The following is a 57,429-nucleotide window of genomic DNA, read 5'->3' as shown; positions in this document are numbered from 1 at the left end:
CCACGACGCTGCTGAACACCTATTTCGATACGCCGGACGGGGCCTTGCGCGCCCGGGGCGTCAGCCTGCGCCTGCGCCACAAGGGGGCGAAGGTGCTGCAAACCCTGAAAGGCCCGGCGGCGGCGCGCGGCATGGCGCTGGCCCGGTCGGAGTGGGAGATACCGGCGCCCGACGGCCATCTGGTGCCCCAGGCCTTCACCGATGCGGGCGCCCTGGCCTTGCTGGACGGCGTCGATCTGCGCAGCCTGGCCCCCGTCTTCAGCAATGAGGTCAAGCGCTGGACCCGCGCCGTGCCGGTGAGTGCCGGCATGGTGGTGGAGGTGGCGATCGACCAGGGCGTCACCCGCACCGCCGACGGCCGGGAAGAAGCCATCGCCGAACTGGAACTGGAACTGATCATCGGCCAGGACCGGCGGGTGCTGTACGACCTGGCGCTGGCCCTGCACCGCGTGTCCCCCCTGCGTGTGGAACTGCGCACCAAGGCGGACCGCGGCTATGCCCTGGCCGACGGCGTTCCCCAAGCGCCCCAGGCCGTCAAGGCGGCACCGCTTGAGCTGAAACCCGAGGACACGGTCGAAGGCGCGCTGGTCAGCGTGGCCCGCGCCTGCCTGCAACACATGGCGGCGAACGAGGCCGCCGTACTGGCCGGCGACGCGGTGGGCGTGCACCAGATGCGGGTGGCGGTGCGGCGCCTGCGCTCCGCCCTCAGCCTGTTCCGCGCCATCCTGCCCCCGGCGCAGGGCGACAGCCTGAAGGCGGCGCTGAAGGGCCTGGCCGACAGCGTGGGCCCCGCCCGCGCCTGGGATGTGTTCCTGGAGGAATTGCTGGCACCGGCGGCCCAGGCCCTGCCGGAACAGGAAAGCCTGGCCGACCTGGCCGCCGCCGCCCAGGGTGCCCGTGCCCGCGGGCATGCCGCCGCGCGCGCCGCCGTCTCCGGCCCCGGTTACACCGAACTGCTGCTGACCCTGGGGCGCTGGGTGGATGGGCGCTGCTGGCGCGACGAGGCCCCGGCGGAGCGGCTGGCCTGGCTGGCGCAACCGCTGCTGCCCTTCGCCGACGCCGTGCTCACCCGCCACCGCCACCGTGCCGCCAAGCGTGGCCGCCATTTCGCCCGGCTGGACGCGCCCGCCCGGCATGGCGTGCGCATCGCCCTGAAAAAGCTGCGCTACGCCGTCGATTTCTTCCGGGGCCTGTACGGCCAGAAGGGCGTGCGCCGCTATCTGGACCGCCTGTCCACGCTTCAGGACGCGCTGGGCCACCTGAACGACGTCGCCACCATGGACGGGCTGATCCGCGACCTGCGCGCCGACCTGGCCCCCACGCGCTGGGCCGGGCATGAAGCATGGGAGATGGGCGCCGGCCTGGTGCTGGGCTGGCACGCCGCCCTGATGATCGCGGGGGAGGAGACGCTGTGCCAGGCGGTGGTGGACTTCCTGGACGCCGAGCCCTTCTGGGACCCGGCCGACCATTGGCCGCACCCGCCCGTCTGAAAGTCGCGTAGAAGAATAATCGCGTAAGCCTTAAGGAACCTGCCTCATGCTTTCCATCCTCGTGGCCAACATCAAGGGCGGTGTCGGCAAGACCACCGTCGCCACCCACCTGGCCGCCGCCTTCGCCGCCACGGGCAAACAGACGGTGCTGGCCGATGTCGACCGGCAGAAGTCGTCGCTGGGTTGGCTGGCCCGCCGCCCGGTGACGGCGCCGGTCATCGCGGCCTTGGACTGGACCAAGGAGATCGGCGACGTGCCCAAGGGCACCGATGTGCTGGTGATCGACGCACCGGCCGCCCTGAAGGCCAAGGAAGTGGAACAGCTGGTGCGCGAGGCCGACGTGGTGGTCCTGCCCCTGCTGCCGGGCGCCTTTGATGAGCAGGCGACCGAACGCTTCCTGAAAAAGCTGGATGAGCTGAAGCCCATCCGCAAAAGCCGCAAGGCCGTGGCGGTGGTGGGCAACCGCGTGCGCGCCCGCACCCGCGCCGCCGACCGGCTGGACGCCTTCCTGGGCACGGTGGGCCACCGCGTGGTGACCCGCCTGCGCGACAGCCAGGCCTACCCCGACGCAGCCGCCGCCGGCCTGACCCTGTTCGACCAGAAGGCCAAGCGCCTGGCCGATCTGCGCCAGGACTGGGCCCCCCTGATCGCCTTCATCGAGGATCCGGCCGGCACCTGAAGCCTGACGGCCCTGGCGCCCGGATGCCAGGCGTCGGGGTGCGCAAACACCCCGTTCCGTTATTTATTGCGGTCAGCCAGGACATAGACCACCTGTGACCTGACAGTGCTTTTCTCCAGCCAGGGATTGAATATCTGGCCCAACCCTTGGATCGGCGGCTTATACGCCGTGGTTCCCTGGTTGCAGGAAGCCGTGCTGCCGGTATAGCCCAAGCCATAGGTGCCACCCCCTTCCGCCTTCACCTTGCACGGATGGTCCTTCGACCACTGGGTGTACAGCCAACCGGCATTGTCGGTTCCAAACTCTATGATCGCGCCCGGATCGGCGCTGGTCAGATACTTCTGCACATACGAGTATTGCGGCGCGATTCCCACATAGGAATTTTGCTGCCAGGCCACGCTGTTGGAACCGCCGGCAACGAAGGTATTGGCCTCCGCAGAGGACATGCCGCGATACCAGTACATGGCGTTTTCCGCCTCGGCATCCTTGTATATTCCCCTGGTGCTGGTCAGCCGCATGATGTTCACGGTCGTGTTCTTGGTATCGAGGACCAACAAGCCTTTGTCGTAAAGCGCCACCATCTTGGGCATTCCATTGGCATTCAGGGTTGCCCTGATTTGCTCAGGCGTCATGTCCACCGCCCCGGCCAAGCTCGGCAGGACGACAAGGCCAAAAACCAGCATCAACTTTTTGATCATGGGGAACCTCCGCCCAGGATGGATCGAAGCGGGGGAGCCCCGCTTGCCGAGACGCCACTCCGGAGAGTACCGCCTGCATGCCGCCGCACCACCTTATATAGGTTGTGTCGGTATTGCATGAATCTACTATTAATATATTCCCCTCAAAAATACAACCAGAAGGCGCGCTTTCGCCCTAATAAACACTCCGCCACAGTTCGTCCTTGGTGGTCAGGATCTTCAGGAACTCCAGGATGTCCCACAGCTGGCCATCGGTCAGCTCGCTGCCGTCGGCGCGGCGGTAGTCGTCGTGGCCGCGGTTGCAGTTGCCGGGCAGGCGCGTGTCGTAGGGCCAGGTGCCGGGCGCGCCCACCGTACTGACATACCCCACCTCCACCGGATCGAACTCGCGGTCGCCGATGGCGAAGACTGTGGGCCGGGCTGAGGACTTCAGCACCCCCCACAGCGTCGGCACCGACCCGTTGTGCAAGTAAGGACCGGTGGCCCAGATGCCGAACAGGGGGCGCGCCTCGTAGATCGGGGGTGCCTGGTCGCCGGCGGCCCCGTCACTGGTGACGCAGGACGTCTTGTGGGCCGGCGGGGCGCCGGCCGGCACGGTCCTGAAGGTCGGGCCGATGGCCTGTTCCACCTCGCTGACGTCACCCGTCTTCTGGCTGACGGCCAGCTTGATGAGGCTGAGCGGCGTCAGGCCCAGATTGGCGAAGTCGTCATGGTTCAGGCTACCGCCCTTCTGGTGCAGCAGGCCGTCGACGATGCCGCCGATGACACCGTTGGTCAGCACGCTGACCGCCAGCGCCCGGCCGGGCATGTCGGCCACGGAAACCCCGCCGTCATCGTCGAACGCCAGCGACCGCATGCCGGCAAGGGGGCCCGAATCGACCACGCGCATGGCGTTGCGATAGGCTGCGGGGTCGGTATCCGTCGGCGTCTGGTCCAGGACCGGCCATACATCCTGGCTCAACGCCGCCCGGGTCATGTGATGGCAACCGGCGCAGACCTCATTGAACAGCTGCCGCCCCGCTTCCGCCCTGGCCGGGTTGGTGGGACCGAAGACGGTGACGGGCCAGGCCGGCGGCTGCAGTTGCGTGATGGCCCATTCCAGCTTCATCAGGCCGGGAACACTGATGGAGGTGTCATAGAAGGGGATGTGGCGAAAAACCTTGGAGGCCAGGCGGCGGGTGCCACCGGGGCAGCTGTCGCCGGCGATGGTCTTGCCCGCCACGCAGATGTCCAGGGCGCCGAACACGCCCAGCACCTCACCCGCGTTGCGGGCCAGGGCCTTGATGTAGTTGCCGCCCGGCGCCGACATGTTCCACTGCACCGCGTCCTGCTGGTGCGCGTTCCACAGGAAAGGATAGCTGACCGGGGCATGCGCCGGCGCCACGTTGCCGGGCACCTGGAAGTACAGCCCGGTCAGGCGATTGAAGATCATGCTGAAGGCGTCCAGTCGGCCGGGTCCCCAGGATTGGCCGCCCAGGGCGGCGGCATAGAAGCCGTTCCAGGCGGTGGCGTAGGCCGACAGGCTGGACTTCAGCGCGGCGGCATCGCCGCCGACGCGGGCGGCGAAGCGGGCAAACTTGCGCGGATCATTGGCGGTTTCGGCCAGGGCGGCCGACAGCTCCACCAGGAAACCCTGGAAATCGGTATCCGCCGGGCCGCCGTCGATGCGCAGCACCGTGCCCTTGTAGGTGATCTGCCCGGTATGGCAGGCGGCACAGGTCATGCCGACGTAGGTGGGCCCGGTGCCCCTGTCCAGGGCGAACCCCACCGGGAGGCCGCCGGGGTTTTCCGGTGACACCTCATTGGACAGATAACGGAAGCGCGCCAGCCGGTCGGCGGCGAACAGCTCGGTCGATCCCGGCCGCTCCAGCGCCGTGAACCAACTGTACAGCATCAACTGGGAGCCCTGACTGGTGGTGTAGAAGCCCTGGCGCACCGACTGCGGCCAGTTCTGCTCCAGCACATGGACGGGGGGCGACGTGGCCGTCTGCGCCATGCCGCCGCCGGCACACCCCAACATCCCCAGCAAGGCGGCCGCCATCCGCCACCGCCTCTTGGCCCCGCGCATCGCTTTTCCCCCCGACCCGTCCGCGACCGATACACCCCAAATACATAATGCTTCAGGAGGATTACAACCGCGCGTCAAATCCGCTTCCCACCGATTCCCGGGCCGTTAGCCAGCCGCCATGCGACGTTAGACACGGGGAGGCATGCGGGGTGCGCCCTGGACTCCGGAAGCCATCCTTGCCAGAAAGGCGGGAACGTCGGGCGGCGCCCCCGGCGCGCCATGAATACCCTGGCCGTCAAGTATTTGTGATGCCTGAGTATTTCGCGCCTGAACATTTGAAAAACGGGAGAGAAGCAATGCAGGTTCAAGGTGTAGCCGCCATCATCACCGGCGGCGGTTCCGGCCTGGGTGCCGCCACCGCCCGCCGCCTGGCGGCAGAGGGTGCCAAGGTCGCCCTGCTGGACGTGAATGTGGCCGCGGCCGAAGCCGTGGCAGCGGAAATCGGCGGTTTGGCGCTTAGCTGCGACGTCACCAGCGCCGACAGCGCCGCCGCCGCCATCGCCAAGGCGCGCGAAGCGCACGGCCCCGCCCGCATCGCCGTGAACTGCGCCGGTGTCGCCACCGCCGGCCGCGTGCTGGGCCGCGAGGGCCCGCTGGACCTGGACGCCTTCCGCAAGGTCATCGAGATCAACCTGATCGGCAGCTTCAACATCCTGCGCCTGGCGGCGGCGGACATGAGCCCCCTGGACGCGCTGGAGGATGGCGAGCGCGGGGTGATCATCAACACCGCCTCGGTCGCGGCCTTCGACGGCCAGGTGGGCCAGGCGGCCTATAGCGCCTCCAAGGGCGCCATCCACGCCATGGCCCTGCCCATCGCGCGCGAACTGGCCCGTTTCGGCATCCGCGTCATGACCATCGCCCCCGGCATCTTCTGGACGCCCATGGTGGCCGGCTTCACGCAGGAGGTGCAGGACAGCCTGGCGGCCTCCATCCCCTTCCCCAAGCGTCTGGGCAAGCCCGAGGAATACGCCGACCTGGCCCTGACCATCTGCCGCAACGTCATGCTGAACGGCGAGACCATCCGCCTGGACGGTGCGGTGCGCATGAACGCCAAGTAATACCAGCGGCACGAGTGCCGCTGTAGGACGCGACCGCGTCCGCCGGAAGTTTCTGGGGAACAAAGTGGACCAGAAACTGAGGAAGCCAAGCGACCGGATGGGCGCGCCCGGCGCTTGAGGGGCGGCATTTGAGCGGTCACGTTCAAATGCCGCGCGTATAAGCGGGTAAGCGGGACCGGTTTAAGAAAAAGGCCTGGGTGCGATGAACCGCGCCCAGGCCTTTCGCATTTCCGGAGGGAAGGATCAGAGGTTCTTCAGCACGGCCTCGGCGCTGGACACCTCGAACGCGCCCGGCTTTTCCACGTCCACGCGGGTGACCACGCCGTCCTCCACCACCAGGGCGAAACGCTGGCTGCGTTGGCCCAGATTGTAGGCGGTGCCATCCATGACCAGGCCCAGGTCGCGGGCCAGCGTGCCGTTGCCATCGGGCAGCATGAAAATCTTGTCGCCCACGTCGTTGGCCTTGGCCCAGGCCTGCATCACGAACGGGTCGTTGACCGACAGGCAGACGATGGTCTCCACCCCCTTGGCCTTGAAGGCATCGATGTTCTGCAGGAAGCCCGGCAGATGCTTGGCCGAGCAGGTGGGCGTGAAGGCGCCGGGCACGGCGAACAGCACGGCCTTCCGGCCCTTGAACAGGGCGTCGGTGCTGGTCTCCTGCATGCCGGCATCGGTCAGGTGCTTCACCGTGACGCTGGGGAAATTGTCGCCAACCTGGATGGTCATGGTCCTGAACTCCCGAGTGTGTGGGCTCGCGTTGATGCAGCCTATTAGAGCGGAACGCGATCAGGTGGAATCACCTGATCGTGTAAATCCGCTCTATCATGAACAGCTTAAGAGCAAGATGCGATCACGCGTGATCGCATCTTGCTCTAACGAATGGGACCCGCTGGTTCTAGGCGCGGCCCCACCGCCAGGCAAGGGAAACGGACGGAAACTCGGGGCGTGCGCCTGTGAAAACAAGATGACCGGAATCGGGATGGCCTTGGGGGCGACGCGGCGGGACGACCGTGCTAGGCTTGACCGGACAGCCGATCCGCGGCCGGGCGCGCCCAGAGTTTTCCCCTGGTGCGTTCGTCGGCCGGGAACGATGGCCCCCCGACCATGGTTAGTCTCATGGCTTAGCAGGGACTGTTAGCGACAAGGGAAGGCGCCGCCGATGAAGGACACCACCATCCGACGTTTCCTGACCGGGCAGTTGCTGGTCGCGATGCCGTCCATGCCGGACGAGCGTTTCGCCCGTACCGTCATCTATGTCTGCGTCCACAACGACGACGGCGCCATGGGGCTGGTGGTCAACCGCCTGTTCGACGGCATCGACGCCGGTGGCCTGCTGGAACAGCTGGGCATCGACGGCGGCGATCCGGGCGACCGGCTGCGCGTGCATTTCGGCGGCCCGGTGGAACCCGGGCGCGGCTTCGTCCTGCACAGCACCGATTATCAGCGCGAAGGCACCATGCGGGTGGAGGATGAGGTGGCGCTGACCGCCACCGTCGACATCCTGCGCGCCATCACCGAGGGGCGCGGCCCCCGCCAGTGCCTGCTGGCCCTGGGCTATGCGGGGTGGAGTGCGGGCCAGCTGGACCAGGAGATGCAAGCCAACGGCTGGCTGCACGTGCCGGCCGACGCCACCCTGCTGTTCGACGGCGACATGGAAACCAAGTGGGAACGGGCCATCGCCAAGCTGGGCGTCAGCCTGCCCATGCTGTCGGCCGAAGTGGGCCATGCCTGAGATGGGGCGCGCCTGAGGCCGCCTTATGCCCGCCATCTTCAAACCGGAGACTGGCGGCATGATCCTTTCCGCTTTCCGCACGCGGCTTGCCGCCTTGACCCTGTTCGCCGGCGGCCTGTTGGCAAGTGCGGCCCAGGCGCAGCAAGCGGCCGCCCAGCATTTGCGCCTGGGCTACGACGTCTATGTCGGCGGACTGAAGCTGGGCCGCATGACGCTGGAGACGGGAAACGTCGGCGGACGGCTACGACGTCAAGGTGGCGGCGGAGGCGGGCGACCTGGTGGCCAAGCTGATCAAATGGTCCTACGCCGCCGAGGCGGACGGCCGCTTCGGCGGGGTCAACGGCATCAGTCCCCGCCGTTTCCACAGCCAGCGCACCCTGCGCGACCGGACCTGGGACGCGACGCTGGACTATGCCCCGCCGTTCGGGACGGCCGACAGCCCGGTGACCTACACCCAGACCCCGCCGCCCTCGGCCGATGACGCCAACGTCGTGCCGGCGGACCAGCGGCGCGGCACCCTGGACCTGCTGAGCGCCGCCACCGCCATCAGCCGCCATGCGGAAGGGGGCGCCTGCGCCGACCGCCTGCCGGTCTACGACGGTCGCCGCCGCTTTGAACTGGTGATGGAAAACCGGCCCGGCCGCCATATCGAGAAATCGGACTACACCGTGTTCCAGGGCGACGCCATCGGCTGCCGGGTGTCCATCCTGCCGGTAGCGGGTTTCCAGCCGGCCAACCGCAACAGCCAGAACTTCTGGACGGCGGCGGCGGACGGCAAGCCGCGCGGCTTCGATCTCTGGGTGGGCCGACCGGTGCCGGGCGGCCCCCTGGTGCCGGTGCGGCTGGAGGCGGACGAATTGTTCTTCACCCATGTCCTGGGCCACCTGGCGCAGGTCGAGGTGCTGCCGCCCACGACATCCGCGCCGGGGGCCGGATCGGGGCCGACACGCTGAGTCGTGGCGGGAAATTCCCAATCGGCGGTACCCAGCACGCGGCTGTCCGGCTGGTCAGGATAGACCGCCGCGCCAAAGCGCCATGTCCCGCCGGCCCAATGACTTATTTTAGTCTTAGATGGCCGAAAACGTTTACTGGTTGGCAATCGTTCAGGGATTATAACAGGCATGGGGTCGATGATGTGCCGGCTGAACCGGTGCTTGCCCGTATCCCTTTATCCATTCCGTCCCAACCCCCGACACGCCAAGGTCCACCCCCCTGTCCCAAGCCGCCCCAACCCCCGTTTCCGGTCCGCCCCCCCTGTCGTGCGAGGCCACGGAACGGCAGTACGCCGCGATCCCCATCCGCGTGCACGATGGGCAGCTGCAGGTGATGCTGATCACCTCGCGGGAGACGCGGCGCTGGGTGGTGCCCAAGGGCTGGCCGGAAAAGAAGCTGCGCCCCCGGGGCGTGGCCGCGAACGAGGCGTTCGAGGAAGCGGGCCTGGTCGGCACCATCCACAAGAAGCCCATCGGCACCTTCCATTATTACAAGGTGCTGGCGTCCGGCAAACGCGTGCCCTGCGCGGTGGACGCCTTCCTGTTCGAGGTGGAGCAGGAATTGGAAGACTGGCCGGAAAAGGGCCAGCGCGAACGCCGCTGGGTCAGCCCGTCGGAAGCGGCGCTGATGGTGGCCGAGGGCGGCCTGGTCGGCATCCTGCTGTCGCTGGCCGGCATGATGGACCGCGCCGAATCCTGACCGCGTCACTACGGTTGTAGGAACCCTTCGCCGCGAGCGGTGTTTCGCACCGCAAGAAGTACCTCTATTTGCATTAATCAGATTAACACCGCGACAAGATGCGCTATTGTTCCGCGCCCGGCATCCGCCGGATTGGGGTTGGAACAAGCATGCATCTTTCCAGTGCGCGTCCCATGGCCGTGGCGGGCCTGGCATCGCCACCTCGGCCCTTCCGGCCGTCGTCGGCCATCCCCACCCCCTGACATTTCCGAATGCCCCAAGAACGGCCGCGTCGCCCGCGACCGCCGATATTCCCTGCCAAACACATATTCCCGGAGCGATATTGAATGTCCAAGATTACCCGCAAGCGTGGTGCGAACGTCCTGCTGATCAGCGCCTCCGTCCTGGCGCTCGCCGCATCATGGCAGCAGGCCAAGGCGGAGACCGCCGTCACGGGAGCTTCCGGCCCGATAACCATCACCTCCGGCAACCTGAGCAACAGCGGGACGATCAGTGGCCCCAGCGTCGCCATCGACGCCTCAGGCAACCTGGGCACGGTTATTAACGCCGGCCTGGTTGTGAACACAACTTCAACGCTGGGCTATCTGTCCGGCACGGCCGTGAGTCTGCATTATGATACCCTCGCGGGAACGCCTGCCTCTGTTACGACGCTACGCAATGACGCGGGCGCCACGATCAAGGGTGGTTTCACCGGTGTGAAATTGGTCGGGGCCACCATCGGTACTTTGGCGAATAGCGGCCTGATCACCACCTTCAATTCCTACCAGAGCGGAGGCATCACCGGCGCCATCGCCACCCTTTCAGGCCTAACCCTGGCCTCAGCCATCGGCCTGCTAACCAATGCGACGGATGCCACGATCAGCGGCTACTCCGGCATCAACTTGGCCGGGGGATCGATCGGCACACTGGTCAATTCCGGCCTGATTCAGGGGAACGGCGGCTACGGTGTCAATGTCGGCGTTGGAACCCTGACCACTTACGCGCCGCCGTTCGCGCCTGGAACATTGGGTACGCTGGTCAATAATGCCGGCGCCACCATCTCCGGCGGCGTGAACCTGGTGGGCGCCTCCGTCGGCACGATCGTCAACAACGGCGTTATCAGCGGTGCCATAAATGTCGGATCTTATTTCAATTACGACCTATCCGGTTCTGTTCAGTCCTTCGTTTCCATCGTTCCCACCCTCGGCACACTGATCAATGGTGTCGGCGCCACGATTGCCGGCCTGTTGCTGAACGGAACAACCCAGACCATCGACAACGCTGGCGTCATCGGCGGTCAACCCAATTACTTGGGGATTAGCGCCAGCGGCACCATCATTTCCCTGACCAATGAGGCCACCGGCACTATCACGGGGGGGTCGAGGGGCTTCGTCCTGTCCGGCGCCATCGGCACACTGCACAATAGCGGAATGATCCTTTCCACCGGTTCCGGTTATGGCCCGGCGGTTAGTATCGCGGGCAGCGTATACTACGACACCACCCTCGCCGCCTATCAGGGCTCGCCCAGCAATGTGGGCACGTTCACGAATGATGCTGGCGCCACCATTTCCGGCCAATACGGCGGGGTGGTCCTGGATACCGTCAATATTGAAACGCTGACCAACAATGGCGTGATCAAGGCCACTTCGGGCGCCGGCTTCTCACTGTTGGCCGGCAATACCAGCGCGGGCGATTTCGGCGGGACGATGGGCGCGCTGCTGAACGGCGCGGGTGCCACCATCAGCGGCGGGTATACCGGTGTTCTGGTCTATGGCTCCACCATCGGCACGCTGGTGAACAGCGGGCTGATCAAGGCGGGCGACGCATACGCGTCGGGAATCTCCATCAATGCCGGCACCGGGGTGACCACCGCCTACACCCCGGGCCTCATCGCCAGCCTGGACAACGCCCAGGGCGCGACCATCGCCGGCAGTGTCGCCATTGCCATCAATGGCGGCACCATCGGCAGCCTGCAGAACGACGGCCTGATCGTCGCGACCGGATCTTCCGCGGGAATTTCCATCGCGGCCAGCTACGGCTCATCCCAGGGCGTCATCAACACGCTGGTGAACGGCGTTACCGGCACGATCAGCGGCCAAACCGGCATACTCCTGGCGAGTGGGACGCTGTCCACCTTGGTGAACAACGGCCTGATCACGGGTTCGCTGAGCGCGATCGAAGGAGAAAACTACAACCCGTACGGCGGCACCCTTACCCCCAGCATCGGCCAGATCATCAACGCCGGAACCTTGAGCGCCACGGGTTTGGCAACGTTGACCAACTACGGCACGGCGGTCCGCCTGAACGACGTCGATGTCGGCACGATCACCAACAGCGGCCTGATCACGGGCGCTGAGGCCCTTTATGTCGAGAGCTGGTCGGTGGGCACCTCCGTCGCCGGCACCGTGGGCCTGATCGATAACTTGGCGGGCGCCTCCATCGTCGGCACGGGCGCCGCCGCCGTGGATATCGACGGGACCGTCGACACCCTGCGGAACAATGGCCTGATCACGGACGAAAGCACGACCTCGACCCTGGCCTCGGCGATCGCGGTAAGCGGGGCCTTGGGTACGCTGCTCAACCTGACGTCCGGCACCATCTCCGGTCCGGGCAGCGCCGTCGCCATCGGCGGCACCGTCGGCATTCTGAGCAATGATGGCGTGCTGGAGGGCGGCTTGGCCGCCGTGCGCGTCGGAAGTTCCACGATCAGTTCGTCCACCACATATGGTGCCTATAGCTATGCCGCGGCCGGCAGCATCGGTACCCTGAGCAACAGCGGCACCCTCACCGGCGGCGTGCATGGCATTCAGAGCAGCGGCGAGATCGACGTCCTCAGCAACAGCGGCACGATCAGCGGCGACACCGGCGCCGGCATCGCGAATATCGGAAGCGTGGTCGGCCACACGTCCTCGATTTCCTCTCCCTGGGAGATCAGCACCCAGACCTCGACGACTGGCGGCGGCACCGTCGGCACGCTGAACAACAGCGGCGTTATCTCCGGCGGCCAGGATGGCATCCTTAACGGGGCCGCATCCGTCGATAACACGACCGTCACCTCGCAGGCGTTTTACTGGAGTGGATACGCCTACTCCATCACCACGGTGGTCGGCACCACCGGCCCCATCGGTGGCACCATCGGCACGCTGATCAACGCCGGCACCATCCTGGGCGTGGCCGGGGCCGGCATCGACAACGGCGCGTCCAACGCCGTGATCGGCACCCTGGTGAACAGCGGCCTCATCCAGGGCGGGCAAACCGGCATCATCAACGCCGGCACCATCGGCGCGCTGACCAACAGCGGCACCATCACCGGCGCCGTGGCGGCCATCCGCAACACCGACACCGGTGCGTTGCCCGCCATCGTCAACACCGGTGTCATCGCCGGCGACATCATCAATACCTCGGCCCACGACCTGGCCGTCACCGGCGGCACGGGCACGGTGTTCGGCACCCTGACCGGTGTCGGCGGCAGCCAGGGCAACCTGGTCAACACCGCCAGCAACGTCAGCATCTCCGGCAATGTGGTGCTGAACGACACCGTCAACGTGGCCGGTCATACCCTGGTCAACAGCGGTGGTGACCTGGTGGTGAACGGGGCCGTCTCCATCACCGGCAACTACAGCCAGTCCAGCGGCACGCTGGCGGTGCTGGCATCCGCCGGCACCAGCAGTGGCCTGGTGGTCAGCGGTACCGCCAGCATCAGCAACAGCACCGTCCTGCTGACCGGCGGATCGGATTACAGCCTGGTCAGTAACAGCAGCTATACCCTGGTATCCGCGGGCGATGCCACGTCCAGCTACAGCGGTCTGACCGTCCTGGCGACGGGCTACACCACTAACGTCACCACCGCGGTGGTGGACGGCATGACCGACCTGATCGTCCGCATCGGTGGCAGCAGCCTGTCGGCCGGCGGCACCGCCACCATCTCCAGCGGCGCCGGCGTGCTGGACCAGATGACGGGTGGTGAACTGAGCGTCACCGGCGGCACGCCCACGGTGGGCACCATCAGCGGCGGCACGGTGACCCTGACCGGCGGGTCCGCCACCCTGGGCACCATCAGCGGCGGCACCATTGTCCAGGGGACCGGCTCCACCATCGCCGGTAGCCAAGCGATACAGGTCATCGGTGGCACCCTGAACCTGGGCGGCACCATCACCGCACCCCTGGCCGTCAACGGCGGCCTGACCGCCATCAACGGTGTCGCCGGCGGTGACATCACCGTGGGTTCGGGCGGCACCCTGCGCGGCACCGGCCTGGTGACGGGTTCGGCCACGGTGTCGGGCATCCTGGCGCCCGGCAACTCGCCCGGCACCCTGACCTTCACCAAGACGCTGACCCAGGGGGCCGGCTCCACCCTGTCGATTGACATCGACGGCACGGGCACGGGCGCTGGTGCGGGCAACTACTCCCGCGTCCTGGTGACGGGCGGCAGCTACGTCATCGGTTCGGGGGCCACGCTGCAAGCCAAGCTGCGCGGCATCACCGGCAACGCCTCCAACACCTACACCCCCAGCCTGGGCACCGACTTCACCGTCGTCCAGGCGGCCGGTGGCGTGTCGGGCAGCTTCGCCAGCATCACCCAGCCGGCGGCCGGCCTGTTGGCGGGCACGCAGTTCAGTGCCGTGTACACCAGCAACGCCGTCGACCTGTACGTGACGCCGACCTTTGCCAAGCTGACCGGCGCCAGCGCCAACCAGCAGGCGGTGGGCCGGGTGGTGTCGGGCCTCAACGGGTCCGGCAACAGCGATTTGGGCACGGTGCTGAAGGCGCTGTACAGCGCGCCCACCATGGGGGCGTCGCTGGACGCGCTGTCGCAGATCGGCGGCTCAAGCCAGGCCAACATCGTCGCCTACAGCCTGACGCGCGGCTTGCAGGCGACCCAGGTGCTGGGCCAGCGCCTGGCGGCGGTGCGCGACGGCATGTCGGGGTCCATGCAGGGCACGATGCAGGCCGAACTGGTGGGCCGCACCCTCTACACCGCCGTCAGCAACGGCGATGGCGGGGCGCCGGTGCAGCAGGAGCGTGGTGCCTCGGCCGGGTCGGCACTGCCGGAGGACGGCTGGCACTTCTGGGCGCAGGGCCTGGGGGCGTTCAACCGGGTGGACAGCGACGGCAATGCCGGCGGCGGCCACAGCAACACCGGCGGCGGCCTGTTCGGCGGCGACCGGGCCATGGCGCCGGGCGTGACGGTGGGCCTGGCCGGCAGCCTGCTGCAAAGCACCTCCGGCGGGTCGAACGAGACCGCCAGCTACGGCCTGTCGGCCTATGGCAACGTCGATTTGGGTGACGGGCTGTTCGTCACCGGCAACGCCGGCTACACCTACGACCAGTACGACACGTCGCGGACGATGAGCTTCGGCGGCCTGACGCGCACGGCGGTGGGCAGCGCCTCGGGTGGTGAGGTCAACGCCGGTGTGTCGGCGGGCTACCGGGTGCGGGTGTCGAACCTGACCCTGGAGCCGCAGGCGGGCCTGCAATGGCTGCGGGTGTCGCGCGACGGCTTCACCGAGACGGGGGCGGGTGCCTTGAACCTGGCGGTGGATGAACTGGACACCACGGCGCTGCAAAGCAGTGTCGGCGGCCGGGCGTCGGCCAACTGGACGACGGAAGGCGGCACGGTGATCACGCCGACGGTGCGGGCGGCGTGGGTGCACGACTTCCGCGACCGCGCCCTGACCAGCGAGGCGTCCTTGCTGGGCAGCGGCTTTGCGGTGACCGGCCCCGAGACGGGCCGCGACGGCCTGGCCATCGGTGGTGGCCTGACCTTGCAGGAGGGGCGCAACCTGAACCTCTACGCCAACTACGACGGCACCCTGCGCCGGGGCGAGACCGACCACGTCTTCACCGCCGGCTTCCGTCTCAGCTGGTAAGGGGGGCTGAAAGCAGCTTTCCGGGAAGCGTCAGCGGACCGGAAAGGGAGGATGAGCCAAAGGCCCGGATGGACCTGCCGGCGTCTGAGGAACACGTAAGCAAAACGGCCCGGCAGGGATACCTGCCGGGCCGTTGGCTTTTGGGGCGCGTGCCGTATGCTAGGCGGGAACGGCGAAGGGAATCGGTATGAGCGAAGCGTTCTTTTGCAGCCTGTGCGGTGAAACCCATGAGGGCCTGCCCACCCAATGGGCCTGGCAGTTGCCCGATGCGGTCCTGGCCATCCCGGCGGATCAGCGGGAAAAAGCGGCCGATTTCACGGAGGACGTCTGCGCCTATGACGGCCGGTTCTTCATCCGTTGCGTCCTGCCCGTCCCCTTCACCCACCGGGACGATTTCTTCGGCTGGGGCGTATGGGCGGAGGTCGGACGGTCGACCTTCCTTCAATACATGGAGCTTTACGAGAAGGACGGTTCCGGCGAACCGCCGCTGCCCGGCACGCTGGCCAACGCCATTGCCGTTCACGGGGGGCCGGTCGGGCATCCCATGCTGATGCAGTTCGGAATCGCGAATGAACGGCCGCGCCTGCGGCTGGCGGACAGGGACATGTCGCAACTGGCGCGGGAACAGCGGGCCGGCATCGACGCCAACCGCCACCATGAAATCCTGAAGACCCTGCGCGTGCTTTGACCGGCGCCCTTTAGCCGCGCCAATCGTCGCGCAGGATGGCGAACAACACATGGTCGGCCCAGCGGCCGTCGATGCGCAGATAGCCGCGGGCATAGCCTTCGCGTACGAAGCCCACCTTTTCCAGCAGGCCCTGGCTGGGCTGGTTGGTGGGCAGGCAGGCGGCCTCCACCCGGTGCAGCCCCAGCTGGCCGAAGGCGAAGCCTAAACTGACCTTCGCCGCCTCGCTGGTGTAGCCCTGGCGGGCATAGGCCTTGCCCACCCAGTACCCCATGGTGCCCATCTGGGCCACGCCGCGCCGCACGTTGGACAGGCCGATGCCGCCCACCAGCCGGTCGCTGGACCGTTCGAAGATCAGGAAGCTGTAGGCCTCGTCATTGCGCCATTCCGCCGCCTGGCGCCGCACCCGGCGCAGGAAGCTGGGGCGCAGCAGGGCATCGGCCGGCCAAGTGGGTTCCCATGGCGCCAGGAAGTCGCGGCTGCGCTCACGCAGTTCCGCCCATTCCCGCCAGTCCTTGACCTGGGCCGGGCGCAGATAGACGTTCTGCCCATCCAGCCGGATGGCAGGCGTGCTCAGGATATCGGCATTGAGCAGCCGTATCACCGCGTCACAGCCCTTTCCCTCCCCCCATCGACCGCCCCTTCAGCATTCCCGAAGGTCTCTCAGTGCCCCAGCCGGGCCCGAATGCGGTCGTACGATTCCAGGCCTTCCAGCGGCCCCAGCGCCGTCACCACCGGCACGCTGTCCAGCAGGCGGCGGGCGCAACGTTCCACGGCGGCCACGTCCACCGCGTTCACCCGCGCCACCATTTCCGCCGTGGGAATGGGCCGGCCGTGGATCAGCATCTGCTGCCCCACCTGTTCACACCGCGCCATGCTGCTTTCCAGGGCCATCACCAGGCTGGACTTCAGCTGGGCACGGGCACGGGCCACTTCTTCCTCGCGGATGGTGCCCACCAGGGCCGCCAGCTCACCACAGACCACCGGCACCAGTTCGGCCACCTGCTCCGGCCCCGTGCCGGCGTAGATGCCGAACAGGCCGGTCTCGGCGAAATGGCTGGCGAAGCTGTAGATGCTGTAGACCAGCCCGCGCTTCTCCCGCACCTCCTGGAACAGGCGGGACGACATGCCCCCGCCCAGCAGGGTGGACAGCACCTGGGTGGCGTAGTTGTCCTCGTGATGGACGCCCACCGCCTCAAAGCCCAGCACGATGTGGGTCTGTTCCAGGTCGCGCTCGTCGCGGAAGTCGCCGCCCTGATAAGTGGCCGTTTCCTGCGTCCAGGCCTGGGGCTTGGGCAGATCGCCGAACATGGCGGTCGCCATCTCCACCATGCGCTCATGCTCGATCCGGCCAGAGGCCGCAACCACCATGGCCTCACCGGAATAATGGCCCTGGACGTAGGCCACCAGCTGGTCGCGGCTCAAATTCTCCACGATCTCCGGCAGGCCCAGCACCGGGCGGCCCAGCGCCTGGCCGGGGAAGGCCGTCGCCTGGAAATTGGTCGAAGATGATGTCGTCAGGCGTGTCCTCGGCCTGGCCGATCTCCTGCAAGACGACGGTGCGTTCCTTGGCCAGTTCGTCGGCGTCCAGGCTGGCGTGCTGCACCATGTCGGACACGATGTCCAAGGCCAGGCCCGCATCCTCCTTCAGCACCTTGCCGTAATAGGCGGTGTGCTCACGCGTGGTGTAGGCGTTCAGGTGGCCGCCCACATCCTCGATCTGGCTGCTGATCTGATAGGCGTCGCGCTTGGGCGTGCCCTTGAACAGCATGTGTTCCACCAGGTGGGCAACACCGTTGACCTCCGGCGTCTCATCCCGGGTGCCGACGCCGACCCAGACGCCCAGCGACACCGTCTCCACCCCCGCCATGCTGTCGGTGACGACCCGCAGGCCGTTGTCCAGGGTGGTGACCTGGATGCCCGTCTCGGCGCTCATACGGTCACCCGCGACTTGGAACGAACAAAAGCCTTCACCGCATCCACATCGTTGGGCAGGACGGTCAGCCGCTCCTCCCGTTCATAAAGGTCCGCCAAGTGGGGGGGCAGCGACGGATGCACACCGGTGGCGGCCTTGACCGCGTCGGGGAACTTGGCCGGATGGGCGCAGGCCAGCGACACCAGCGGCACGTCGGCCGGCACGGTGCATGCTGCCCGCGCCTGGCGGGCGGCATGCACGCCCACCGCGGTGTGCGGGTCTAGCAGGTAACCCGTGGCGGCGAAGGTGCCGCGCATGGTTTCCGCCGTATCATTCTCATCGGCGCGGAAGCCGTCGAACAGGCCGCGCGCCTGGGCCAGCTGCCCCTCATCCACCGTGAAGCGGCCGCTGGCGGCGAAGCCGTCCATCACGCGCGCGACGGCGGCGCCATCGCGGCCCAGCAGATCGAACAGCAGGCGTTCGAAGTTACTGGACACCTGAATGTCCATGCTGGGGCTGATGGTGGGGACCACGCCGTTGGTGGACATGGTGCCGGACTGGAAGAAGCGGGTCAGGATGTCGTTGCTGTTGGTGCCCACCACCAGGCGGTGGATGGGCAGCCCCAGCGCGCGGGCCCCGTAGGCCGCATAGACATTGCCGAAATTGCCGGTGGGGACGGCGAAGGCGATTTCCCGGTCCGGGGCGCCCAGCGCCACGCCGGCCGCCACGTAATAGACCACCTGCGCCAGGATGCGGGCCCAGTTGATGGAATTGACGGCGGAGATGTTCAGCTCATCCCGATAGGCCTGGTCGTTGAACAGGGCCTTCACGATGGCCTGGCAATCGTCGAACGTGCCCTCCAGCGCCACGTTGTGCACGTTGGGCGACAGCACGGTGGTCATCTGCCGGCGCTGCACCTCTGACGTGCGGCCCTTGGGGTGCAGGATGACGATGTCCACCAGCTCACGATCACGGCAGGCCTCGATGGCGGCCGAGCCGGTGTCACCCGACGTGGCACCCACCACGGTGATGCGGCGGCCGCGCTTGGCCAGCACATGGTCGAACAGGCGGCCCAGCAACTGTAGCGCCACATCCTTGAAGGCCAGCGTGGGGCCGTGGAACAGCTCCAGCACCCAATCCTCCTGACCCAGCTGGGTCAGGGGCGTGACGGCGGTGTGGGCGAAGCTGCCGTAGGCGTCATGGACCAGGGCACGCAGTTCATCCTCGGCGATGGCACCGCCCATGAAGGGGGCCATGACACGGGTGGCCAGTTCACCATAACTCAGGCCGCGCAGCGCCTTCAGGGCGGCGGCGTCGAAGGACGGCCAGGCGGCCGGCACATACAGGCCGCCGTCGCGGGCCAACCCCGCCAGAAGCGCATCCTCAAAGCCTAAGACCGGTGCCCGGCCCCGCGTGCTGATGTAATCCACCCTAGGCATCCCTTCATGACCCAAGCCGCTACAGTAGCGAGTGCGCGCAAGGTCCCGCAAGTGGGCCAAACCCCTGGGGCCGCATGGGTGATTCGCACAGATAGGCCGGATATCGACGCGCGCGTGGAAATGACACTTGGAAAGTCGCGCTGGTTGCGGTGCAATAGGTTGTCGGCCATGGGACCGACCCTCTGAACATCAAGCCTTCCCCCTTGTATCACCCTATGCCGAAGCCGGACCGCCCTGTCGGTGCGCCCGAGGCTTTTGATGGGCCTGAACAGCGGGTTAAATGGGGTTGTGGCGGAACATGGGGCTTCTGCACGCGATCATGCTGGCCGGCACCCTGGCGGTGGTGGCGGGCGTGATCGTCCTGGCGCTGGGCAAGTTGGGCGAGTCGGCCATCGACCGACAGCCGGAGCTGCGCCATGCCGAAAGCCGACTGCCCCTGGGCGCCCAATTGGAAAACCGGTTCGAGAACCGGGAAAGCGAATTGCGGTCGGAATTGACCGTCCTGCAAAACGCCCTGGGCGAGTTGCGCCGCCGCCGCTACGCCCTGGACAAGGAACTGGAGGACGCGCGCCGCGCCGCCCAGGCCGCCATCCGGGTGGTGGGGCGGGAGGATTCCGGCCAGAACCGGTTTGTCGCCTGGATGGTGCAACCGCCAGGTGCAGACCGCCCTGGCCGAGGGCAAGGCGGCACCGGGCCTGGATCCCGACTGGGCGGGCCCACAGGTGATCGAGATCTGGGCAGACAACCTGGCCGACGCCCGGCGGGACGTTCAGCGTTATTACCCCCCACCCCTGGGTTACGTGCTGCTGAGCATACAGCTGAGCAACAGTGGCGTGGCCAAGGCCCCCGAATCCGGGCAGGAGAACGTGGCATGATGGCCCTGATGCTGAGCCTGCTGGCCGTGGTGATGGCCGCGGGCGTCGCCAGTGAGCGCGCCTGGACCCGCATCGCCGAGGCCAAGACGCGCCGCCGCCAGGCCCTGACCCGCCGGCGGGAACAGGCGGAGCGCGTGCGCCGCCTGGCCCGCGTCACCTATGGCCTGAAGCAGCAGCGCCGCCACCTGTTGCTGACCATGGAAACGTTGCAGGACGATTGCGCCCGGCTGGAGCAGGAGACCAAGCGCGCCGCCCGGCCGGAAAACCGTATCTTCGTGCTGGAGGAGCGGCGCAACCCCGCCGACACCGCCTGGCTGACGGTGGTGGAGGTGGGCGGCACCGTGGCGGAGAACGCCCAGCCGGCCAGCGTGCCGTGGCAGCGCCGCCGTTTCCTGCTGTGGGGGTCCGACGACGCCAACGCCCGCGCCCGCCTGGAACGGCGCTTCCCCCTGGCCAGCGGCTTCCGCGTCACCAGCCTGGCGCAACGGGCGGCGCCGATGGCCGCCGGCCAGGCGCCGGCCCCAAGCACCACGCTGGAAACCCGCGCCGCCAAGGCCGCCCGCCTGGCTGCCTCTTGATATTTGTTCCTCAAGCGCCGGCAGGCCCATCCGGGCCTTTGGCTATCCTCCCTTTTCAGTCCGCTGAAGCTCCCCGAAAAGGTCCGGCGCCCGCGGTCGCGGGCTTGTTTGATTCTTATTCCCTCAGACGGCGGGCGCGGGCATCCGCCCGCTTGCCTCATCCTCGATTTCCAGTCCGCCTTCGGCTCCCCGGAAATCTCCGGCGCCCGCGGTCGCGGGCTATTTGAGTTAAGAATTAGGCATCAAGCCTCGGCCTCTACCCGGCTGAAACGCAAATAGGCGATGACGGCCAGGGCGACGGCCAGACAGTACCAGGTGAGCGCGTATTGCAGGTGGTCGTTGGGTACGGTGACGCGGGTCTGGCCGCCGACGGGGAAGCCGCCGGGGTTGGGGGTGGCTCCCGCCTCCACCACCACGGGTTCGGGCAGGTCGGTGCCGGCCTTGGCCGCCATGGCCGGCAGGTCGTACCATAGCCAGAAATTATCCTTCACCAGGTTGTCCGGCTGCATCCAGGCGCGCGGCGGCGGCACGCGGGCCACCCCCTCCACCGTCACCTCCCCCGCCAGTTGGCCGTCCAGCCGCAAGGTGGGATCCTTGCCCTGGGTCGGAACCCAGCCGCGATCCACCAGGACCACCCCGCCACCGTCCGCCCGCACCAGCGGCGTGACCACGTCGTAGCCGGGCACGCCCTTCAGTGAGCGGGCGCCCAGGTACAGTTCATGATCGTTCAGGAAATGGCCGGTGACGCGCACCCGCCGATAATCCCAAGCCTTCGGATCAGCGATGGTGGCCGGCAGGTCGGTGGGCGCGGCCGCCATCTGGTCCTGGATATGCTGCAATATCCCCTGTTTCCAGAACAGCCGCTGCACCTGCCAGGTGCCCAGGCCGACCATGAACACGATGGCCGTTCCCGCCACCAGCCCGCCCCAGAAGGTGGGACGGAAACGGCGGCGCCCCTTGGCGGCGGCGGGTCCGGTGGAGGCAACGGTGGTGGACGGAGACGTCATGCGACCTTAGTCCTTGTGGCTGTCGTCCGGCGCGGGCTCAGATGAATCGGCCGGGTCGTCGAATTCAGCGCGGCGATAGCGGTATTGCAGGGCGAAGACCACGCCCTTGGCCGGGCGCAGCAGGCCCAGGGTGCTGCCCAGGATGACCACGCCCCAGACCATGCCGGTCAGCCACAGGGGCCAGTCCACCCGCATGGACACCATCAGGGCCACGGGCACGATGATGAAGCCCAGAAGGAAGATCAGGAAGACGGCCGGCCCGTCGCCGCTGTCGCCCCGCGCCAGCTCCAGCCCGCAAACAGTGCAGCGGTCCGCCACGGTGAGGAAGCCCGTGAACAGATCGCCCCGACCGCAGCGGGGACACTTGCAGCGCAAGCCCGCCAGGATCGGGGCGATGGTAGAGGCATCCGGTTCCAAAGGCGAATTCGCCCGGGTCAGTGCGGGACCCCGCCACGCGGGAGGGAACCCCACCAGTAGATGCTGATGAACAGGAACAGCCAGACCACGTCCACGAAGTGCCAGTACCAGGCCGCCGCCTCGAACCCGAAATGGCTCTTGGGTGTGAAGTGGCCGGCGCGGGTACGGAAGAAACAGACGATCAGGAAGATCGTGCCGACGATGACGTGGAAGCCGTGGAAGCCCGTCGCCATGAAGAAGGCGCCGGTATAGGCGTTCTGCGCGAAGCCGAATTCCGCGTGATAGTACTCATAAGCCTGGAAGCAGCTGAACAGCAGGCCCAGCAGGATGGTGAAGCCCAGGGCCTTCGCCGCCTCCTTGTTCTTGCCCTCGATCAGGGCGTGGTGCGCCCAGGTGACCGTGGTGCCGGACAGCAACAGGATGACCGTCATCAGCAAGGGCATGTCGAAGGGGTTGATGGACTCGATCCCCTTGGGCGGCCACACGCCGCCGTTGGCGGCGCTGCGCGCCACCTGCTGCGCCTCGTTGAAATAGATGCTGGTGTCGAAGAAGGCCCAGAAGAAGGCCACGAAGAACATGACCTCCGACGCGATGAACAGCGACATGCCGTAGCGCAGGCCGATCTTCACCACCGGGGTGTGCAGCTTGCGCACCACCGATTCGCCGATGACGTCGCGCCACCAGGCGAACATGACGCCCAGCACACCCAGGAAACCGACGATGGCCAGCACCCAGCCGTGGCCGTGCATGCCCAGCACCGCCCCCGTGGTCAGCAGGCCCGCCGCAGCAGCCGCGACCAGGGGCCACGGGCTGGGATCGACCAGATGATAAGGCTGCTTGATGACTTCAGAGTCGCCGGGTGCGGAATGTGCCTGGACTTCAGCCATGTTTTTGTTTCCCTCGGATCAAAACAACGCGTGGTCGTCAGATTTCGGCGGTCATTGCCGCCCCGGTCCGTGATGCCCTCCCTGGGCCCCCTCAGCCGGGAGGGGACTGGACACTTCCTTGGTAAACTTTCCTGCCGCCCCCGTCCAGAGGTTGTGCGGTGGCCGAGCCATTGCCCGGCAACGCTTCAGACTTTGGTATGAGAGGCGTGGCGGCCGCCGGTTGTGTCGGCGCGTCCTGAACGGCCGCCGCGGTCTGATCCGCCGCGCGGAAGAAGGTGTAGGACAGGGTGATGGCGCCCACGTCCTTCATGTGCGGGTCGTCGGCCACCGAGGGGTCGACGAAGAAGGTGACGGGCATGTCCACCTCCTGCCCCGGTTCCAGCCGCTGGCGGGTGAAACAGAAACACTGGATCTTGTTGAAATAGATGCCGGCCTTGTCGGGCGTGACGTTGAAGGTGGCCGTCCCCACCAGCGCATGGTCCGACAGGTTCTTGGCGCGGAAGTGCGCCTCATTCACCTCCCCCAGCTTGACATCAACGGCGTTCTGCACCGGGCGGAACTGCCAGGGCAGGTCGCGGTTCACGACGGCATCGAAGCGCACGGTCATGACGCGGTCGATGATGCGATCGGCACCGCGCGTCGCCACCTGGGTGGTGCCACCGAAGCCCGTGGCCCGGCAGAAAACGCGGTAGAGCGGCACGGACGCGAAACTGAGGCCCACCATGCCGGCCACCAAGGCCAGCGCGCCCACCAGCATGCGACGGTTGCGCCGTGCCAGGGCGTCGGGATCTGGTCGTTGAGTCGGGGGGGCAGAGGTCGTCACGCGGTCCGTCTCCCTGTCTGGCTTTCGCCATGGGGCGGGTTTTCCCGCCTGATTCTTCACGCAGTGTGGGCCCCGGGGTGGGCGCGCGTCAATTACCGGGCGCGTTCATGCCCATGCGCACGATGGCGACGACATAGATCAATGCGACGAAGCCGATCAACGCCAAGAATAGCGCCACGTTCTTGGACCGCTGACGGCGCGCGCGCTCGGCGGGGTCAACCGGGACGGCTCCGGGTGCGGCCGGGGCCGCCTCGGCCTGGGGGGTGCCGGAGACTGGGGTACCGGAAACGGGGATGTTTGCCATGGGGTGGGATCACGGTTCCTGAAGATGGACGGCAGAACCAGGATAGCCTGCCGCCCGGCCTTAGGATAGGCCACACCCTTAGATGGCGAGGACCCAGGCGACCAGCCGTTCACCGATCAGGATGGCCAGCAACAGGAAAAGGTAGAGGATGGAATAGGCGAACATCTGCTTGGCGGCACGGTAGGTCCCGCTCTTGTCCAGCATGACGCGCACGGCGCAGGCGACGAACAGCAGGCTCAGGATGGTGGTGCCGACCAGATAGGCGATGCCGCCCACACCGAACCAGTGCGGCGCCATGGCGATGGGCACCAGCAGCAGGGTGTAGATCAGCATATGGCGCTTGGTCACCGCCTCGCCCGCCACCACGGGCAGCATGGGCACGCCGGCGCGCTGGTAATCGCCGCGCCGGAACAGCGCCAGGGCCCAGAAATGCGGCGGCGTCCAGAAGAAGACCAGCAGGAACAGCAGCACCGGGCCGATGGCGACGTCGCCCGTCACCGCCGCCCAGCCGATCATGGGCGGGAAGGCGCCGGCCGCACCGCCGATGACGATGTTCTGCGGTGTGCGGCGCTTCAGCCACATGGTGTAGACCAGGACATAGAAGGCGTTGGCGAAGCCCAGGATCGCCGCCGCCACCCAGTTGACCGCCAGGCCCATCAGCAGGACCGACGCCACCGACAGCACCACGCCGAAGGCCAGCGCCTCATCCGCGTCCACCCGCCCTTGCGGGATCGGCCGGCCGCGCGTGCGTTCCATCACCGCGTCGATGTCGCGGTCGTACCACATGTTGATGGCGCCGGCGGCACCGGCGCCCACGGCGATGCACAACAGGGCCACGACAGCCAGCACCGGATGCAGCTTGCCCGGCGCCACCACCAGGCCGGCCAGGCCGCTGAACACCACCAGCGACATGACCCGCGGCTTCAGCAGGGCGAAGTAGTCGGCGACGGTCCCCGGCAGGCGGTCGGTACGGACGCTGTCAGTCTGGCCTTCTAAGGCGGTATCGGTCATCGGTCTTCGCATCTCATCTGACGAGGCCGTCACCATGCGGGGAAACGGCACCGCCTTTAATCAGGCAAAACCGCGCGGGAAGCCACCCCTCCCGCGCGGTCGTCGCCTATGCAGATGATGCCACCCTCAGCGCGGGTTCGTCACTTGATGCGCGGCAGCACCTCAAACTGGTGGAACGGCGGCGGGCTGGACAGCGTCCATTCCAGGGTCGTTTCACCCGTGTTCCAGTAGTCGGCGCCAACGCGCCGGCCGAACATCAGGGTATAAAGGGCCATCACGACGAAGAACAAGGTGGACCCGAAGGAAATGTACGCCCCGATGGAGGATATCTGGTTCCACATGTGGAAGGCGTCGGGATAGTCCGGGATCCGGCGCGGCATGCCCTGCAACCCCAGGAAGTGCTGGGGGAAGAACGTCAGGTTGACGCCGATGAAGGTGGTCCAGAAATGCAGGTGGCCGGCCCATTCCGGGTGTTCCCGGCCGGACATCTTGCCGATCCAGTAGTAATAACCCGCGAAGATGGCGAACACCGCCCCCAGGCTCAGCACATAGTGGAAGTGGGCGATGACGTAGTAGGTGTCGTGCAGCATCACGTCCAGGCCGCCATTGGCCAGCACCACGCCGGTGACGCCGCCCACGGTGAACAGGAAGATGAAGCCCATCGCCCACACCATGGGCGGCTTGAAGTCGATGGAGCCGCCCCACATGGTGGCGATCCACGAGAAAATCTTAACGCCGGTGGGCACGGCGATGATCATGGTCGCCGCCGTGAAGTAGGCGCGGGTGTCGACATCCAGGCCCACGGTGAACATGTGGTGCGCCCAGACGATGAAGCCGACCACGCCGATGGCCACCATGGCGTAGGCCATGCCCAGGTAACCGAACACCGGCTTGTGGGAGAAGGTGGAGACGATCTGGCTGATGATGCCGAAGGCCGGCAGGATCATGATGTAGACTTCGGGATGACCGAAGAACCAGAACAGGTGCTGGAACAGCAGCGGATCGCCGCCGCCGGCGGGGTCGAAGAAGTGGGTGCCGAAATTGCGGTCGGCCAGCAGCATGGTGATGGCGCCGCCCAGCACGGGCACGGCCAGCAGCAGCAGGAAGGCCGTCACCAGCATCGACCACACGAACAGCGGCATCTTGTGCAGGGTCATGCCCGGCGCGCGCATGTTGAAGATGGTGGTGATGAAGTTGGCCGCACCCAGGATGGATGAGGCGCCGGCCAGATGCAGGGCGAAGATGCCCATGTCGACCGACGGCCCGCTGTGCCCCAGGGTGGAGGACAGGGGCGGGTAGATGGTCCAGCCGGTGCCGGCCCCCGGCCCGATCAGCGAGGATGAGACCAGCAGCAGGAAGGCCGGGACCAGCAGCCAGAAGCTGATGTTGTTCAGGCGCGGGAAGGCCATGTCCGGCGCGCCGATCATCAGCGGCACGAACCAGTTGCCGAAGCCGCCGATGACGGCCGGCATCACCACGAAGAACACCATGATCAGGCCGTGGGCGGTGATCAGCACGTTCCACTGCTGGCCGATGTCGGCCGACAGGTGGTTCAGGATCTGGACGCCCGGCTCCTGCAATTCCATGCGCATGATGACGGAGATGGCGCCCCCGATCAGGCCGGCGATGACCGAGAAGATCAGGTAGAGGGTGCCGATGTCCTTATGGTTGGTGGAGAACAGCCACCGCTTCACGAACCCGGGCTTATGGTCGTGATGCGCGTCGTGAGCCGTGTCGTGGGCTGCGTGCGCCATATTTCCAGTTCCCTTTGCTAGATCGTGCGGCGGCGGTTCAGCGCGCGGCGTCGGCCGCGGCGGACGCCGTGCGGACCTTGTTGGCCTGGTCCGCCGTGCGGACTTTGTCGGCCTGGTTGGAATGGTCGAGCGTGGCCAGGAAGGCGCGGCCGGCGTCGATGCCGGCGGTCTTGGTCTTCTCCGCCCAAATCTTGTAGTCCTCCTTGCTCAAGGCATGGACGACGATGGGCATGAAGCCGTGGTTGGTGCCGCAGATCAACGTGCACTGGCCGTAGAAGATCCCCTCCTGGTCGGCGCGGGTCCAGGTCTCGTTGATGCGGCCGGGCACGGCGTGCAACTGCACGGCCAGCGAGGGCACGAACCAGGAATGGATGACGTCGGCGCCGGTCAGCAGCAGGCGGATGTTGGTCCCGACCGGCACCACCATCTCATTATCGACGGTCAGCAGGCGGGGCTGGCCCGGCTTCAGATCGTCGTCACCGACGATGTTGCTGTCGAAGGAGACGTCGCCGTTGTCCGGATATTCATAGGACCAGTACCACTGGTGGCCGGTGATCTTCACCGTCATCTCAGGGTTGGGCGTGCGATCACCGTAGTACAGCACCCGGAAGGACGGCACGGCCACGATCACCAGGATCAGCACCGGCAGCACGGTCCATGCCACCTCAAGCAGCGTATGGTGGCTGGTCTTGGACGGCACGGGATTGGCGCGGCGGTTGAAGCGGACGACCACCGTCAGCAGCAGCAGCAGGACGAAGGCGACGATGCCGATGATGATGTAGAGCAGCAGCTGGTGGAAACTCTCCAGCTGCACCGCCACCGGTGAATAGGCGTGCTGCATCCCGAACTTGCCAGCCTCCGGCATGCTGACCACCGGGTCGGCCAACGCCATGGAAGCGTGCCCCACCAGGGCCGTCATAAGGGCCGCAAAGGCGGCGGCGATCTTGCGTACGGACATCCCTCACCACTCTCTCGTTGCCGGGGGCGCCAGGCGCCCCACCCGAAGATTGTCGTCCTATGGATCGCGCCGGTGCCGCCTTCCCTGTCATCGAAGGCGCCCGCCGGTCGCTGAATGCCGCCCCATCCTCCCGAATATTCTTTATGGGCCCCGTTCCTGACCTGGTTTCCCCGCGCCCACGCCCGGTGCGGCGGGCGATGCGGAGGGGAGGTCGGCGAACAAGGCCTGCCCGGGATTTGGACCCAGCATCAACAGGCGCCCGATGGTTGAGGCAACCCGTATCGTTGCAAACCATAACGTTCCCAAACCTTGACGTAAAGCAGGCACCGCACCCGACGCGTACACCGAAGGGCGTAATGATGAGATATCCGAACCCGTTACGGTGGCGGCCCACTTTGGCAAACGTCACAGCCTGGCCGTGCCGGCACCCCCATCTTTTCCACCGTTTCCGGGCATCCGGCGGGGCTGGCGGCCTTTACCCCTGGCGGCAACGGCGGCGACGCGCCATCTTATGGGCATGCCTGTTCGCGGGATGACGGTCCCCGTTTTCCCGCCCGACACCCGGAGTTCCGACCCATGAGCCTGCTCGCCCAGACCGACGATCTGTTTTTCACCCGGGCCGGATTGGACCGCACCCGCACCGAATCGATCGTGGCCGACGCACTGAAGGGCGGCGACGATGGGGAGCTGTACCTGGAATATGCCCAGTCCGAAGGCGTGTTCTGGGACGACGGCAAGCTCAAGAGCGCGTCGTTCGACACCACCCAGGGCTTCGGCCTGCGGTCCGTCGCCGGCGAGACCACCGGCTTCGCCCACGCCTCCAACCTGTCGGAAGACGCGCTGAAGCGCGCAGCAGCCACGGTGCGCACGGTGCAGGCCGGCCACGGCGGCATTTATGCCGAGCCGCCGGTGGGCACCAACCGCGCCCTCTACGCCTCCGACAACCCACTGTCGCTGGTGCCGTTCGAGGCCAAGGTGAAGCTGCTGGCCGACATCGACGCCTATGCCCGCAGCCGCGATCCCCGCGTGCGCCAGGTCAGCGCCAGCCTGTCGGGCGAATGGCAGGCGGTACAGATCATCCGCGCCGACGGCCACCGCGTGGCCGACGTCCGCCCGCTGGTGCGCCTGAACGTCTCCGTCGTCGTGGGCGAGGGTGACCGCATGGAGGCCGGCAGCTACGGCGCCGGCGGCCGCGTGGCGTATGAGCGTTACATGCAGCCGGAAACCTGGCGCCACCATGTGGACGAGGCCCTGCGCCAGGCCCTGGTCAACCTGGCCGCCATCCCGGCGCCGGCGGGCGAGATGCCGGTGGTGCTGGGGCCGGGCTGGTGCGGCGTGCTGCTGCACGAGGCCATCGGCCATGGGCTGGAGGGCGACTTCAACCGCAAGTCCACCTCCGCCTTCTCCTCCCTCATCGGGCAGCGGGTGGCCGCCCCCGGTGTCACCGTGGTTGACGACGGCACGCTGGAAGGCCGCCGCGGGTCCATCACCGTGGATGACGAGGGCACGCCCAGCCAGTGCAACACCCTGATCGAGGACGGCATCCTGGTCGGCTACATGCAGGACCGCATGAACGCCCGCCTGATGGGGGTGAAGCCCACCGGCAACGGCCGGCGCCAGGGCTTCAGCAGCGTGCCCATGCCGCGCATGACCAACACCATGATGCGCTCGGGCGACCGCACGCCGGAGGAGATCCTGTCCTCCGTCAAGCGCGGGCTGTACGCCGTCAACTTCGGCGGCGGCCAGGTGGACATCGTGTCCGGCAAGTTCGTCTTCTCCGCCTCCGAGGCCTATCTGATCGAGGATGGCAAGATCGGCCCCTCGGTCAAGGGCGCCACCCTGATCGGCAACGGCCCCGACGCCCTGACCAAGGTCACCATGATCGGCAACGACAGCTGCCTGGATGAGGGCATCGGCGTCTGCGGCAAGCAGGGGCAGAGCGTGCCGGTGGGCGTGGGCCAGCCCACCCTGCGCATCGACGGGCTGACCGTCGGCGGCACGGCCGCCGCCTGAGCCGAGGGCTCCCGGGCGATGGGCAAAAGCCCCGACGAGATGAAGACCGCCATTCTGCGCAACCTGCCGGCCAAAACCGGCAGGGACGCAGGAGGTTGGACGGCCCTGATCCAGGCGGCGGGGCTGACGGACGCCAAGGCCGCCGCCCGCTGGCTGAAGCAGGCGCACGGCCTGGGCGGGGTGACCGCCCAGGTGCTGGCGGCCCACATCCTAGGCGGCCTCTATAATTTGGGGCCGGAACAGCGCCTGGACAGGCTGTATCAGGGGCGCGAAGGATTGCGTCCCCTGGGCGACCGGCTGACGGCCCTGGCCCTGGGACTGGGCCCCGATGTCAGCGTCAATGTGCTGACGACCATGATCTCCTTCAGCGCCGCACTGAAGTTCGCGGAAGCGAAACCCGCCGGCAAAGGCCGCATCGATCTGGGCCTGGCGCTGGGCCACGCCCCCCTGTCCGATCCGCACCCGGCGATGGTGGCGGTCAGGACCGGCGATCCGTCCGACCGCATCACCTGGCGCATCCCACTGAAGACAGCGGATGAGGTGACCCCGGAAGTCGCCGCCTGGCTGGCCCGCGCTTATGGACACGTCCGCCCGGGCGTTTGATCAGCCCCAGCCCTCTTTCAGACTTGTATATTTCCGCCAGAAACGGCGGCAGGACAGACTTGCATGATAAAATCCGCATGCATTCCCCCCACCGATCTGCGAGCATTCGCCCACAAAGCGCACCCGTGCTCGGGCACGCCTGCTTGCCGCGCAGGGCTGGACGGAAACCGGTTGCAATAACGCAACCCTTCCGATCAGAACGACGGTTGCAGGTGCGGCATTAGTGCGCATAAATCATACAGTTGCTTTTTTGCGTCCAACATGGGGGCTTCATGCGTACTCACCTGATTCTCGCGGCAAGCTTCGGTCTCGCGCTGATGACCGCCGGCTGCCAGACCAAACCGGACAACCCGGCCGATGCCACCGCCGCGGCGCAGGCGGCCAATAACGCCCAGCGTTATTGCGTCAATACCGGCAGCCGCCTGGGTGGTTCCTGCAACACCGGCGGGCATGCCGACGCGAAGGACATCCTGAACCGTCCGCAGCAGGGCCGGCCGCCAGGGTCGTGATCACGCCCAGTATCTGCGGGCTTTGAAAACGAAAACGCCGCCCGGCTCCAGGGGGAAGCCGGGCGGCGTCGTTATTTTCAGCCGGGCTTCAGCCCGCGATCTCAATAAGCGTATTCGGCATAGACGCGGTCGATATCGCCGCCCCATTCGCCGTTGAACTTATTCAGCAGTTCCGTGGCGGGTGAGATGCCGCTGTCCACGATTTCCTGCAGCGTATCCAGGAAGTGGCTTTCGTTGTCGCCCATGCCGGCCATGCGGGCGCGGGCGTCCAGGCCGGCGCGGGAGATGGCGACGGTTTGCCGCGCCAGGTCCAGCACGGTGCCACCCCGGAACGGGGTATCCAGGCCCAGGCGCGGCACGTTGTTGCGCAACTGCGCCCGCTCTTCCTCCGTCCAGTCCTTGATCATGTCCCAGGCGGCGTCGAGCGCAGTGGTGTCGTACAGCAGGCCCACCCACAGTGCCGGCAGGGCGCACAGGCGCGCCCACGGGCCGCCGTCGGCGCCGCGCATCTCCAGGAAACGCTTCAGCCGCACCTCCGGGAACAGGGTGGTCAGATGGTCCACCCAGTCGGTGATCAGCGGCTGCTGTCCCGGCAGGGCCGGCAGCTTGCCCGCCAGGAAGTCACGGAAGCTCTGGCCCGACGCGTCGATGTAGGTGCCGTCGCGGTAGGCGAAGTACATGGGCACGTCCAACGCATGGTCGGCGTAGCGCTCGAACCCGAAGCCGTCCTCGAACACGAAGGGCAGGTCACCGCAGCGGTCGGGGTCGGTGTCGGTCCACACATGACTGCGCAGGCTCTGGAAGCCGTTAGGCTTGCCTTCCCGGAAGGGGCTGTTGGCGAACAGGGCCGTGGCGATGGGCTGCAGGGCCAGGCTGACCCGGAACTTCTTCACCATGTCGGCTTCGGAGCTGTAGTCCAGGTTGACCTGCACGGTGGAGGTGCGGGTCATCATGTCCAGGCCCATGGTGCCCTTCTTGGGCATGTAGTCGCGCATGATGCGGTAGCGGCCCTTGGGCATCCAGGGGATGTCTTCCCGCTTCCACTTCGGATTGAAGCCCAGGCCGATCATGCCGATGCCGAGGTCGGCGCCGATGGCGCGCACCTGGGCCAGATGTTCCGACACCTCGCCGCAGGTCTGGTGGATGGTCGACAGCGGCGCGCCCGACAGTTCGAACTGGCCGCCGGGTTCCAGGGTGATGCTGGCCTGGCCCTTGATCAGGGCGATGACGTTCTCGCCCTCCTTCACCGGGGTCCAGTCGAAGCGGGACGCCATCTCGTTCAGGATGCGGCCGATGCCCTGCTCCCCCTCATAGGGCAGCGGGCGGTTGTCGCCCAGGCGGAAGGCGAACTTCTCGTGTTCCGTGCCGATGCGCCACGCGTCGGCCGGCTTGTTGCCCTGCTCCAGGTTACTCGACCAGCTGCCGGCGGTCGGTGATGGGGGCACCCTGGCTATTAGGCGGCGCAGACATCAGGTCGGTCCTTCTTCACAAGGCTTGGCAATTCGTGACGGAGCGGGCGGGCGGATTGGAAACAGGCACTCAGCGAAACGGCGGACGGGCATCCTGACCCGGCGCCGCGGTCCAGTCGCCCGCCAGCGCCTGCCAGACGGCAAGCACGGCGAAGGCGGCCGTGTCCGCCCGCAGGATGCGGGGACCCAGTCCGACCGGAACAACAAAGGGTGTTTTGGCAAGCTGGTCAAGCTCACCGGAATGGAAGCCCCCCTCCGGACCCACCAGGAACGCCACCGGGCGCCCGGTCGCAGTAGCCGCCGTCACAGCCGCGGCCAGGGGCTGGGCGGCGCCCGCCTCCGCCGCCACGAACAACGTCCGGTCGCGGGTCCGGGGGTTGGTGGGCCAATCCGCCAGGATCGTCGCCAGATCGGCCAGCGGGGCGACCTCGGGCACGGACAGGCGCTCACACTGCTCCGCCGCCTCCACCGCATTGGCGCACAGCCGGTCCAGATTGACGCGGGGCACATCACCCCGGCGGGTCAGCACCGGCACCAGCCGCGCCACACCCAGCTCCGTCGCCTTTTCCACCACATATTCGGTGCGCCCGCCCTTCAGCGGCGCGAACAGCAGCCAGGCGTCGGGCCCGTCGCCTTCCGGCGGGCGGGTCTGTTCCAGCAGGGTCAGGGTGCCGCCGGACTTGGACAGGGTGGCGATCTCCGCCAGCCATTCGCCGCCGTCGCGATTGAAGACCAGCACCCGGTCGCCCGACGCCTGGCGCAACACGCCGCGCAGGTAATGCGCCTGATCGCCCGACAGCGGCGCCGACAGGCCGGCGGCCAGCGAAGCGTCAAGGTGCAAACGTGTACGGGGACGATCGGCCATGGGTCGTTCATGAAACGGATAAGGGGAACGGGAAAGGTCTAGATGCGGAACATTTGTGCCTTTGTCCATTGTACCCATTTAACATTCCTGGGTTTTGCCCAGCATTTTCCGGCCGCTGCCCGACCTGCGGCTTGTCCGCCGCCCCCATGCGGCGGCGCGTGACCGCCAGCCCGCTTCCCGTTAAGGTCCCAGCCACCAGGGGCGCGCCCCCGCCGCCCGCCACCCGAGGCACCCATGCACAGCGAAACCGCCGCCGGCCATACCGACATCCGCCGGGGCGACTGGATCGACCGCCACCTGCCGCCCCCCGCCCGGCCCTATGCCCGGCTGGCGCGGCTGGACCGGCCCATCGGCACCTGGCTGCTGCTGCTGCCCGGCTGGTGGTCCATCGCCCTGGCGGCGGAGCCCGGACACCTGCCGAACCTGTGGCTGATGGTGCTGTTCGGCATCGGGTCCGTGGTCATGCGCGGCGCCGGCTGCACCATCAACGACATCCTGGACCGCAAGTACGACGCGCTGGTGGAACGCACCCGTGTGCGCCCCATCCCCAGCGGTGCCGTCAGCGTGCCCCAGGCCATCGCCTTCCTGGTCGCCCAATGCCTGGTGGGCCTGGGCGTGCTGGTGCAGATGAACGGCGCAACCATCATCATGGGGGCGGCGTCCCTGGTGCTGGTGGCGGCATATCCGCTGATGAAACGCGTCACCTGGTGGCCCCAGGCCTTCCTGGGCCTGACCTTCAACTGGGGGGCGCTGCTGGGCTGGGTGGCGGTCAAGGGCACACTCGGCTGGCCGCCGGTGCTGCTGTATATCGGCGGCATCCTGTGGACCCTGGGCTACGACACCATCTACGCCCACCAGGACCGTGAGGACGACGTGAAGGTGGGGGTGAAGTCCACCGCCCTGCGGCTGGGTGCGGCCTCCAAACGCTGGATCCTGGGCTTCTACATCGGCGCCACTGTGCTGTGGCTGTTGGCCCTGCTGCCGACCGGCATCCACACCTTGGCCTATCTGGGCGTACTGATCGCCGGGGCGATGCTGATGCGCCAGGCCTGGATGTGGCGGCCGGAGGATCCGGCGGACAGCCTGGCGGCCTTCCGCGCCGCCCGCATCGCCGGCTGGGTGCTGCTGGCCTTCATCATCCTGGGCATGGCAGTGGCCCGGTGAGGCCCCCGCCCCAGGATCGCGCCACCTTCATCCGCGCCAACACCGCCCCCGAAGCCCCGGCCCTGGTGCCGGAACTGACCCTGCTGACCGCCACCGAGATCACGCCGCTGTGGCAGGCGACGGAGGACACGCTGGCGGCCAAGGACCTGCCCCCACCCTTCTGGGCCTTCCCCTGGGCCGGCGGCCAGGCGGTGGCCCGTCACGTGCTGGACCATCCCGGGCTGGTGCGGGGCCGCCGCGTGCTGGACTTCGCCGCCGGCGGGGGCCTGATCGCCATCGCCGCCGCCAAGGCCGGCGCCGTCCAGGTCTCCGCCGTGGAGATCGACGCCTACGCCATCGCCGCCATCGGTCTGAACGCCGCCCTGAACGGCGTGACGGTAACCGCGGAGGAACGCGACATCGTCGGCCAGGCGTTGCCGGACATCGACGTCGTGCTGGTGGGCGACGTCTGTTACGAGCGCCCCATGGCGGAACGGGTCATCGCCTGGCTGCGCGCCCTGGCGGGCCAGGGCATCCTGGTGCTGATGGGCGATCCCGGCCGCACCTACCTGCCCAAGGCCGGCTTGACGGCGCTGGCCACGTACCGCGTGCCCACCACCCTGGAACTGGAAGACCACACCCATCGCGACACCGTGGTGTGGCGGGTTGAGCCAGCCCCTTGACCTGATAGGCCCGTATCCGCTCCTTTTAGAGCAGATCGCGGAAAGGCGGAATCGCCTTGAAGCGGAATCTGCTCGCTGAACAAGAACTTGGCGCCTGACCGTTTCGGACGAACCCCCATGCCCTACGCCTCCCTTCGCGACTTCATCGACCGGCTGGAACAGGCCGGCCGCCTGGTGCGGGTCAAGACCCCCGTCTCCAGCGTCCTGGAACTGACCGAGATCCAGACCCGCCTGCTGGCCGAGGGCGGACCGGCCGTGATCTTCGAGAACGTGACCAAGGCGGACGGTACCCGGTCGGAGATGCCGGTGCTGGTCAATTTGTTCGGCACGGTGGAGCGCGTGGCCTGGGGCATGGACCGCGAACCGGATCAACTGCGCGAGGTGGGGGAGACCCTGGCCTTCCTGAAGCAGCCGGAGCCGCCCAAGGGCCTGCGCGACGCCTGGGAAATGCTGCCGCTGATGAAGACGGTGCTGTCCATGCGCCCGCGCACGGTGGGAACGGCGCCCTGCCAGGAGGTGGTGCTGACCGGCGACCAGGTGGATCTGGGCCGCCTGCCCATCCAGAGCTGCTGGCCGGGGGAACCGGCGCCGCTGATCACCTGGCCGCTGGTGGTGACGCAGGGCCCCACCGCCAACGACAAGGACGGCCTGGCGGAGGACAGCTTCAACCTGGGCATCTACCGCATGCAGGTGCTGGGCCGCGACCGCACCATCATGCGCTGGCTGAAGCACCGCGGCGGGGCACAGCACCACCACCGCTGGAAAGAGGCCGGCAAGCGCGAGCCCCTGCCCGCCGCCGTGGTCTTGGGTGCGGACCCCGGCACCATCCTGGCGGCGGTGACCCCGGTGCCGGAGACGCTGTCGGAATACCAGTTCGCCGGATTGCTGCGCGGCAAGAAGGTGGACCTGGTCGACTGCAAGACCGTGCCGCTGAAGGTGCCGGCCCATGCCGAGATCATCCTGGAGGGCTACGTCTCGCTGGACGAATACGCGGACGAGGGGCCCTACGGCGACCACACCGGCTATTACAACTCCGTGGAGCGTTTCCCCGTCTTCCAGGTCACGGCCATCACCATGCGCCGCGACCCCATCTATCTGTCCACCTTCACCGGCCGCCCGCCGGATGAACCGTCGGTGCTGGGCGAATCGCTGAATGAGGTGTTCATCCCCCTGCTGCGCCAGCAGTTCCCGGAGATCATCGATTTCTGGCTGCCGCCGGAGGGCTGTTCCTACCGCATCGCCGTGGTGTCGATGCGCAAGGCCTACCCCGGCCACGCCAAGCGCGTGATGATGGGCGTATGGTCCTTCCTGCGGCAGTTCATGTACACCAAGTGGGTGATCGTCGTGGACGACGACATCAACGCGCGGGACTGGAAGGACGTGATGTGGGCCGTGTCCACCCGCATGGACCCGGCACGCGACATCACCGTCATCGAGGGCACGCCCATCGATTACCTGGACTTCGCCAGCCCCGAGTCAGGATTAGGCGGCAAGGTCGGCCTGGACGCCACCAACAAGCTACCGCCCGAAACCCACCGCGAATGGGGCGAGAAGATCGCCATGGACCAGTCGGTGGTGGACGAGGTCACCCGCAAATGGGCCAGCTACGGCCTGCCGGGCAGTGGCAAGCCGATCTGGAAGTGAGGCTTGCCACTGGTGCGACGGCCGCCTGCGGCGTAAACTATAGGCATGGCTGGAACCGTCATCCGTACCACCGTCGACAAACTGTCAGACGAACTCGCGCCCTTCGCCGGCAACCGCCGGGTGGAGGTAAGGGTGATTGACGCGACGGAGGAGGAAGAGGACGCACACCTTCAAGCGTTGGTGCACGCCCGGATGAATGATGGCCTGCCTGGTATTCCGGCAGATGTAGTCTTCGCCGAGGCGAAGGCGCGCATCTTGGCAAAGAAAAAGGCGCAGAGCCGCTGAAGCGCATGCGGCCAGTGATCTTTCATCCCTTCGCTCGCCGCGATTTCGATGACATCGCCGACTTCATTTCAGATGACAATCCCGACCGGGCCTTGGCCTTTGTCGAGGGATTGGAAGCGGCGTGCCGACGACGGGCGCAGTTTCCGGCGAGCGGCAAGCGATGTGACCATATCGCCGCCGGTCTTCTTCGGTTTCCGCACAAGAACTACGTCATCTATTACCGGGTCCAGACATCCGGGACGGTCGAGATCCTGCATGTCCTTCATGGTGCACGGGACCATGAAGCCGTGATGCGGGACGACATTCCGAATCAGTGATCCGCCTCAGTAGATGTCCCGGATCGCCGCGGCCAGCCACATGACGGTGGCCGCGTCCGTCTCGCGCGCGCCGCGCTGGACGAAGCCGAAATGCACCAGCTGTTCATCCACCACCGCCGGCGCCATGCCGCAGGAGGCGTGGACCTCCGTCACGCCGGTGCGCTGGATCAGGTCAACGGCGTTGTCGGCGTTCACGCCGCTGCCGGCCATGATGCTGATGCGGCCCTGGGCCTGGTCCACCAGGTCGGCGATGGTCTCCATCCCCTCCACCGCCGTGCGGGCGCCGCCGGAGGTCAGCACCCGTTCGAAGCCCAGCTCGATCGCCGCCTCCAGCGCCTCGATCGGGTCGGGGGTCAGGTCGATGGCGCGGTGCAGGGTTTTGCCCAGGCCGTCGGCTCGGTCCACCAGGATGGACAGGGCGGCCACGTCCAGTTCGCCATTGGGCAGGCTGGCGCCCAGCACCACGCCGGACAGGCCCAGCGCCCGCACGGTGTCGATATCGTCGCCCATGACGTCCAGGTCGGACCGGCCATAGACGAAGTCGCCGGCGCGCGGCCGGATCATGGCGTAGGACGGCCGGGGGCAGGATGCCGCCAGCGCCATCAGGCCGCGCGACGGCGTCAGGCCACCCAGCGCCAGGGCGGAGCACAGCTCCAGCCGGTCAGCACCGCCCTTGATGGCGGCGGCCACGCCCGCCGGACTGTCCACGCACACCTCAAGCTTCATGCGATGCAGATCCCCCCGGCTCATGCCCGCGTCCCCCCTTCCCCACCGTTAGCATTCAACCAGGCCTGTCCCAGGATGGCCGCCCCCAGCAGGCCGGCACGGCCGCCCAGCACCGTGGGCACCAGTAGCGGCCCGGTCGTGGGCCGCAGGATGCGGTCGCGCACCGTCCGGTCCAATGCGGCGATCAGGGCGGGATTGGACGACAACCCGCCGCCCACCGGCACCAAGCCCGGGCCGATGGCATTCACCACTACCGCCAGCGGATCGGCCACCAGGTCCAGGTAGATCTGGATGGTGCACACCGCCGCTGTCTCGCCGTCACCCCAGGCGTTCAGCAGGGCGTGGCTGTCCAGCTGGACGCCGTGCAGCGCCTGGTGCAGCCGTTCCAGGCCACGGGCGCCGCCCACCGTATCGACACAGCCCGCGCGACCGCAGCCACAGGGCAGGCGCGCCAAGGTGACGGGGGGATCGCCGGCGATCTGCTTCAGCACCGCGCCATGGCCCCATTCGCCGATGACGCCGCCGGCACCGCGCACCAGCCGCCCGTCCACCACCAGGCCGCCGCCCACGCCGGTACCGAGGATGATGCCGAACACCACGTCCTGGCCGCGCGCCACGCCCACCGTCGCCTCCGCCAGCACGAAGCAGGCGGCATCGTTGGCCACCACCACCGGGCGGCGCAGGGCCGCGGCCAGGTCGGCCACCAGGGGGCGGCCCGTCAGGCAGGGGATGTTGGCGCAGCTGGCGATGCCGGTGGCGGGGTCGACGCTGCCGGCCAGCGCCAGGGCCACCGGCGCACCGGCGGGACCCGGTGCCTGGGCGATCAAATCGGCCAGGGCCGCGACGAAATCGGCATGGTCGCGCGCCGGCGTGGGCACACGCCCCACCACATCCACGCGGCCTGTCGAGGCGACATCTGTACTGGCTACCCCCAGGGAAATGAATGACCCGCCGATATCGAAACAGTATATCAAGATTGAAATCTTCTTTCGTGGCGAAGCCTGGTTTTGATGGGACTGAACCAGAATCGGTGGGCGCGGCGATTTAAAGGCGATCAGGGGGTGGGGGATATGCCTGGATTGGACGAGCCTAACGTGAAAGAGGATACCAGCGACCGCACGGGTTTACCCCTGCCGGCCAACCCCACCATCAGCGACGTGGCCGAGCGGGCCGGCGTGTCGCGGGCGGTGGCGTCACGGGCCCTGTCGGATGAACAGCGCCCGGTGTCGGCCGAGAAAAAGGCACGCGTGCTGCAAGCCGCACGAGAACTGGGATTCCGTCCTAACCTACTGGCCCGCAGCTTGACCACCAAAAGCGTCAACTTGGTGGCTGTCGTCGTCAACCATATCCATGATTTGAGCGACCTGGACCTGTTCGACCCCCTGCTGGCCGCCGTGCAGGCCACGGGCAAGCAGGTGATCTTCATCCGCGTCGGGTCCAGCGACCGGGTGGAATCCTTCCTGCGCACCGGTGTGGCCTATCATGTGGACGCGGCCATCGTCTTTTCCGACTTCGCCGACGCCGCCACCGCCCGCACGCTGTTCCGCAGCGACCAGGTGCTGATGCTGAACGGCCGGCACGACCAATCCTCCCCCGCCGTCATCCCGGACGAGGGCGTGGGCATCCGCGAGGCGGTGGCCCATGCGGCATCCCGGGGCGTGCGCTCGGCCGCCCTGGTGACCGGCCGCCCGACCTCCGCCCTTGAGCAAGCACGCATCCGCCTTTACCACGCGGCGCTGACCGCCCACGGCATCCGGCTGACCACCACGCTGCAGGGCGATTATTCCTACGCCAGCGGGCGGCAGGCCGGCGCCACGCTGGCCGCCGGTGCCCGGCCGAACGCGGTGTTCTGCACCTCAGACGCCATGGCTATGGGCGTGCTGGACCGCCTGCGGGCGGAGTTTCCGGACGGACGTCCAACGGCCACGCGACTGTACGGCTTCGACAATCTGTCGCTGACGGATTTCGACGCCTACCCCATCTCCTCCATCGGCTATGACAAGCAGGCTTATGTCGATGCGGTCATCGCCGTGCTGACGGGCCGTGCCACGGGCCCCTGGCCGCTGACCCTGCCCACCCGCTTCCACCCGCGGCTTACGGGTTGAGCATCGGCACGGCGGCGTCCTTGCCCCACCATTTGCGGTAGTTGGCCTCATAGGCGCCGGACTTGATGTAGTCGGTGACGAAGCCGTTGAGCCAGCGCAGGAAATCCGGATCGCCCTGGGCCAGGCCGATGGCGATGGGGGCGTTGGAATAGAGATCCGGCAGGGTCTTCAGGCTGGGCGTGGTGCTGGCCAGGTAATCCATCATGGACGAATCCTCAATGCCAGCATCCACCCGCCGCTGGGTCAGCAGCAGCACGCCGTCGGGCGCGAAGGTGTCGGTATAGACCAGCTTCGCCCCCGGCACCGCCTGGCGCAGGAAGGCGTCGCCCGTGGTGCCCCGGCCCACCACCACTTTCCGGCCCACCAGGTCCGACAGTTGGTTGATGCCGGCACTTTTCTGCACGATGACGCGCAGGCCCACGCGGTTGTAGGGGATGGTGAAGGATATCGCGCGCGCCCGTTCCGGCGTGGCCGTCAGGTTGGCCACCGCCACGTCGATCTGGCCCGACACCAGCATGCTGACCCGCGCGTCGCCGGACACGTCGGTATATTCCACCGACACGCCCAGCTTGTCCGCCAGGCGCTTGGCCACATCGACGTCGTAGCCGGCGGGCGCGTTGCGCTCATCCCGGAAGCCGATGGGCTCCCCGCCCAGCGATACGCCCACCCGCAGCACGCCGCGCTGGCGGATATCCTCCAGCTTGCCGGCCCAGGCGGGCGTGACGATCAGCAGGACGGCCAGGCAGGACAACAGCTTACGCAGCATGGAGGATCTCCGGATCATCAGGCGACGCGGGCGGTGCGTTCCTCCGCCGCGGGCAGCGACGGGTCCCAGTACCAATACCGGATGGCGGGGCCGCAGCGGAAGCTGACGACCTCATGGTTGCCGTGGGCATCCAAGGCATGGATGACCACGCCGGCCAGGAAACCTTCGTCCAGTTGGGCCAGGTCGGCCACCGCCATGTCCACCGCCTCGCGCAGCGTCCGGCCCAGTTGCAGGGCTAGCACGATGGACCGCGCGGTGCCGCAGCGCACCGTCATCTCACCGGTGTGGGTGCAGGCGGCGGCGCCAAAGCGGCTATCGGCGTAGAAACCGGCGCCGGCGATGGGCGAATCGCCCAGGCGGCCGGGGTACTTCCACGCCCAGCCCGACGTGCTGGTGGCGGCATGCAGCCCGCCGCCCATGTCGCGGCCCAGGAACACGGTGGTGTCGCGCACCCGTTCGGGATCGGTGATGGTGCGGCTGAGCGGCGCCAGGGGGATGTTGGGGAAGGCCGCCAGGTCGGCCGGCGACAGTTCCTTTTCCAGCCGTTCCCACCACACCCGGCGCGACTCGTCCAGCAGGGTGGGCTCCACCTGGAAGCCGCATTCCAGGGCGAAGCGGCGGGCGCCGTCGCCGGTCAGCAGGATGTGCGGCAGGCGGCGCATCACCTCCAGCGCCACCGCACTGGCCGACACCACGTCGCGCAGCGCGCCCACGGCCCCCACCTGGCGGGTGGTGCCGTCCATGACGCCGGCGTCGAACTCCATCTCCCCCAGCATGTTGGGCCAGCCGCCGTAGCCCACGCTGCGCACGCTGGCCTCACGCTCCACATGCGCGATGCCGGCCACCAGGGGCGCCGGCCCCCGTTCCCCCGCCCGTAACTGGTCTATGGTGGTCTGGAAGCCGGGCCAGGCCTCGGAATTGGCGATCAGGATCACGACGGTCCCCCAACAGGCGTCATTTTGGACAGGAACTGCCGCACCCGGGGATGGGCAAGCCCCCCGGCCTCGGCGAAGAAATCGGCGGTGGGCAGGTCCACGACCAGCCGGCCCTGGTCCAGGAACACGATGCGGGTGGAAATGTTGCGGGCGAATTCCACCTCGTGCGTCACGAACACCATGGTGGTGCCCTGGACCGCAAGGCGCGCCAGGATGACCAGCACCTCCGCCGTCATCTCCGGGTCCAGCGCGCTGGTCACCTCATCCAGCAGCAGGTAGCGCGGGTTCATGGCCAGCGCCCGGCAGATGCCCACCCGCTGGCGCTGGCCGCCCGACAGCTGGGCGGGATAGGCGTCCGCCTTGTCGGCCAGGCCCACGCTGGCCAGCAGGTCCCGCCCCTGGGCCTCCGCCTCGGCGCGCGGACGCTTCAGCACCACCTCCGGCGCCAGGGTAACGTTCTTCAGCGCGGTCATGTGGGGGTAGAGGTTGAACAGCTGGAACACCGTGGCCGACAGGCGCCGCGCCTGGGCCAGTTGGCGCGGCGCCGCCACGTCCAGGCCATCCACCGTGATGCGGCCGCCGTCCAAAGCCTCCAGCCCGTTGATGCAGCGGATCAGGGTGCTTTTGCCCGACCCGCTGGAGCCCAGGATGGTCACCACCTCGCCCGGGGCCACCACCAGGCTGACGCCATCCAGCACCGTCTGGCCACCGAAGCGCTTGACCACCCCCTCGACACGGATCATCGCCCCACCTTCATAGTCCCAGCGGGGCGGCATGCCGCCGCAGCCGCCCTTCCCAGTAATGACCCAGCAGCGCCACCGCCTTGGCCGCCGCGAAATAAAGCGCGCCCACCAGGGTCCACACCACGAAGGGGCGAAGCGTGCGCAGGTTCAGGATGTCGCCGGCCTTGGTCAGATCCACCACGCCGATGACGGACACCAGCGAGGTCACCTGCAACTGGTTGACCGCCAGCCCCACCAGCGGGCCCACGGCGAAGGCCGCCGCCTGCGGCAGCAGCACATGGCGCAGGATCTGCCGGCGGTTGAGGCCGCTGACCCGTGCCGCTTCCACCTGGTCGCCCGCCACCGCGTCCAGGCCGGCCAGGGCGATGAAATAGACGAAGGCCGCCGTGTTGGCCGACAGGGTCAGGCCGGCCGCCACGACCGGGGTCAGCGCCATGTGGATCAGCGCCGGCACGCCGAAAAACACCAGAAACAGCTGGACCAGCACGGGCGAATTGCGCAGCAGCTCCAGCAGCGCATGCAGGAACGCCCCCACCACGGGCACGCGGAAGTGCCGCGCGGCCGCCGCCGCCGAGCCCAGGACCAAACCCACGGCGAAAGTGCCCAGGAACAGCGCCAGACTGACGCCCAGCCCCTGCCCCACCAGCACCACATCATGCCAACTGAAGCCACCGTGCCGCATCACGCCCGCCCTCCCTGGGGCAGGTGGCGGTTCAACCGCCAGTGCAGCGCGGTGATACCCAGGGAAACGGCATAGGTCAGCACGGCGTAGGCCACCAGCAGGAAGCCGTAGACCTCGAACGGGCGATAGGTTTCAGCGGCCACCCCCTTGGCCATGCCCGTCAGTTCATCCAGGGTGATCATCGACAGGATGGAGGAACTGAGCACCAGGTTCACGAAGATGGAACCCAGGGGCCGGATGGCGGTGCGCAGGGCGATGGGCAGGATGACCAGGCGGAAGGTGGCGGTGCGCGTGAGACCACTGACCCGGGCCGCCTCCACCACACCGGGATCGATGGCCAGGATGCCGCTGCGCACCACGTCGGAGGCATAGGCGCCCCCCGCCAGCGACAGCGCCAATGCGCCCGTCCGGAAGGCGTCGATGTAAACCCCCACCTCCGGCAGGCCGTAATAAAGAAAGAACACCTGCACGATGAAGGGCACGTTGCGAAACACGTCCACGTACAGCCGCGCCAGCCGGCCGGGCCAGCGTCGCGACACCGCCGCCAGCCCCACCCCCGTTCCCAGCGTGAACGCCCCCGCGATCCCCAGCGCGCACACCTCGGCCGTCATCACCGCGCCGTCCAGCAGCGCGTCGAGATGGGGCAGCAGCACCGTGGGGTCCAGGGGCAAGGGCGGATCCGGGATATGAAATCGGTTTCAGCGTACGTGCGGGCATTGCATTGTCAACGCCCAAGCACGTCCCGGTGGTCCTATCATGTCCGGACGCAAAGAAGTAGGGCCGTGGGGGTTGGTGCCCCACGGCCCTGCGAAGGGTAGATGGACGACATTCCGCCGTTCCCCGGGGCACGGGGGTGACGGCAAGGCACCGGATCGACGGGGGGAGGCAGATCCCCGGCATGCCTTCGATCCGGACCGGCCGGATGCGGCGAACGGGGCGGCCCGCAGCATCGGCACGGGCGATCTTGAGCCGGCCCCGTAACCACCTCATGTCGGTGACCGCCCCGCCGCGAAACAATCCGTTTCAATCGCCCGCCCGGTTGCAGTTGGGAAACATTTCTCCGGGACGGTCGCCGAATGGCCGGGTTCCCACGCCGCTGGCATCCTGCTAACCCCAAGCGCTACAGTATTTCCGCATCTGATAAGAAAGACGGAGCCTGCGCCGCATGCCGCCCCTTCCCCCCGACGCCACCGCCGCCAGCATCCTGGACGACCTGTTGACCCTGGCGCGCAAGGCGGGTGCCGACGCCGCCGACGCCCTGCTGGTCGACAGCGCGTCCATGTCGATGAGCCAGCGCCTGGGCAAGCCGGAGGAGGTGCAACGCGCCGAATCGGGCGATCTGGGCCTGCGCGTCTTCGTGGGCAAGCGCCAGGCCATCGTCTCCTCCACCGACCGCAGCCCGGCGATGCTGAAGGAACTGGCGGAACGTGCCGTCGCCATGGCCCGGCTGGTGCCGGAGGATGGCTATTGCGGCCTGGCCGACCCCGACAGCCTGGCCCGCGACTGGCCCGACCTGGATTTGTGCGACCCGTCCGAACCGGTGGCGGAGGACCTGCTGGCCCAGATCGCGGAGCTGGAGGAAACGGCCCTGGCCGTGCCCGGCGTCAGCAATTCCGAAGGGGCGGACGCCGGCTGGTCACGCTCCACCGTCACACTGGCGGCCAGCAACGGTTTTTCCGGCGGCTACAGCGTCAGCCGCCGCAGCTTGTCCGTTTCCGTCCTGGCCGGCAGCGGCACGGGCATGGAACGGGACTACGACTATCACTCCACCGTCTACGCCGGTGACCTGGAGTCGCCTGTCACCATCGGGCGCCGTGCCGGTGAACGCGTGGTGGCGCGCCTGAACCCGCGCAAGGTGGCGACCCAGGCGGTACCCGTGGTGTTCGACCCGCGCGTCGCCGGCGGGCTGGTGGGCCATTTGACGGGCGCCATCTCCGGTGCCGCCATCGCGCGCGGCACCAGCTTCCTGAAGGAAAAGATGGGCGAAACCATCTTCGCCCCCACCATCACCATCGTGGACGACCCACACATCCGGCGCGGCCTGCGCTCCAAACCCTTCGACGCGGAAGGCCAACCGGGCCGGCGCCGCAACCTGATCGACAACGGCGTGCTGACCACCTGGCTGCTGGACTGCCGCTCCGCCCGTCAGCTGGGCCTGACCTCCACCGGCCACGGCTCACGCGGGACCGGCGGCCCGCCCGGCCCCGGCGCCACCAACGTCTACCTGGCGCCGGGCGATGAGACGCCGGAGGAACTGCTGGCCGACATCCGCAGCGGCTTCTACGTCACCTCCCTCATGGGTAGTGGGGTCAACGGCATCACCGGCGACTACAGCCGCGGCGCCTCCGGCTTCTGGATCGAGGACGGCCGGATCGCCTACCCGGTGGCCGAGATCACCATTGCCGGCAATCTGAAGGACATGTTCCTGACCCTGCGGCCAGCCAACAACCTGGAATTCCGCCACGGCGTGGACAGCCCCACCGTCCGGGTGGAAGGCATGACGGTGGCCGGCACCTGAGTTTTCCTTTTTCCCTCAAGCGCCGGGCGCCGCCGTCCGGCGGCTAGGCTTCCTCGGTTTCCAGTCCGCTGACGCTCCCCGGAAACCTGCGGCGGCTGCGGTCGCAGCCTACGGCGGCATGAGCCAGGGCTTCATGCCGCCGGTATTCTCGTCCATCAGGGAGAATGAAAACATGACCATCCAGATCAGCCGCCGGGGGATCGCCGCCGCGGCCCTGGCCACCGCCGCCCTGTTGCGGGGCACCCGCGAGGCCGGCGCCGCGCAAGGGGCCGCCCCGGTTGGCCCGGCCAACGACGCCGGCATGATGGAGGCCGTGCGCCTATCCCGGCAGCGCAGGGCGCCGGACGCGGTCGTGCCGCTGTGGCCCGGCATCCCGCCGGGCGGCGAGGGCCTGACGGTGAAGGACCTGGTGATCGACCACGGCCCGGCCGGCGGCCCCAGCGACCGCACCGCCGAGTCCGTGGCCAGCCCCAGCCTGGCCTTTTTCCGCAGCACCAGTCCGGGCCCGCGCGGCACCGTGCTGGTGATCCCCGGCGGCGGCTATGTCGATGTCTGGTTCGACAAGGAGGGCTACGACGTCGCCCGCTGGCTGTCGGGCAGCGGCCTGCACGCCGCCGTACTGACCTACCGCCTGCCGGCCGCCGGCTGGAAGGGGGGACCCGACACGCCGTTGCAGGACGCCCAGCGGGCCATGCGCCTGCTGCGGCAGAATGCCAGGGAGTGGTCGGTGGATGGCAACCGCATCGGCGTCCTGGGCTTTTCCGCCGGCGGCCATCTGGCCGCCAGCCTGATCACCCGCCACGACGCCCCCGTCTACGCCCCGGTGGACGGGGCCGACAGCCTGCCGGCAGCCCCGCAACTGGGCGGCCTGGCCTATCCGGTCATCTCCATGCAGGACGGGTTGACCCACCCGGGGTCGAAGCAACAGCTGCTGGGCGCCCATCCCACGCCGGAACAGGTGACGGCCTATTCACCGGACCAGAACGTGCGCACCGGCACCTGCCCCACCTTCCTGGTCCACGCCGCCGATGACGGCGCCGTGCCGGTGGGCAACAGCCTGGCCATGTTCCAGGCCCTGCGCCGCCAGGACGTGGCGGCCGAAATGCATGTCTTCGAATCGGGCGGCCACGGCTTCGCCTTGCGCAGCATCGAGGGCCGCTCCGCCGAACCCTGGCCGGACCTCTATCGCCGCTGGCTGAAACGGCACGGCTTCGCATGAGCGAAATGGGCCTTCGCCCTCATCGACGAAGGCCCACGCGTATCAGTTCACGATCTTCCACTGGCCGTCGGGCTGGCGGCAGGCGGTGCCGGTGACCGTCTGCGGGCGGCTGCCGACGGTGGCCACGCTCTGGTATTCGCGGCAGTAGTTGTCGGGCGATTCCTCCCAGGTCTTGACCGGGGTCATCTGGTACTGGGCGCCGTTGTCGGGGTTGTTCCAGACGATGGGCTGGCCGTCCGGCGCCTTTTCCATGGTCTGGGCGAAGCAGCCCTGGTCGCTGTCGTCCATGCGGTTGAAGGCGGCGTTGCCCGCCAGGGCGCCCAGCAGCACGCCGGCGCCGGTCATGGCCGCCTTGCCGCCGCCGTGGCCGAACTGCGATCCGGCGATGCCGCCCAGCAGGGCGCCCACCACCGTGCCCAGGTTGATGCCGACGGCGCCACGGTCACAGCGGCCGGCGTCGATGCCCACGTCCGCGCCGTAGAACTGGCGATAGTGGGCGGAGCGGTGGTCGACGTAATGGGCCGGCGGGCCGCGATGGTCGTCGCGCCAATGATCGTCGCCCCGATGGTCATCATACCGGCGGTCATCACCCCGGTGATCGTCCCCACGGCGGTCGTCATGATAACGATAGCCCGACGCCTCGGCCCAGGGCGGCGGCTCCGCCCAGGCGGGAACGGTGGCGCCCAAAGCCACGACGGCGGTCGCGGCGGCGGCGATGAGACGGGAAGAGCGCTTCATGATGGCCCTCATTTCTTCCGATGCTTGGGCGGCACCTCAAAGGGCCGCCGGGTTGGGAATTTCGTACCAGCGACACTATGACGCCGATCGTGGCGACCGTAGGGCAGCCGGGGACGCCGCGTCCATGGCCGCCGTTCATGGCGGGCGGATTTGTAGCCGAATGCGCTTCTGATGAGGCGCGTTCGCCCCTAGATTGTCCGGCGGAGGCGCCATGATCCGCTTCGGTCCCTGGAGTACGATGTTGGGCATGGCGGCCGGCTTCGGCGCGCTGGTGGCCCTGCTGCTGCTGGCCGCCCCCGGCAACCGCACCGCCAACCGCCTGCTGGCGGCCCTGCTGGGCGTGGCGGTGCTGCGCCTGATGCCCTACGTCCTGGGTTACGCCGGCTTTTACGACATCTATCCCTGGCTATCCTTCGCCCCCTTCAACCTGGGCCTGGCCACCGGGCCGCTGCTTTACCTGTATGTACGGCGGCTGGCGGCACCGCACCTGCCACGCGGCTGGGCCTGGCACTTCGCCCCCGCCGCCCTGAACCTGGCCTACACCCTGTGGGCCTTCGCCCTGCCGCTGGCGGCCAAGATGCGATGGAACGACACCGTCCACGTCCGCTGGATCGACCCGGTGCAGACCTGGGCCGCCACCCTGTCGCTGGCCGTCTACCTGGTGGCCGCCCTCCGGCTCCGCCAACCCGGCCACCCCTGGCTGCGTACCCTGTTGGCGGCCCTGGCGTTGTGGCTGTTGGTGGCGGTGGCTTTCGATGCGATCGACAGCCTGCTGGTCCCCCTCAGTTACCATGACCGCTTCCCGCAGTACCTGGCGTTCGCCGCCATCATCCTGGGCTTGGGCCTGGAGGGCTGGCGGCAGGCCGGCCGCGCCGTCCCGCCCCCGATCACCGGTACGCCAAAGCCCCCGCGCGACCGCGACTGGACGGTCCAGGCGGACCGCTGGCGCGCCGCCATCCGCCAGGCAGGCTGGTGGCGGGAACCGGACTTGACCCTGCCCCAGGTGGCGCAGCGCCTGGGCACCAACGAGACTTATCTGTCGCGCGCCATCAACCAGGGCCTGGGCTGCACCTTCAGCGGCCTGATCAACGGCCTGCGGGTGGAAGCGGTCCAGGCCCGCCTGCGCCAGGCCGAGCCCGGCGAGATGCTGGCCCTGGCGCTGGATTGCGGCTTCGCCTCCAAGGCCAGCTTCAACCGGGTGTTCCGCGAACGCACGGGCATGAGCCCCAGCGGCTGGCGTGCGGCTCAAAATCCGGAAAACGGTGGATTTACGGGGAATGAGGCGACGGCCGGCGGCGAGGCCGTCTAGCTGGGCCACAAGGCCGGGCGACGCCGGCCGCATGGACCCTGAGGCCCCTGATGCGCGTTCCCCACTTTCTCACCGCCCTTATCCTGGCATCCGTCCCGGCCCGGCCCGCCCTAGCCGACGCCCTTGCCCCCCGCCCGCCTTTCTGTGTCACTGCGGTGGAAGGCCGGATGATCGTTATCTCCAGCGACGACCAGCCCGGGGCACCGCCGCCCGGGTCGGAAATCATCGCCGTCAACGGCCAGCCGGCCCCCCGGATCCTGGCCGCCACCCGGGATGACAGCCCGGGCGAATGCTGGCCTACCGGTTTCGGCTCCCCCGACCGATGGGCCGTCGAATGGAAGCACCCGGCCGACCTCCGCCTCACCCGATCAGACCTTTTCCCGCCGACAAGTGCACCCGGCAGCGACAACCACCGGAGCGCGGCGATCCCCATCCTGATCGACTGGACATCGGCCGCGACCACGCATCGCACCCGCAAGCATGCGGACGCCGCCGCCCTGGGTGCCGCCTTGGCCGGCACTTGGACCGGCACCCTGGATTATCGCGACTATGGCACCGACCGCCGGGTGATCCTGCCCACGGGGCTATCGGTCACGGGCGGACGCGTGCCCGCCTTGACCTTCACCTTCGACGACGGGCCGGGCAAGACCGTGCGGTCACGGGAAACCTGGTCGCTGGATGTCGGCCGGCGAGTCTGGTGCATCGCCGGTGATGGCCCGGCCCACTGCCACCGCATCGTTGAATACCGGTCGGGGCCGGGGCCGACGGACGTCACCCTGGTAGCCGAGGGCCGGGGGGAGGAGAACGGCCGGGGGGTCAAGTTGCGCCTGATCCTGGCCCGCCGGGGCGGCACCCTGTCCTTCAGCACCCAGAGCGCGCCCGATGGCCAGCCGCTGGTGATGCGCCATGCCTATTGGCTGAGCGTCGCGCCGCCTACATGAAGCTGTAAGGATCCACGTCCACCTGCACCCGCACCGTCCCCGGTATGGGCAGGGACGCCAGCCAGGCTTGCAGCAGGGGCTGCACCGCCACCCCGCGCGCCGTTTTCAGCAGCAGGCGGCGGCGGTGCCGGCCGCGCAGCAGGGCCAGGGGGGCGGGTGCCGGGCCCAGCACCATGACGTCGTCGCCCTGGGGGGCCACCCGCGCCAGGTCGCGGGCCAGCTTGTCCACCTGGCGCTCATCCTCGCCCGATACGATCAGGGCCGCCAGCCGGCCGTAGGGCGGCAGGTCCATGGCGCGGCGGGCATCGGCCTCCGCCGCCAGGAAGGCGTCGCGGTCATGGATGGCCAGCGCCTGCATCACCGGATGTTCCGGCATGTGGGTTTGCAGGAAGACGCGGCCCGGCCGGCTTTCGCGCCCCGCCCGGCCCGCCACCTGGTGCAGCATCTGGAAGGTGCGCTCCGCCGCGCGCAGATCGCCGCCACCCAGGCCCAGGTCGCCATCCACCACCCCCACCAGGGTCAGCATGGGGAAATGGTGGCCCTTGGCCATCACCTGCGTGCCGATCAGCAGGTCCACCTTGTGCGCCCGCACCTCGTCGATCACCGTCTGGATGGCCTGCGGCCCCACCAGCGTGTCGCTGGTCATCAGCGCCACGCGGGCGTCGGGGAACAGCTGCGCCACCTCCTCCGCCACCCTTTCCACGCCGGGGCCGCAGGCGACGAAGGAATGTTCCGCCTCGCACGACGGGCAGACCTCGGGCAGGCGGTCGGTATAGCCGCAATGGTGGCATTGCAGCCGGCGGCTGAGGCGGTGCTCCACCAGCCAGGCGGTGCAGTTGGGGCATTGCAGGCGATGGCCGCAGGTGCGGCACAGGGTCAGGGGCGCATAGCCCCGGCGGTTCAGGAACAGCATGCCCTGCTCCCCCGCCGCCAGCGTCTCCGTCATCGCGGCCGTCAGGATGGGCGACAGCCAATGGCGGGCGGGCGGGCGGCTGTCCGGTCGGCGCAGGTCGATCAGCGTCACATCCGGCATGCTGGCGCCACCGTGGCGGGCCGGCAGGTCGATGCGGGCGTAGCGCCCCGTCTCCGCGTTGGTCAACGTCTCCAGCGACGGGGTGGCGGAGACCAGGGCGATGGGAATGCCCCCCAGGAAGGCCCGCGCCACCGCCATGTCGCGGGCATGGTAGATGACGCCGTCCTCCTGCTTGAAGGCGGCCTCATGCTCCTCATCCACCACGATCAGGCCCAGATCGGGATAGGGCAGGAACAGGGCGGAACGCGCGCCCACCACCACCGTGGCCTCGCCATTGACGATGGACCGCCAGGCGGCGCGGCGGTGGGCGCCGGCCAGTTCCGAGTGCCATTCCACCGGCCGCACGCCGAAACGCCGGGCGAAGCGATCCAGCCACTGGCTGGACAGGGCGATCTCCGGCAGCAGCACCAGCGCCTGCCGGCCCTGCTTCAGGCAGGCGGCGATGGCCTCGAAATAAACCTCCGTCTTGCCCGAGCCGGTGACCCCGTCCACCAGGGTGGCGGAATAGGCGCGGGCGTCCACCGCCGCGCGCAGGACGTCGGCGGCCAGGGCCTGGTCCGGCGACAGGTCGGGGCCCGGCTTATGGGCGTCGGGTACCGGCGGACGCGGCTGGGCGCGCAGGGCGATGGGCGTCAGCAGCCCCGATTCCGCCAGGCCGCGGATGACGCCGATGCCGCAGGCGGCGTCGCGCGCCAGGTCGGCCGGCGTGCGGGGCGGCCCGTCCGCCTCCATCAGCGCCAGGACGCGGCGGCGGGCATCGGTCATCTTGAAGCCGGGCGGCGGCGCCTCGCCTGACGGCAGATAGGCCAGCAACTGCTTGGGATCCTCCAGCGCCGCCGAGACGCTGACCGCCATGCGCAGCACCGATCCGGTGGACGACAGGGTGTAGGCCGCCACCCAATCGATGAAGCGGCGCGACACCTCGGGCATGGGCGGCAGGTCAAAGCGGCGGATGACGGTCTTCAGCCGCTTGGCCGGCACGCCGTCCTCATCGCCGCCCACGGCCCAGACCACGCCGAACACATGGCGCGGGCCCAGCGGCACCTCGACATAGGCGCCGGCCTCCAGTTCCATGTCGTCGGGCACGCGGTAGTCGTACGGGCTGGCCAGCGGCAAGGGCAGCAGCACGCGCACCCGCCGCACCGGCGGAGGCCCCGTTTCAATCCCGCTTGCCGACAACAGATCCATGGGGATTGCTGTTACCACCGACGGCCACCGGTGCGCCATCCCCGCATGCCCCCTATCCCCGCCCTAGCCATTTCAGCCCGTGCACCGCACGGTGCCTTTGGTTAGAGTGCCGGCCAACCCGGGGCGGGCCCCGGTTCCATCCAGATCCTGAGGGTTTCCCCCATGAAGTTCTTCGTCGATACCGCCGACATCAACGACATCCGCGACCTGGCGTCCACCGGCCTGCTGGACGGCGTCACCACCAACCCGTCGCTGGTCGCCAAGTCCGGTCACAGCAGCTTCATCGACCTGATCGCCGAGATCTGCGACGTGGTGAAGGGCCCGGTCAGCGCCGAGGTCGCCTCGACCGACTTCGAGACCATGCTGAAGGAAGGCAAGCACCTGGCCAAGATCGCCCCCAACGTGGCGGTGAAGGTGCCCCTGACCCAGGCCGGCCTGAAGGTCTGCCACCACCTGTCGCAGGAAGGCACCATGGTCAACGTGACCCTGTGCTTCTCCGCCGCCCAAGCCATCCTGGCCGCCAAGGCCGGCGCCACCTTCGTGTCGCCCTTCGTCGGCCGCCTGGACGACATCGGCCAGGACGGGCTGGCCCTGATCGAAGAGATCGTCACCATCTATGACCAGTACCCGGACTTCACCACCGAGGTCCTGGTCGCCAGCATCCGCAACCCCATCCACGTCACCCAGTCGGCCAAGATGGGCGCCCACGTGGCCACCATGCCGCCGTCCATCATCCGCCAGCTGTTCAACCACGTGCTGACCGACAAGGGCCTGGCGCAGTTCGTTGCGGACTGGGCCAAGACCGGGCAGACTATCCTGGATCAGCCGCTGCCGACCCGCTGATACCCTTCGCGTTCCAGCGGATGCCTTTCCGGCCCGCCCAGCGATGGGCGGGCCGGTTGCGTTTTCAGGCCACGGCCGCCGCCCGCCGCAATCGGGCCACGGCAGGAAGGGAAGACAGCATGGGCAACAAGACGCCGCACAGCGCCCTGGGTGATGCCCTGACCGCGGAGGATGTCGCGACATACCTGCGCGAGACCCCCGATTTCCTGCAACAGCATCCCGACCTGATCCACCACCTGGTCCCACCGGCGGAAGACCGTGGCAACGGGGTGGCGGATCTGCAGCACTTCATGCTGCTGAAACTGCGCCGCGAGGTGGCCGACCTGACGGCCCAGCAGGAAGAGCTGATCGCGACCGCCCGCGCCAACATCAACAACCAGAGCCGGGTGCACGCCGCCGCCCTGTTCCTGATGGACGCGCAGAACTTCGAACACCTCATCCAGACCATCACCACCGACCTGGCCGTCCTGCTGGACCTGGATCTGGCCTGCCTGGTGGTGGAACAGCCCGAAGACAGCCGCCTGGCCCTGCACCATGACCGCACCGGCCTGCAACTGGCGGAGGCCGGCGCCATCAATCGCTGGCTGAACAAGCGCGACGTCATCCTGCGCGGCAACATCCAGGGCCTGACGGAAATCTACGGCCCCGCCGCCCCCATCATCCGTTCGGAAGCGCTGGTGCGCCTGCAGATCGGGCCGGAGGCGCCGATCGGCCTGCTGGCCTTCGGCTCCCGCGACGCCGACCTGTTCCACGCCGGCCAGGGCACCGAGCTGCTGTGTTTCCTGGCACGGGTGGTGGAGCGGTGCATTAGAGGTTGGTTGGCTCTTTAAGTGCGCCCTCAAACGCCGGGCGCGGGCATCCGCCCGCTTGGCTTGTCCTCGCGTTTCAGTCCGCTTCGCTCCCCAAAACGCTCCGGCGGCCGCAGTCGCGGCCTAGGGGAAAGGACTGAAAAGATGTTTGGAGCGTGTGTGCCATGACCAAGCCTCCTGCCCTGGGATATTCCTGCGCGCCGGACGTGGCGGCGGCGCTGGAGGATTGGCGGCGGTGGCTGACGTCGGAGAAGACGGCCTCGCCCCACACGCTGCGGGCCTACCAGGGTGACGTGGCGGCCTTCCTGTCCTTCCTGACCGAGCATAAGGGCCGAGCGCCCAGCCTGAACGACTTGGCCGATGCCAAGCTGGGCGATTTCCGCGCCTGGCTGGCGGCGCGGGCCGGCGAGGGCGCCATCGCCGCCAGCCGGGCGCGCTCCGTGTCCGGTGTGCGCAACCTGTTCCGCTGGCTGGACCGGTCGGGCCGCCTGCACAACCCGGCCATCGGCCTGCTGAACGCGCCCAAGGTGAAGCGCCCCATCCCCCGCCCGCTGACGGTGGATGACGCCGGCATCCTGCTGGCCGAGGCGCAGGATATCCCGGAAGCACCCTGGGTGGGCCTGCGCGACCGCGCGCTGTTCACCCTGCTGTACGGTTGTGGCCTGCGCATGGATGAGGCCCTGCGCCTGATGCGGGGTGAGGCACCGCTGGACAGCGACACCCTGCGCGTGACCGGCAAGGGGTCCAAGCAGCGCGACGTGCCGGTGCTGCCGGCCGTGCGCCAGGCGCTGGCGGCCTATATCGCGGCCTGTCCCCATGGCCTGGTGGCAAGCGGCCCCCTGTTCGTGGGCGTGCGCGGCGATCGGCTGAACGACCGCGTGGCCCGCCTGGCCATGCAGACGCTACGGCAATTGCTGGGCCTGCCCGACACTGCCACGCCCCACGCCCTGCGCCACAGCTTCGCCACCCATCTGCTGGGCGGCGGCGCCGACCTGCGCGCTATCCAGGACCTGCTGGGCCATGCCAGCCTGTCCACCACCCAGCGCTACACCGACGTCGACGCCGAACAATTGCTGGCGGTCTATGAGACCGCGCACCCCCGCGCCCGGCGCGGCGGCCGGCCCTGAGGAACACCATGAACCTCGGAAAGATCGCCGCCCTGCTTCTGGCGGGGTTCCTGGTCCTGGCGGCAGGCGGCGCGCGGGCGTCGGACACCACGCCGATTGCGTTGGCCGACAAGGCCGTCACCCTCAACCTGGCGCCGGACTTTCGCTATGTGGCCAGCGGCGACGTGCCGGGCTTCCTCAGCCGCCATTGGCAGGGACGCCCGGTGGCGGGCGGCGCCGGGCTGGGCCTGATCGTCCCGGTGGACGACACCACAGACGATGCCCCCGCCGCCGATTGGCTGGTGGCGCTGAGTTACGATGGCACGGGCCATGTCAGCGACATGGATGCCGGGCAACTGGATCCGGACGCCCTGCTGGACGCGCTGCGGTCGGGGGAGAACGACCACGGCGTTGGCGCCCTGGCCGGCTGGGTCCGCCCGCCCGCCTATGACGGCGCCAGCCACACGCTGATCTGGGCCACGCGCCGCCAGGCCGGTGGCGACGCGGTGGACGGCCTAGACTATCACGTCCGCATCCTGGGCCGGCGCGGCACCCTGGGCATGGACATCGCCGCCCGCATGAGCGACCTGACGGCCATTGAGCAACGCTTGCCCAACCTGCTGCCCATGGCGCGTTTCAGCCCCGGCAGCGGCTATCGCGACTACGTTCCCCTGGCCGACCAGTCGGTGACCCTGGGCCTCAGCGGCCTGATCGCCGGCGATACGCTGGTGAAGGGCGGCCTGTTCCGCCACATCCTGTCCGGCATCACCAGCCAGAATTTCGTCTTTCTGCTGGCGGTGCTGGTGGTGCTGTTCCTGCCCCGCTATGTCCGCCGCCGCCTGGGGCCGAAACCATCGCCGCCGTCCGCACCACCACCCGCGGAAGCGCCGCCCCCACCACCGCCACCGCCACCGCCACCGCCGAATGATGGTCCCAAGGGCCCCTGGTCCTGAGCCATCCTCACAAACCCGTGACGCCCTCGTAAGCCAGGCTGGCGGCCAGGGCCAGCATCACGGCGGCGATGATGCCGTCCAGCACGCGCCAGGCCAGCGGGCGGGCGAACAGCGGCGCCAGCAGCCGGGCGCCAAAACCCAGGCCGTAGAACCACAGGCAGGATGCGGTGGCCGCCCCGACACCGAAGGCAATGCGCAACGGCCCGGCGAAGCGGCTGGACAGGCCGCCCAGCAGCATGACCGTGTCCAGGTAGACATGCGGGTTCAGGAAGGTCAGGCCCAGGCAGGTGGCGACCGCCCGGCCCAGCGGCAACCCTGCTCCCGCCCCCACCTGCAACTGCCCGGGATGCAGCATGCGCCGGAAGGCCAGGATGCCGTAGGCCGCCAGGAACACCGCCCCACCCAGGGTGATGACCCGCAGCAGCATCGGCGCCTCACGGATCAGGCTGCCCAGACCGGCCACACCGGCGGAGATCAGCAGCGCGTCCGACAGGAAGCAAATCGTGGTGACGGCCAGTACGTGCTGGCGCAGTAGACCCTGGCGCAGGACGAAGGCGTTCTGGGCACCGATGGCGACAATCAGGCTGGCGCCCAGCAGGAAGCCCTGCAGGGCGGGATCAAAATACGGCGTGTCGAGCATGGGCGGGAGAAATCCGGCGAGAGGTTGCCCAGCATGGTGCCAGCCGGCGCCCAAAAAGAAAACGGCGCCAGGTTGCCCCGGCGCCGTTCCAGTATCTCCCGAACGGGAAAACTTGTAGGACGCTCCCCTAGTCCGCCGGAAGTTTCCGGGGAGCGGAGCGGACTGGAAACTGAGGAAGCCCAAGCCGGCGGATGCCGGCGCCCGGCGCCTGAGGGAACCAATCACATGTGGATGGTGCGGCCCAGCACGCCCAGGGCCGCTTCCTTGATGGCCTCGGTCAGGGTGGGGTGGGCGTGGCTGCTGCGGGCGATGTCTTCCGACGAGGCGCCGAATTCCAGGGCCAGCACCAGCTCCTCGATCATCTCACCCGCCGAGGCGCCGATGATGTGGGCACCCAGCAGCTTGTCGGAGTGGGCGTCGGCCAGCAGCTTCACGAAACCCTCGGTCGCCTGCATGGAGCGGGCGCGGCCGTTGGCGGTGAAGGGGAACTTGCCGACCTTGTAGTTCACGCCGGCGGCCTTCAGCTGCTCTTCCGTCTTGCCGACGGAGGCGATCTCCGGCCAGGTGTAGACCACGCCCGGGATGGCGTCGTAGTTGATGTGGCCGGACTGGCCCGCCATCACCTCGGCGCAGACCACGCCCTCTTCCTCGGCCTTGTGGGCCAGCATGGCGCCGGCGATGACGTCGCCGATGGCCCAGATGCCGGGCACGTTGGTGCGGAAGTG

Annotated in this window: 50 protein-coding genes and 3 pseudogenes (2 of these 53 cut by a window edge); 26 read left to right on the top strand and 27 right to left on the bottom strand. The window is 68.1% G+C overall.

What is annotated here, in order from left to right; translation table 11 throughout:
* Together PW843_23865 and PW843_23860 are read left to right on the top strand one after the other, a co-directional pair.
* Window positions 1–1,490, top strand: the 3' portion of a protein-coding gene (locus tag PW843_23865; protein MDE1149600.1) for a CHAD domain-containing protein. 172 nt of this gene lie to the left of the window's left edge; the window shows 1,490 of its 1,662 coding nt (coding positions 173–1,662); the start codon falls outside the window, past its left edge; it ends in the stop codon at window positions 1,488–1,490.
* A gap of 46 nt (window positions 1,491–1,536) precedes the next feature.
* Window positions 1,537–2,169: a ParA family protein gene (locus PW843_23860; GenBank protein ID MDE1149599.1), complete on the top strand. Its 633-nt coding sequence runs from the start codon at window positions 1,537–1,539 to the stop codon at window positions 2,167–2,169.
* Window positions 2,170–2,228: 59 nt separating this feature from the next.
* Here the strand turns inward: PW843_23860 and PW843_23855 are convergent, their stop codons facing one another.
* Window positions 2,229–2,867 carry a hypothetical protein gene (locus PW843_23855; protein ID MDE1149598.1) on the bottom strand — a complete coding sequence of 213 codons (639 nt, stop codon included), beginning with the start codon at window positions 2,865–2,867 and terminating at the stop codon, window positions 2,229–2,231.
* Between the two features lie 175 nt (window positions 2,868–3,042).
* A complete protein-coding gene (locus PW843_23850) occupies window positions 3,043–4,908 on the bottom strand; it encodes a di-heme-cytochrome C peroxidase (protein MDE1149597.1) in 1,866 nt (621 codons plus the stop codon).
* Window positions 4,909–5,231: 323 nt separating this feature from the next.
* On the opposite strand from PW843_23850, the gene PW843_23845 reads away from it, so the two are divergent.
* Window positions 5,232–5,993, top strand: a complete 762-nt coding sequence (locus tag PW843_23845) for an SDR family NAD(P)-dependent oxidoreductase (GenBank protein MDE1149596.1) — start codon at window positions 5,232–5,234, stop codon at window positions 5,991–5,993.
* Window positions 5,994–6,236: 243 nt separating this feature from the next.
* Here the strand turns inward: PW843_23845 and PW843_23840 are convergent, their stop codons facing one another.
* A complete protein-coding gene (locus tag PW843_23840) occupies window positions 6,237–6,719 on the bottom strand; it encodes a peroxiredoxin (protein ID MDE1149595.1) in 483 nt (160 codons plus the stop codon).
* A gap of 433 nt (window positions 6,720–7,152) precedes the next feature.
* On the opposite strand from PW843_23840, the gene PW843_23835 reads away from it, so the two are divergent.
* From PW843_23835 to PW843_23815, 5 genes and pseudogenes are all read left to right on the top strand, one after another.
* Complete coding sequence (locus PW843_23835) at window positions 7,153–7,725, top strand: YqgE/AlgH family protein (protein ID MDE1149594.1); 573 nt, start codon at window positions 7,153–7,155, stop codon at window positions 7,723–7,725.
* 245 nt (window positions 7,726–7,970) lie between these two features.
* Window positions 7,971–8,678: pseudogene (locus PW843_23830) on the top strand (DUF3108 domain-containing protein).
* A 349-nt stretch (window positions 8,679–9,027) separates the two neighbouring features.
* A complete protein-coding gene (locus PW843_23825) occupies window positions 9,028–9,417 on the top strand; it encodes an NUDIX hydrolase (protein ID MDE1149593.1) in 390 nt (129 codons plus the stop codon).
* Between the two features lie 326 nt (window positions 9,418–9,743).
* Window positions 9,744–15,266, top strand: coding sequence for an autotransporter domain-containing protein (locus PW843_23820; GenBank protein ID MDE1149592.1), 5,523 nt, complete (start codon window positions 9,744–9,746; stop codon window positions 15,264–15,266).
* A gap of 187 nt (window positions 15,267–15,453) precedes the next feature.
* A complete protein-coding gene (locus PW843_23815) occupies window positions 15,454–15,954 on the top strand; it encodes a DUF2199 domain-containing protein (GenBank protein ID MDE1149591.1) in 501 nt (166 codons plus the stop codon).
* A 10-nt stretch (window positions 15,955–15,964) separates the two neighbouring features.
* Here PW843_23815 and PW843_23810 read toward each other — a convergent pair whose 3' ends face one another.
* From PW843_23810 to thrC, 3 genes and pseudogenes are all read right to left on the bottom strand, one after another.
* The gene (locus PW843_23810) at window positions 15,965–16,555 is read right to left on the bottom strand and encodes a GNAT family protein (protein MDE1149590.1); all 591 of its coding nucleotides are present in this window, start codon (window positions 16,553–16,555) and stop codon (window positions 15,965–15,967) included.
* Window positions 16,556–16,614: 59 nt separating this feature from the next.
* Window positions 16,615–17,887: pseudogene (locus PW843_23805) on the bottom strand (pitrilysin family protein).
* Entirely contained in the window at window positions 17,884–19,296 is a 1,413-nt protein-coding gene (thrC, locus tag PW843_23800) for a threonine synthase (GenBank protein MDE1149589.1), read from the bottom strand. Before thrC ends, PW843_23805 begins: the two are co-directional and overlap by 4 nt.
* A 307-nt stretch (window positions 19,297–19,603) precedes the next feature.
* On the opposite strand from thrC, the gene PW843_23795 reads away from it, so the two are divergent.
* Window positions 19,604–20,758 carry a hypothetical protein gene (locus tag PW843_23795; GenBank protein ID MDE1149588.1) on the top strand — a complete coding sequence of 385 codons (1,155 nt, stop codon included), beginning with the start codon at window positions 19,604–19,606 and terminating at the stop codon, window positions 20,756–20,758.
* 242 nt (window positions 20,759–21,000) lie between these two features.
* On the opposite strand, the gene PW843_23790 is transcribed toward PW843_23795, so the two are convergent.
* From PW843_23790 to coxB, 8 genes are all read right to left on the bottom strand, one after another.
* Window positions 21,001–21,765, bottom strand: a complete 765-nt coding sequence (locus PW843_23790; protein MDE1149587.1) for an SURF1 family protein — start codon at window positions 21,763–21,765, stop codon at window positions 21,001–21,003.
* 6 nt (window positions 21,766–21,771) lie between these two features.
* A complete protein-coding gene (locus PW843_23785) occupies window positions 21,772–22,182 on the bottom strand; it encodes a DUF983 domain-containing protein (protein MDE1149586.1) in 411 nt (136 codons plus the stop codon).
* Between the two features lie 17 nt (window positions 22,183–22,199).
* Window positions 22,200–23,069, bottom strand: a complete 870-nt coding sequence (locus tag PW843_23780) for a cytochrome c oxidase subunit 3 (GenBank protein MDE1149585.1) — start codon at window positions 23,067–23,069, stop codon at window positions 22,200–22,202.
* Window positions 23,070–23,160: 91 nt separating this feature from the next.
* Window positions 23,161–23,847 carry a cytochrome c oxidase assembly protein gene (locus PW843_23775; GenBank protein ID MDE1149584.1) on the bottom strand — a complete coding sequence of 229 codons (687 nt, stop codon included), beginning with the start codon at window positions 23,845–23,847 and terminating at the stop codon, window positions 23,161–23,163.
* A 133-nt stretch (window positions 23,848–23,980) separates the two neighbouring features.
* Entirely contained in the window at window positions 23,981–24,196 is a 216-nt protein-coding gene (locus tag PW843_23770) for a hypothetical protein (protein MDE1149583.1), read from the bottom strand.
* Between the two features lie 78 nt (window positions 24,197–24,274).
* Entirely contained in the window at window positions 24,275–25,207 is a 933-nt protein-coding gene (locus tag PW843_23765) for a heme o synthase (protein MDE1149582.1), read from the bottom strand.
* 140 nt (window positions 25,208–25,347) lie between these two features.
* Window positions 25,348–26,961, bottom strand: coding sequence for a cytochrome c oxidase subunit I (gene ctaD, locus PW843_23760; protein ID MDE1149581.1), 1,614 nt, complete (start codon window positions 26,959–26,961; stop codon window positions 25,348–25,350).
* 37 nt (window positions 26,962–26,998) lie between these two features.
* On the bottom strand, window positions 26,999–27,919 hold the full coding sequence (gene coxB / locus PW843_23755; protein ID MDE1149580.1) for a cytochrome c oxidase subunit II: 921 nt from the start codon (window positions 27,917–27,919) through the stop codon (window positions 26,999–27,001).
* A gap of 576 nt (window positions 27,920–28,495) precedes the next feature.
* Between coxB and tldD the strand changes: the two genes are divergently transcribed.
* The 3 genes from tldD to PW843_23740 all read left to right on the top strand — a co-directional run bounded on the left by tldD (window position 28,496) and on the right by PW843_23740 (window position 31,044).
* A complete protein-coding gene (gene tldD, locus PW843_23750; GenBank protein ID MDE1149579.1) occupies window positions 28,496–29,932 on the top strand; it encodes a metalloprotease TldD in 1,437 nt (478 codons plus the stop codon).
* Between the two features lie 18 nt (window positions 29,933–29,950).
* Complete coding sequence (locus PW843_23745) at window positions 29,951–30,535, top strand: DUF5655 domain-containing protein (protein MDE1149578.1); 585 nt, start codon at window positions 29,951–29,953, stop codon at window positions 30,533–30,535.
* Between the two features lie 272 nt (window positions 30,536–30,807).
* Entirely contained in the window at window positions 30,808–31,044 is a 237-nt protein-coding gene (locus PW843_23740; GenBank protein MDE1149577.1) for a hypothetical protein, read from the top strand.
* Window positions 31,045–31,145: 101 nt separating this feature from the next.
* Here the strand turns inward: PW843_23740 and PW843_23735 are convergent.
* Window positions 31,146–32,514: pseudogene (locus tag PW843_23735) on the bottom strand (glutamate--cysteine ligase).
* 69 nt (window positions 32,515–32,583) lie between these two features.
* Window positions 32,584–33,378, bottom strand: coding sequence for a 16S rRNA (uracil(1498)-N(3))-methyltransferase (locus tag PW843_23730; GenBank protein MDE1149576.1), 795 nt, complete (start codon window positions 33,376–33,378; stop codon window positions 32,584–32,586).
* A 234-nt stretch (window positions 33,379–33,612) separates the two neighbouring features.
* Here PW843_23730 and ubiA point away from each other — a divergent pair, with 234 nt between their 5' ends.
* The 5 genes from ubiA (at window position 33,613) to PW843_23705 (ending at window position 37,450) form a co-directional block, all read left to right on the top strand.
* A complete protein-coding gene (gene ubiA / locus PW843_23725) occupies window positions 33,613–34,542 on the top strand; it encodes a 4-hydroxybenzoate octaprenyltransferase (protein ID MDE1149575.1) in 930 nt (309 codons plus the stop codon).
* Window positions 34,539–35,204 (top strand): 50S ribosomal protein L11 methyltransferase, encoded by a 666-nt coding sequence (locus PW843_23720; protein MDE1149574.1) that lies wholly within the window; start codon window positions 34,539–34,541, stop codon window positions 35,202–35,204. The genes ubiA and PW843_23720 overlap by 4 nt, the downstream gene beginning before the upstream one ends.
* A gap of 117 nt (window positions 35,205–35,321) precedes the next feature.
* Window positions 35,322–36,848 (top strand): UbiD family decarboxylase, encoded by a 1,527-nt coding sequence (locus PW843_23715; protein ID MDE1149573.1) that lies wholly within the window; start codon window positions 35,322–35,324, stop codon window positions 36,846–36,848.
* A gap of 45 nt (window positions 36,849–36,893) precedes the next feature.
* A complete protein-coding gene (locus PW843_23710) occupies window positions 36,894–37,133 on the top strand; it encodes a hypothetical protein (protein ID MDE1149572.1) in 240 nt (79 codons plus the stop codon).
* 5 nt (window positions 37,134–37,138) lie between these two features.
* A complete protein-coding gene (locus PW843_23705) occupies window positions 37,139–37,450 on the top strand; it encodes a type II toxin-antitoxin system RelE/ParE family toxin (GenBank protein MDE1149571.1) in 312 nt (103 codons plus the stop codon).
* 6 nt (window positions 37,451–37,456) lie between these two features.
* On the opposite strand, the gene PW843_23700 is transcribed toward PW843_23705, so the two are convergent.
* Both PW843_23700 and PW843_23695 read right to left on the bottom strand, forming a co-directional pair.
* Window positions 37,457–38,200, bottom strand: a complete 744-nt coding sequence (locus PW843_23700; GenBank protein MDE1149570.1) for a copper homeostasis protein CutC — start codon at window positions 38,198–38,200, stop codon at window positions 37,457–37,459.
* Complete coding sequence (locus PW843_23695) at window positions 38,197–39,150, bottom strand: ROK family protein (GenBank protein MDE1149569.1); 954 nt, start codon at window positions 39,148–39,150, stop codon at window positions 38,197–38,199. The genes PW843_23700 and PW843_23695 overlap by 4 nt, the downstream gene beginning before the upstream one ends.
* Window positions 39,151–39,255: 105 nt before the next feature.
* Between PW843_23695 and PW843_23690 the strand changes: the two genes are divergently transcribed.
* Window positions 39,256–40,281: a LacI family DNA-binding transcriptional regulator gene (locus tag PW843_23690; protein MDE1149568.1), complete on the top strand. Its 1,026-nt coding sequence runs from the start codon at window positions 39,256–39,258 to the stop codon at window positions 40,279–40,281.
* Here the strand turns inward: PW843_23690 and PW843_23685 are convergent.
* The 5 genes from PW843_23685 to PW843_23665 are packed head-to-tail and all read right to left on the bottom strand — an operon-like array spanning window position 40,271 to window position 44,078.
* The gene (locus tag PW843_23685; protein ID MDE1149567.1) at window positions 40,271–41,047 is read right to left on the bottom strand and encodes a transporter substrate-binding domain-containing protein; all 777 of its coding nucleotides are present in this window, start codon (window positions 41,045–41,047) and stop codon (window positions 40,271–40,273) included. The two genes, PW843_23690 and PW843_23685, sit on opposite strands and share 11 nt — an antisense overlap.
* Before the next feature lie 17 nt (window positions 41,048–41,064).
* Window positions 41,065–41,982: an isoaspartyl peptidase/L-asparaginase gene (locus tag PW843_23680; GenBank protein ID MDE1149566.1), complete on the bottom strand. Its 918-nt coding sequence runs from the start codon at window positions 41,980–41,982 to the stop codon at window positions 41,065–41,067.
* Window positions 41,979–42,758: an amino acid ABC transporter ATP-binding protein gene (locus PW843_23675; protein MDE1149565.1), complete on the bottom strand. Its 780-nt coding sequence runs from the start codon at window positions 42,756–42,758 to the stop codon at window positions 41,979–41,981. The genes PW843_23680 and PW843_23675 overlap by 4 nt, the downstream gene beginning before the upstream one ends.
* A complete protein-coding gene (locus tag PW843_23670) occupies window positions 42,736–43,407 on the bottom strand; it encodes an amino acid ABC transporter permease (GenBank protein ID MDE1149564.1) in 672 nt (223 codons plus the stop codon). The genes PW843_23675 and PW843_23670 overlap by 23 nt, the downstream gene beginning before the upstream one ends.
* A complete protein-coding gene (locus tag PW843_23665) occupies window positions 43,407–44,078 on the bottom strand; it encodes an amino acid ABC transporter permease (protein ID MDE1149563.1) in 672 nt (223 codons plus the stop codon). Before PW843_23665 ends, PW843_23670 begins: the two co-directional genes overlap by 1 nt.
* A gap of 494 nt (window positions 44,079–44,572) precedes the next feature.
* Between PW843_23665 and PW843_23660 the strand changes: the two genes are divergently transcribed.
* On the top strand, window positions 44,573–45,925 hold the full coding sequence (locus PW843_23660) for a metallopeptidase TldD-related protein (protein ID MDE1149562.1): 1,353 nt from the start codon (window positions 44,573–44,575) through the stop codon (window positions 45,923–45,925).
* Between the two features lie 172 nt (window positions 45,926–46,097).
* Window positions 46,098–47,144, top strand: a complete 1,047-nt coding sequence (locus PW843_23655; protein ID MDE1149561.1) for an alpha/beta hydrolase — start codon at window positions 46,098–46,100, stop codon at window positions 47,142–47,144.
* 42 nt (window positions 47,145–47,186) lie between these two features.
* On the opposite strand, the gene PW843_23650 is transcribed toward PW843_23655, so the two are convergent.
* Window positions 47,187–47,882, bottom strand: coding sequence for an RT0821/Lpp0805 family surface protein (locus tag PW843_23650; GenBank protein ID MDE1149560.1), 696 nt, complete (start codon window positions 47,880–47,882; stop codon window positions 47,187–47,189).
* Between the two features lie 211 nt (window positions 47,883–48,093).
* Between PW843_23650 and PW843_23645 the strand changes: the two genes are divergently transcribed.
* Together PW843_23645 and PW843_23640 are read left to right on the top strand one after the other, a co-directional pair.
* Window positions 48,094–49,191: an AraC family transcriptional regulator gene (locus tag PW843_23645; GenBank protein ID MDE1149559.1), complete on the top strand. Its 1,098-nt coding sequence runs from the start codon at window positions 48,094–48,096 to the stop codon at window positions 49,189–49,191.
* Between the two features lie 167 nt (window positions 49,192–49,358).
* Window positions 49,359–50,132, top strand: coding sequence for a hypothetical protein (locus PW843_23640; GenBank protein MDE1149558.1), 774 nt, complete (start codon window positions 49,359–49,361; stop codon window positions 50,130–50,132).
* On the opposite strand, the gene PW843_23635 is transcribed toward PW843_23640, so the two are convergent.
* Window positions 50,125–52,353: a primosomal protein N' gene (locus PW843_23635; GenBank protein ID MDE1149557.1), complete on the bottom strand. Its 2,229-nt coding sequence runs from the start codon at window positions 52,351–52,353 to the stop codon at window positions 50,125–50,127. The two genes, PW843_23640 and PW843_23635, sit on opposite strands and share 8 nt — an antisense overlap.
* Window positions 52,354–52,515: 162 nt before the next feature.
* Here PW843_23635 and fsa point away from each other — a divergent pair, with 162 nt between their 5' ends.
* From fsa to PW843_23615, 4 genes are all read left to right on the top strand, one after another.
* Window positions 52,516–53,196: a fructose-6-phosphate aldolase gene (gene fsa / locus PW843_23630; GenBank protein ID MDE1149556.1), complete on the top strand. Its 681-nt coding sequence runs from the start codon at window positions 52,516–52,518 to the stop codon at window positions 53,194–53,196.
* A 119-nt stretch (window positions 53,197–53,315) separates the two neighbouring features.
* Window positions 53,316–54,026 carry a DUF484 family protein gene (locus PW843_23625; GenBank protein ID MDE1149555.1) on the top strand — a complete coding sequence of 237 codons (711 nt, stop codon included), beginning with the start codon at window positions 53,316–53,318 and terminating at the stop codon, window positions 54,024–54,026.
* Window positions 54,027–54,169: 143 nt separating this feature from the next.
* Window positions 54,170–55,132 carry a tyrosine recombinase XerC gene (locus PW843_23620; GenBank protein MDE1149554.1) on the top strand — a complete coding sequence of 321 codons (963 nt, stop codon included), beginning with the start codon at window positions 54,170–54,172 and terminating at the stop codon, window positions 55,130–55,132.
* Between the two features lie 8 nt (window positions 55,133–55,140).
* A complete protein-coding gene (locus PW843_23615) occupies window positions 55,141–56,064 on the top strand; it encodes a DUF2167 domain-containing protein (protein ID MDE1149553.1) in 924 nt (307 codons plus the stop codon).
* 7 nt (window positions 56,065–56,071) lie between these two features.
* Here PW843_23615 and PW843_23610 read toward each other — a convergent pair whose 3' ends face one another.
* Both PW843_23610 and lpdA read right to left on the bottom strand, forming a co-directional pair.
* A complete protein-coding gene (locus PW843_23610; protein MDE1149552.1) occupies window positions 56,072–56,704 on the bottom strand; it encodes a LysE/ArgO family amino acid transporter in 633 nt (210 codons plus the stop codon).
* Window positions 56,705–56,925: 221 nt separating this feature from the next.
* Window positions 56,926–57,429, bottom strand: the 3' end of a protein-coding gene (gene lpdA, locus PW843_23605) for a dihydrolipoyl dehydrogenase (GenBank protein MDE1149551.1). Its footprint extends 909 nt past the window's final position; only the last 504 of its 1,413 coding nucleotides appear in the window; the start codon falls outside the window, past its right edge; it ends in the stop codon at window positions 56,926–56,928.

The sequence above is a fragment of the Azospirillaceae bacterium genome, from assembly GCA_028283825.1.
GTDB lineage: Bacteria > Pseudomonadota > Alphaproteobacteria > Azospirillales > Azospirillaceae > Nitrospirillum.
This window is presented reverse-complemented; position numbering and strand designations above follow the sequence as displayed.

Excerpts from the sequence above, each read along its gene's own strand:
- PW843_23860 (MDE1149599.1), top strand. The coding sequence starts at position 1,537 with ATGCTTTCCATCCTCGTGGCCAACATCAAGGGCGGTGTCGGCAAGACC.
- PW843_23855 (MDE1149598.1), bottom strand. The coding sequence starts at position 2,867 with ATGATCAAAAAGTTGATGCTGGTTTTTGGCCTTGTCGTCCTGCCGAGC.
- PW843_23850 (MDE1149597.1), bottom strand. The coding sequence starts at position 4,908 with ATGGCGGCCGCCTTGCTGGGGATGTTGGGGTGTGCCGGCGGCGGCATG.
- PW843_23845 (MDE1149596.1), top strand. The coding sequence starts at position 5,232 with ATGCAGGTTCAAGGTGTAGCCGCCATCATCACCGGCGGCGGTTCCGGC.
- PW843_23840 (MDE1149595.1), bottom strand. The coding sequence starts at position 6,719 with ATGACCATCCAGGTTGGCGACAATTTCCCCAGCGTCACGGTGAAGCAC.
- PW843_23835 (MDE1149594.1), top strand. The coding sequence starts at position 7,153 with ATGAAGGACACCACCATCCGACGTTTCCTGACCGGGCAGTTGCTGGTC.
- PW843_23820 (MDE1149592.1), top strand. The coding sequence starts at position 9,744 with ATGTCCAAGATTACCCGCAAGCGTGGTGCGAACGTCCTGCTGATCAGC.
- PW843_23815 (MDE1149591.1), top strand. The coding sequence starts at position 15,454 with ATGAGCGAAGCGTTCTTTTGCAGCCTGTGCGGTGAAACCCATGAGGGC.
- PW843_23795 (MDE1149588.1), top strand. The coding sequence starts at position 19,604 with ATGGGGCTTCTGCACGCGATCATGCTGGCCGGCACCCTGGCGGTGGTG.
- PW843_23790 (MDE1149587.1), bottom strand. The coding sequence starts at position 21,765 with ATGACGTCTCCGTCCACCACCGTTGCCTCCACCGGACCCGCCGCCGCC.
- PW843_23780 (MDE1149585.1), bottom strand. The coding sequence starts at position 23,069 with ATGGCTGAAGTCCAGGCACATTCCGCACCCGGCGACTCTGAAGTCATC.
- PW843_23770 (MDE1149583.1), bottom strand. The coding sequence starts at position 24,196 with ATGGCAAACATCCCCGTTTCCGGTACCCCAGTCTCCGGCACCCCCCAG.
- PW843_23765 (MDE1149582.1), bottom strand. The coding sequence starts at position 25,207 with ATGACCGATACCGCCTTAGAAGGCCAGACTGACAGCGTCCGTACCGAC.
- ctaD (MDE1149581.1), bottom strand. The coding sequence starts at position 26,961 with ATGGCGCACGCAGCCCACGACACGGCTCACGACGCGCATCACGACCAT.
- coxB (MDE1149580.1), bottom strand. The coding sequence starts at position 27,919 with ATGTCCGTACGCAAGATCGCCGCCGCCTTTGCGGCCCTTATGACGGCC.
- tldD (MDE1149579.1), top strand. The coding sequence starts at position 28,496 with ATGAGCCTGCTCGCCCAGACCGACGATCTGTTTTTCACCCGGGCCGGA.
- PW843_23745 (MDE1149578.1), top strand. The coding sequence starts at position 29,951 with ATGGGCAAAAGCCCCGACGAGATGAAGACCGCCATTCTGCGCAACCTG.
- PW843_23740 (MDE1149577.1), top strand. The coding sequence starts at position 30,808 with ATGCGTACTCACCTGATTCTCGCGGCAAGCTTCGGTCTCGCGCTGATG.
- PW843_23730 (MDE1149576.1), bottom strand. The coding sequence starts at position 33,378 with ATGGCCGATCGTCCCCGTACACGTTTGCACCTTGACGCTTCGCTGGCC.
- ubiA (MDE1149575.1), top strand. The coding sequence starts at position 33,613 with ATGCACAGCGAAACCGCCGCCGGCCATACCGACATCCGCCGGGGCGAC.
- PW843_23715 (MDE1149573.1), top strand. The coding sequence starts at position 35,322 with ATGCCCTACGCCTCCCTTCGCGACTTCATCGACCGGCTGGAACAGGCC.
- PW843_23710 (MDE1149572.1), top strand. The coding sequence starts at position 36,894 with ATGGCTGGAACCGTCATCCGTACCACCGTCGACAAACTGTCAGACGAA.
- PW843_23705 (MDE1149571.1), top strand. The coding sequence starts at position 37,139 with ATGCGGCCAGTGATCTTTCATCCCTTCGCTCGCCGCGATTTCGATGAC.
- PW843_23700 (MDE1149570.1), bottom strand. The coding sequence starts at position 38,200 with ATGAGCCGGGGGGATCTGCATCGCATGAAGCTTGAGGTGTGCGTGGAC.
- PW843_23685 (MDE1149567.1), bottom strand. The coding sequence starts at position 41,047 with ATGCTGCGTAAGCTGTTGTCCTGCCTGGCCGTCCTGCTGATCGTCACG.
- PW843_23675 (MDE1149565.1), bottom strand. The coding sequence starts at position 42,758 with ATGCCGCCCCGCTGGGACTATGAAGGTGGGGCGATGATCCGTGTCGAG.
- PW843_23670 (MDE1149564.1), bottom strand. The coding sequence starts at position 43,407 with ATGCGGCACGGTGGCTTCAGTTGGCATGATGTGGTGCTGGTGGGGCAG.
- PW843_23660 (MDE1149562.1), top strand. The coding sequence starts at position 44,573 with ATGCCGCCCCTTCCCCCCGACGCCACCGCCGCCAGCATCCTGGACGAC.
- PW843_23655 (MDE1149561.1), top strand. The coding sequence starts at position 46,098 with ATGACCATCCAGATCAGCCGCCGGGGGATCGCCGCCGCGGCCCTGGCC.
- PW843_23650 (MDE1149560.1), bottom strand. The coding sequence starts at position 47,882 with ATGAAGCGCTCTTCCCGTCTCATCGCCGCCGCCGCGACCGCCGTCGTG.
- PW843_23645 (MDE1149559.1), top strand. The coding sequence starts at position 48,094 with ATGATCCGCTTCGGTCCCTGGAGTACGATGTTGGGCATGGCGGCCGGC.
- PW843_23640 (MDE1149558.1), top strand. The coding sequence starts at position 49,359 with ATGATCGTTATCTCCAGCGACGACCAGCCCGGGGCACCGCCGCCCGGG.
- PW843_23635 (MDE1149557.1), bottom strand. The coding sequence starts at position 52,353 with ATGGATCTGTTGTCGGCAAGCGGGATTGAAACGGGGCCTCCGCCGGTG.
- fsa (MDE1149556.1), top strand. The coding sequence starts at position 52,516 with ATGAAGTTCTTCGTCGATACCGCCGACATCAACGACATCCGCGACCTG.
- PW843_23625 (MDE1149555.1), top strand. The coding sequence starts at position 53,316 with ATGGGCAACAAGACGCCGCACAGCGCCCTGGGTGATGCCCTGACCGCG.
- PW843_23620 (MDE1149554.1), top strand. The coding sequence starts at position 54,170 with ATGACCAAGCCTCCTGCCCTGGGATATTCCTGCGCGCCGGACGTGGCG.
- PW843_23615 (MDE1149553.1), top strand. The coding sequence starts at position 55,141 with ATGAACCTCGGAAAGATCGCCGCCCTGCTTCTGGCGGGGTTCCTGGTC.
- PW843_23610 (MDE1149552.1), bottom strand. The coding sequence starts at position 56,704 with ATGCTCGACACGCCGTATTTTGATCCCGCCCTGCAGGGCTTCCTGCTG.